Genomic DNA, 57,516 nt, shown 5'->3' with positions numbered 1-57,516 from the left:
GCGCCATTACTTGACATGAAGATTAAGGTTATCAATCTCTTTTGCCAGAATATATTCAATGTGACAGATGTCAGTGTTGAAGAGCAAATTTACACTATGGTGAAATTTCTCATGGTGGCTGAGAAAGTTGACAGCATTGAAGAAAGCATTAGTGACCTGGAGAATGTCTATTGTGCTCTGGTTAATGAACTGGTTAGCGGTAAGGTACTGACCGAGTTACAGAATTTCAATCAAAACTATGGTCTTAAGTTTGCACTGATCTCACTAATGCAAGGTTACTTCACGAAGAAAATGTCGAGTCGTGGTGGTCGGGTGTTGAACCATTATTTCACGCAATTATACGGGCAGTTTGACGCGACGGGTGATACGGTTTCCGCTGAGTCAACAATGAGAAAAATTGAAGCTGAATGGTGTGATGTGGCGGGAAATTATCTTAAAGATAATGAGCACCTGTTTAAGAATTTCTTCAAATACAAGCTGTGGCAGCAGGGGTTTCCGCAAAATAATGGCCGTAGCATGCTGAATAATCTTTATTTAATCGTTGCTGAATTCTATTTCATCAAAACGTTACTTGCGGGCCATGTAATGGCGACGGGGGAAATTGAACAAGATAATGTTGTTGATGTTATTTACAGTTTTCACTCTCTTAGCCAGCATAATCAGGATGTTCAACAGTTGTTTCATCAGCAAATAGAGAGTGTAAGATTGGGAGATGATCTCTCATTGTTACAATTGTTAATTTAGCGAAAAAACAGTCCTTGTAATAGGCAAGCCCAGAATAACCTCATTTTATTCCCCTTTTTCATCCAATTGAACGCCCTGCAGAATCGGATAATCATGCCGATAACTCAACTAACGCAGGGCTGTTTATCGTGAATTCACTGTATACCGCTGAAGGTGTAATGGATAAACACTCGCTGTGGCAGCGTTATGTACCGCTGGTGCGTCACGAAGCATTGCGCCTGCAGGTGCGTTTGCCGGCGAGCGTGGAACTGGACGATCTGCTACAAGCGGGCGGTATCGGGTTATTGAATGCAGTTGACCGATATGACGCTCTGCAAGGAACGGCATTTACCACTTACGCAGTGCAGCGTATTCGTGGAGCGATGCTGGATGAACTACGCAGCCGTGACTGGGTGCCGCGTAGCGTCCGGCGCAATGCTCGCGAAGTGGCGCAGGCGATGGGGCAACTGGAGCAGGAATTAGGGCGCAACGCGACGGAAACTGAGGTGGCGGAGCGGCTGGCTATTCCTGTGGAAGAGTATCGTCAGATGTTGCTTGATACCAATAACAGCCAACTCTTCTCTTATGACGAGTGGCGGGAAGAGCATGGCGATAGCATTGAGCTGGTGACGGAAGAACACCAGCAGGAAAACCCGTTACAACAGCTCCTTGAGAGCAATTTACGCCAGCGTGTGATGGATGCGATTGAATCGTTGCCAGAACGCGAGCAGCTGGTGTTGACGCTGTATTACCAGGAAGAGCTCAATCTGAAGGAGATTGGCGCGGTGCTGGAAGTCGGCGAGTCACGGGTAAGCCAGTTGCACAGCCAGGCCATCAAACGTCTACGCACCAAGCTGGGTAAGTTATAAAGGGCGATCGTCGTCGCCCCTTAATAGTGCCGCACAACGTATTGACTACCAGGAGTTCTCATGACGGTGCAGCAATCTAAAAGACGGCCACTAAGCCGCTACCTCAAAGACTTTAAACACAGCCAGACGCATTGCGCTCATTGCCATAAATTGCTCGACAGGATCACGTTGGTTCGCCGGGGGCAGATTGTCAATAAAATCGCGATTTCCCGCCTGGATACGCTGATGGACGATGCACAATGGCAGGAGGAGCAGAAGGAGTGGTCGGCGCTGTGCCGTTTCTGCGGCGATCTGCACTGCAAAGAGCAGAGTGACTTCTTTGACATCATCGGTTTTAAACAATTCTTGTTTGAGCAAACCGAAATGAGCCACGGCACCGTGCGTGAATATGTCGTGCGCCTGCGTCGCCTGGGCAACCATCTCACCGAACAGAACATTTCTCACGACCTGCTACAGGAAGGTTTTCTTGATGAAAACCTGGCCCCGTGGTTACCCGAAACCAGCACTAATAACTATCGGATCGCGCTGCGTAAGTACGAACAGTATAAAACGCATATGCATGCCGGACAGATGCAGAAATCATCCCGGATGGCTACTTCTGATATATATTAAAAATGAATAACATGTAGCGGAGTCGTGTTTGTGATTAGCAGCAAACCCTCTACACTACGGTCATTAATGACAACATTCGGGGTAACTATGAAATTAGCACTTCTGGGACGTCAGGCTCTGATGGGTGTGATGGCAGTTGCACTTGTCGCCGGGATGAGCGTGAAGAGTTATGCAGATGAAGGTCTGTTAAACAAAGTAAAAGAGCGCGGCACGCTGCTGGTAGGCCTGGAAGGGACTTACCCGCCGTTCAGTTTCCAGGGTGATGACGGCAAACTGACCGGGTTCGAAGTGGAGTTCGCAGAAGAACTGGCGAAACACCTCGGCGTAAAAGCCTCGCTGAAACCGACCAAATGGGACGGTATGCTGGCGTCGCTGGATTCCAAACGTATTGATGTGGTTATCAACCAGGTCACCATCTCCGACGAACGTAAGAAAAAATACGATTTCTCAACACCTTATACCATTTCTGGTATTCAGGCGCTGGTGAAAAAAGGCAATGAAGGCAGCATCAACACGGCGGCTGACCTGAAAGGTAAGAAGGTCGGCGTCGGTCTGGGAACAAACTACGAAGAGTGGTTGCGCCAGAACGTACAGGGTGTAGACATTCGCACCTATGATGACGATCCGACGAAATACCAGGATCTGCGCGTAGGCCGTATTGACGCTATTCTGGTGGATCGCCTGGCCGCATTGGATCTGGTGAAGAAAACCAAAGACACGCTGGCCGTTACCGGCGAAGCGTTCTCCCGTCAGGAAGCCGGTGTGGCGCTGCGTAAAGGCAATGAAGATCTGCTGAAAGCGGTAGATGGCGCCATTGCCGATATGCAGAAAGACGGCACGCTGAAAGCGCTGTCTGAGAAATGGTTTGGCGCAGATGTGACTAAATAATCGTCATAATTGCAAAAAAAGGCGCTTTAATACGGCGCCTTTTTTATTTCATCCGTTTGAACGTGCATAATAAAAAGAACATCACAACAATGAATACCGGAGGCTTTATGCCACTGCATAATTTAACGCGGTTCCCACGCCTGGAATTTATTGGCGCGCCAACGCCACTCGAATACCTGCCGCGTTTATCTGATTATCTGGGTCGCGACATTTTCATTAAACGCGATGACGTAACGCCGATGGCAATGGGCGGGAATAAACTGCGTAAGCTTGAATTTCTGGCTGCCGATGCGCTGCGTGAAGGCGCGGATACGCTGATTACGGCGGGCGCCATCCAGTCGAACCACGTTCGCCAGACGGCGGCGGTAGCGGCAAAACTGGGATTACACTGCGTTGCGTTACTGGAAAATCCCATCGGTACGACGGCGGAAAACTACCTGACCAACGGCAATCGTCTGCTGCTGGACCTTTTTAATACGCAAATTGAGATGTGCGACGCGCTGACCGATCCTGACGCCCAGCTACAGGAACTGGCGACCCGTATTGAGGCGCAGGGTTTCAGGCCGTATGTGATTCCGGTCGGCGGCTCCAGCCCATTAGGCGCAATGGGATACGTGGAAAGCGCGCTGGAAATCGCCCAGCAGTGCGAGGGCGCGGTACAGCTGTCCTCCGTGGTGGTGGCGTCGGGAAGCGCCGGTACGCACGCCGGGCTGGCGGTAGGTCTGGAACAATTGATGCCAGATGTTGAGTTGATCGGCGTGACCGTGTCGCGCAAGGTTATCGATCAGAAGCCTAAAGTGGTTACGCTGCAACAAGCGATTGCTAAAGAGCTGGAACTGACCGCCTCGGCGGACATCCTGCTGTGGGACGACTATTTCGCGCCGGGATACGGAACGCCGAATGAAGAGGGGATGGAGGCCGTGAAGCTGCTGGCGCGCCTGGAAGGCATTCTGCTTGACCCGGTCTATACGGGGAAAGCGATGGCGGGCCTGATCGATGGCATCAGCCAGAAGCGCTTCAAAGATGAAGGTCCGATTCTCTTTATTCATACCGGTGGGGCGCCAGCGCTGTTTGCCTACCATCCTCACGTGTAACTTCCGGGTAGAAAAACACTCATGCAAGAAAGTATCCAACTGGTGATTGACTCGCTGCCGTATCTGCTTAAAGGTGCGGTGTTTACGCTACAGCTGAGTATTGGCGGGATGTTTTTCGGCCTGCTGCTGGGCTTCATTCTCGCGCTGATGCGTATGTCGCCCCTGCTGCCTGTCCGCTGGCTGGCGCGTTTTTATATCTCCATTTTTCGCGGTACGCCGCTGATTGCCCAGCTTTTTATGATCTACTACGGCCTGCCGCAGTTTGGCATTGAGCTGGACCCGATCCCGGCGGCGATGATTGGCCTGTCGCTGAATACCGCAGCCTACACTTCGGAAACGCTGCGTGCGGCGATCTCTTCTATCGACAAAGGTCAGTGGGAAGCCGCGGCAAGTATCGGTATGACGCCGTGGCAAACGCTGCGTCGCGCGATTTTGCCGCAGGCCGCCCGCGTGGCGTTGCCGCCGCTGAGCAACAGTTTCATCAGCCTGGTGAAAGATACCTCCCTGGCCGCCACGATTCAGGTGCCGGAACTGTTCCGTCAGGCGCAGCTGATTACCTCGCGTACGCTGGAAGTCTTTACCATGTATCTGGCGGCATCGCTGATCTACTGGGTGATGGCGACGGTACTTTCCGCGCTGCAAAACTATTTTGAAGAGCAGCTTAACCGCCAGGAGAGAGAGCCAAAATGAGTGCGATTGAAGTTAAAAACCTGGTGAAAAAGTTCCACGGTCAGACGGTGTTGCACGGCATCGACCTGGAGGTGAAACCTGGTGAGGTGGTGGCGATTATCGGCCCCAGCGGTTCCGGTAAAACAACGCTGTTGCGCAGCATTAATTTGCTGGAGCAGCCTGAGGCGGGCACCATCAAAGTGGGCGACATTACCATTGATACCGCAAGCTCGTTAAACAAGCAAAAAGGGCTAATTCGCCAGTTGCGTCAGCATGTGGGGTTCGTATTCCAGAACTTTAATCTGTTTCCGCACCGTACCGTACTGGAGAACATCATTGAAGGGCCGGTGATTGTGAAAGGCGAGCCCAAAGCCGAAGCAACGGCATTAGCGCGGGAACTGCTGGCGAAGGTAGGACTGGCCGGGAAAGAGACCAGCTATCCGCGTCGTCTGTCCGGTGGGCAGCAGCAGCGTGTGGCGATTGCCCGCGCGCTGGCGATGCGCCCGGAGGTGATTTTGTTTGATGAACCGACTTCCGCGCTCGACCCTGAGCTGGTGGGGGAGGTGCTCAGTACGATACGCCAGCTGGCGCAGGAAAAGCGCACGATGGTCATCGTGACGCATGAAATGAGCTTTGCGCGCGACGTGGCTGACCGGGTGATATTTATGGATCAGGGGCGCATTGTGGAGCAGGGCGCGGCCAAACCGTTATTTGCCAATCCTCAGCAACCACGCACGCGTCAGTTTCTTGAGAAGTTCCTGATGCAATAAGTGTTTTCGCGCACTCGCCTGAAATAATCCCGTTTTGGGCGAGTGTATTTAAATAAATATCAATAATACCCGCCTGATTATAGCCGTAATCCCTTTGTGTTCTCCCGCCGGGTGAAACACACCTCAAGTAATTCGCCATCTGACCGATATTTTCTACATATAAACTTCATTTATGTGTTAGCTTGTTTTAAACATTATAATGATTATCAATCTCAGGGGTGTTACCGTTTAGTATGCAGGAAAATGATTTCTTCACCTGGCGACGGAGTATGCTGGTACGCTTTCAGGAAATGGCGACGGCAGAAGATGTCTACACTGAATTACAACATCAGACACAGCAGCTTGAATATGATTATTATGCGCTGTGTGTTCGCCATCCCGTCCCGTTTACGCGGCCAAAAATCTCCGTTCACACCACGTACCCGCAAGCGTGGGTGGCGCATTATCAGTCTGAAAACTATTTCTCTATTGATCCGGTATTAAAGCCGGAAAATTTCCGCCAGGGGCATCTGGCATGGAATGATGCCTTATTTAGCGAAGCGCAGTCGCTATGGGACGCGGCGCGCGCTCATGGTCTACGCCGGGGGGCGACGCAATGCCTGATGCTGCCGAATCGGGCGCTGGGCTTCCTCTCTGTCTCCCGGGCGAGCGCCCGCCATGCGCCGTTTGCACATGATGAAATTGAACTCCGGTTGCAACTGCTGGTGCGTGAGAGCCTGTCGGCGCTGACGCGGCTGGAGGATGAAATGGTGATGACGCCAGAAATGCGCTTCAGTAAGCGAGAGAAAGAGATCCTGAAGTGGACGGCGGAAGGAAAGACGTCATCAGAGATCGCGATGATTCTGTCCATCTCAGAGAACACCGTTAACTTTCATCAGAAAAACATGCAGAAAAAGTTTAACGCGCCGAATAAAACGCAGATTGCCTGCTATGCGGCCGCGACGGGCCTGATCTGAAAAAACGAATGTTCTGCGCGCCAGACGCAAAACCGGCTGAAAGTTTCACTCTCAGCCGGTTTCCTGTTACTGGCGGTAAGCTTGTTTAATTTGCTTAACAGTGCTGGAAAATACCGCGGCCTGCGTTTCATCTTCAATCTGCGCGATCTGTTTTTCCATCTTAAGAATCACGCGCCCTGCGTCGGCTTGCCCCATTGCCTGTAGCATCAGGGTCAACATGGCTTTCAGGCAGGTGACTTCATTGGCCAGTTCTTGATTATTCTCGGCAGTGGAAAAATCAGGCGTACTCATTTATTTTCCTCGTTATGTTTCAGTGAAAAAGTGCGATGGCAAATGTTAAGGCGGCGGAGTATACCATAAGCTGCGCCAAAAATAGCAGTGGTTGTTTTTTGATCGCAAATCAAACCAGCGCCATTAAAATAAACAACGCCTTGCGAGGCATATATTTTCCTCATTTTTTTGTTTACCTCGCGTATTTCGCGCGTTAATTATTGTTACAAACTTGCTTGCCTATTTAGCATTTCGACGGAAGTGAGTGAATTTTTTGTCACTATTCTGAAACTATTATGCAGAAATAGAGGGTAAAAAAAGGCCGTTAGCTGTGGGAGTTTCCACGAAGCGTACAATCTAATTTCCAAAAACGAGAGCAAAATCGAATGCCCCACGTTTTTTACGTTTCAAAGTTGAGATAAAACCCGCTAATATAGGGTCGATTAACTATCAGTAGCGTTATCCCTATTCTGGAGATATTCCTTTGATCAACGTTCTTCTTGTTGATGACCACGAACTGGTGCGCGCAGGGATACGACGCATTCTGGAAGATATAAAGGGCATAAAGGTTGTCGGTGAAGCCTGTTGTGGCGAGGACGCCGTAAAGTGGTGCCGCGCGAACGCCGTCGACGTTGTGCTGATGGACATGAACATGCCCGGAATCGGCGGTCTTGAGGCGACGCGCAAAATTGCCCGCTCAAGCGCTGATATTAAAGTGATCATGCTGACGATCCATACGGAAAACCCGCTACCGGCGAAAGTCATGCAGGCCGGAGCCGCAGGGTATCTGAGTAAAGGCGCTGCGCCTCAGGAAGTGGTCAGCGCGATTCGTTCGGTTTTTTCCGGGCAGCGTTATATTGCTTCAGATATCGCTCAACAGATGGCGCTGAGCCAGATTGAGCCTGAGAAAACAGAAACGCCTTTTGCCAGTTTGTCTGAACGCGAGTTGCAGATTATGCTGATGATCACCAGGGGCCAGAAGGTTAATGAGATCTCAGAACAACTGAATCTCAGTCCTAAAACGGTGAACAGCTATCGCTACAGAATGTTCAGTAAACTAAACATTCATGGTGATGTTGAGTTGACTCACCTGGCAATTCGCCACGGCCTGTGTAATGCGGAGACGTTAACAAGCTAGTGAGTGTTCTGTTTGATGCGAAAGCATTTTTAAAAACCGTGACCAGCCAACCCGGCGTTTATCGTATGTATGATGCCGGTGGTACGGTTATTTATGTCGGTAAAGCGAAAGACCTGAAAAAACGGCTTTCCAGCTATTTCCGCAGCAACCTTGCTTCGCGAAAAACCGAAGCATTGGTTGCGCAAATTCAGCAAATTGATGTCACGGTGACGCATACCGAGACCGAAGCGCTATTGCTCGAACACAACTACATCAAATTGTATCAACCGCGCTATAACGTGTTATTGCGCGATGATAAATCCTATCCTTTCATCTTTCTCAGCGGTGACACCCATCCACGCCTGGCAATGCATCGCGGGGCGAAACATGCCAAAGGTGAATACTTTGGCCCGTTCCCGAACGGGTATGCCGTGCGTGAAACCCTGGCCCTGCTGCAAAAAGTCTTTCCCATTCGTCAGTGCGAAAACAGCGTCTACCGCAACCGCTCGCGTCCTTGTCTGCAATATCAGATTGGCCGCTGTCTCGGGCCGTGCGTAGAAGGGCTGGTGAGTGAAGATGAGTATGCGCAGCAGGTGGAGTACGTTCGGCTGTTTTTATCCGGGAAAGACGATCAGGTTCTGACCCAATTGATCGCCCGAATGGAAAAAGCCAGCCAGAATCTGGAATTTGAAGAGGCCGCGCGCATACGCGACCAAATTCAGGCTGTGCGCCGCGTTACTGAGAAACAGTTTGTCTCCAATACCGGCGACGATCTGGACGTTATCGGCGTGGCGTTCGATGTGGGTATGGCCTGTGTGCATGTGCTTTTTATCCGCCAGGGCAAGGTGCTGGGCAGCCGTAGCTATTTCCCGAAAGTGCCGAACGGGACGGAACTGGGCGAAGTGGTGGAAACGTTCGTCGGCCAGTTCTATCTGCAAGGCAGCCAGATGCGCACGCTGCCAGGAGAGATCCTGCTGGATTTCAACCTGAGCGATAAAACGCTGCTGGCGGACTCTTTGTCCGAACTGGCCGGGCGGCGCATTAATGTGCAGACCAAACCGCGCGGCGATCGCGCTCGTTACCTGAAGCTGGCGCGAACCAATGCCGCGACGGCGCTGATCAGCAAACTGTCGCAGCAATCGACGATCACGCAGCGTCTGACCGCGCTGGCAAGCGTGCTGAAGCTGCCTGCGGTGAAGCGGATGGAGTGTTTTGACATCAGCCACACGATGGGAGAACAGACGGTGGCCTCCTGCGTGGTTTTTGACGCTAACGGGCCGCTGCGTGCGGAGTATCGTCGCTACAACATTACCGGAATTACGCCGGGCGATGATTATGCGGCGATGAATCAGGTTCTGCGCCGACGCTATGGCAAGGCGATTGAAGAAAGTAAGATTCCTGACGTTATTCTGATTGATGGCGGTAAAGGCCAGCTTGGTCAGGCGAAGACCGTTTTTGCTGAACTGGATGTGCCGTGGGATAAAAATCATCCTTTATTGTTGGGCGTTGCTAAAGGCGCCGATCGTAAAGCCGGTCTGGAGACGTTGTTCTTTGAACCCGAGGGGGAGGGCTTTAGCCTGCCGCCGGATTCGCCTGCGCTGCACGTTATTCAGCATATCCGCGATGAATCGCACGATCACGCCATTAGCGGGCACCGCAAAAAACGGGCGAAGGTGAAAAACACCAGCACGCTGGAAACTATCGAAGGCGTCGGGCCAAAACGTCGACAAATGCTGTTGAAATATATGGGCGGTTTGCAAGGACTACGTAACGCGAGTGTTGAGGAAATTGCAAAAGTGCCGGGTATTTCGCAAGGTCTGGCAGAAAAGATCTTCTACTCGTTGAAACATTGAGGTCTCTGTAGCAACATAGGGGTAATTTCTCTGACAACAGATAGTTACCCGTCACTATGCAATTTAATATCCCTACGTTGCTCACGCTGTTTCGCGTCATTCTGATCCCATTCTTTGTATTGGTGTTTTATCTGCCATTTACATGGGCTCCCTTCGTTACCGCGCTAATCTTCTGTATCGCCGCCGTGACCGACTGGTTCGACGGTTTCCTGGCGCGTCGCTGGAACCAGAGTACGCGTTTTGGCGCGTTCCTTGATCCGGTGGCGGATAAGGTGCTGGTGGCGATCGCCATGGTGCTGGTGACGGAGCATTATCACAGCTGGTGGGTGACGCTGCCTGCCGCGACCATGATTGCGCGTGAAATTATTATTTCCGCGCTGCGTGAATGGATGGCCGAGCTGGGCAAACGCAGCAGCGTGGCGGTCTCCTGGATCGGCAAAGTGAAAACCACCTCGCAAATGGCGGCGCTGGCGTGGCTGCTGTGGCGTCCAAACATTTGGGTGGAATATGCCGGGATCGCGCTTTTCTTCGTTGCTGCCGTGCTGACGCTGTGGTCTATGTTCCAGTATTTGAGCGCTGCACGCGGGGATTTGCTTGATCAGTGATCGTTTCGCCGCAAATTTCAGCAAACGATCGTGGGTGGCGAAAAATATCGTTGACTCGTTGCGTCAGGTAAGTAGAATGCAACGCATCGAACGGCGGCGCAGGTTGCCAGACGATAACAAAATCAAGTGATTAACAAAGTTACTTGATGATGCGGGAATAGCTCAGTTGGTAGAGCACGACCTTGCCAAGGTCGGGGTCGCGAGTTCGAGTCTCGTTTCCCGCTCCAGTTTAAAGACATCGGCAATAGCGGGTGTCCGGCTGAAAAGCCTGAAGAATATGGCGCGTTAGCAAAGCGGTTATGTAGCGGATTGCAAATCCGTCTAGTCCGGTTCGACTCCGGAACGCGCCTCCACTTTCTTCCCGAGCCCGGATGGTGGAATCGGTAGACACAAGGGATTTAAAATCCCTCGGCGTTCGCGCTGTGTGGGTTCAAGTCCCACTCCGGGTACCATGGGAAAGACAAGAATAATCAAAGCAATAAGCAGTGTCGTAAAACCACCTCCGGGTGGTTTTTTTGTGTCTGTCATCTGTTCGCTGATGATCTTGTCTGCCATTCCTTCCCCAATAAGTATCCCTTACTTCGCCAGCCATGTAAGATAATTGCGGGCGAGAGTATTTCACTGAGGAAAAGCGTTATGAAAACAGGACCGTTAAACGAAAGCGAGCTGGAATGGCTGGATGATGTACTGACAAAGTACAATACCGATCACGCGATTCTGGATGTGTCAGAGTTGGATGGTTTACTGACGGCTGTACTCAGTTCGCCGTATGAGATTGAGCCAGAGCAATGGCTGGTCGCGGTATGGGGTGGGGCGCAGTATGTTCCGCGCTGGTCCTCTGAAAAGGAGATGACGCGTTTTATGGAACTGGCGTTTCAGCATATGGCGGATACGGCAGACAGGCTTAATGAGTTCCCGGAACAGTTTGAACCGCTGTTCGGTCTGCGTGAAGTCGAAGGTCATGAGCTGACCATCGTGGAAGAGTGGTGCTTTGGCTATATGCGCGGGGTCGCGCTCTCTGACTGGTCCACCTTACCGGATACGCTACAACCCGCGCTGAAAGCCATTGCGCTGCACGGTACGGAAGAGAACTTCGCCGTGGTTGAAAAAATGTCACCAGAAGCGTTTGAGGAGAGCGTTAACGCGATTCGTCTGGCGGCCCTGGATTTACACGCGTACTGGATGGCGCACCCGCAGGAAGCGCCGGTGCAGGTGCCGGTAAGAGCGGAAGTAAAGGTAGGGCGCAACGATCCTTGCCCCTGCGGCAGCGGTAAAAAATATAAACAGTGCTGTCTGCACTAAACACAAAAAAGGGGCTTAGCGCCCCTTTTGTTTTATCCCACTTCAGGCAGCAGCCCGGCGGCGATACAGAACTGTACGCCGATCACCACTATCCCACAGGTAAAGACGAGGGCTAATGCCGGAACGCCGCCCGCTACGCGATACGTTGCCTGCGGATTATGCTTCCTGCTTTGCCACGCGAGCAGGGAAGGGATCAGCAACGCCAGCACTGCCAGCGCGACGCCAGCGTATCCCAGCGCCATCACAAAGCCGCGCGGGTAAAAGAGTGCGAACGCCAGTGGCGGCAGGAAGGTAATCGCGCCGGTTTGCAGACGCCCGGCGACGGTGTTGCGTCGCTGGAACAGATCTGCCAGATAATCAAATAATCCCAGCGCCACACCCAAAAACGATGTCGCCAGCGCCAGGTCGGCAAACAGATGCACCGCCAGTTCAACGTGCGGCGAGGCAACCACCTCACGCAAGGCCTGCAACAGGCCATTTAACCCGGCATGATCGGCCAGCAAGCCCATAAAGGTAGAGGAGTTGATACTGCCGAGCGTGGCAAGCTGCCAGAAAATGTATGCCACCAGCGGGATTGCGCTACCGGTGATAAATACCCATCGCAGTTTGCGAATATTACCGTTCATATAGCTGACGATGCTGGGTACGCTGCCGTGAAAACCGAACGACGTAAAAATGACCGGAATTGCTGATAATGCCAGACCCTGTTGCAGCGGCAGCGTAAGCAGATTCACTTTATGAATATGCGGCATCAGCAGCGCCAGCATAGCGATCAGGAAGATAATTTTGGCACTGAAGAGAAAGCGGTTGAACAGATCGACCAGCGAGGTTCCGACGCACACGACGCCACCGGCAACCACGGTGAACAGCAAAACGCCCATCGCCGGAGACATATCGGCGCCCGTCCAGTCGCTGATGCTTGAGGCCAGCAGTTCGCCAGCCCCGCTGATATAGGCCGCTGTGAGCGCATACATCAGAAACATCATGCTAAAGCCGGTGATCCATTGCCCATAACGTCCGAGGTAGCGTTTTGCCAACGTTCCTAACCCGGTATCTGCCGGAACGTGCTGATATACTTCCAGGAGCAACAGCGCGGTGTAGCACATCAATGCCCATAACCCAATCAATAACGCCAGTGTGACGCTGAAACCAACGCCAGCGGCGGCTAACGGCATCGCCAGCATACCGGCGCCGATAGTGGTGCCCGCCACGATAAAAACACTACCCAGAGTTCTATTTTTCACGCTTTCCTCTGTCCCAGAGATAATCAACGGTTATATCTGCGGCGCAGGGTAAGGCATAACATTATTTTCGTCAAATGACCGTTACAACATGTGTATACCATTGTTTACGAAAATTGGCATGAAGGCGTGCGCCACCACGATTGCATCGGCTGTGCATGTAAACCTGCGTTAGCGCAAAGCACTATTCACCGGCTCCCGGTAGGCTACAGGCTTTATTGAGGAGGATGTATGGATTCTATTCACGGCCACGAAGTGCTGAATATGATGATTGAGTCAGGCGAGCAGTATTCGAATGCCAGCCTGGAAGCGGCGATTACGGCGCGTTTTGGTGAACAGGCGCGTTTTCATACCTGTTCGGCTGCTGATATGACGGCGGCGGAGCTGGTGGCGTTTCTGGCGGCGAAGGGTAAGTTTATTGCGAAGGATGACGGCTTCTCTACGCACGAAAGCAAGATCTGCCGCCATTGAGCGTAAACGGTGAGGGGGCCTCACCGTTTAATTTTAGTTTTGGGTATCAAGCGTAGACAGTTCTTTATCGATGAAGTACAGACCTTCACCGCTTTTCCCTGCCAGCGTTAATTTATCAATAATAGATTTAAATAACTTCTCTTCTTCATGCTGTTCAGCGACATACCATTGCAGGAAGTTGAATGTCGGATAATCCTGGTTGGTCATCGCGGCATGCGCCAGTTCATTAATTTTCTGCGTAATTAATTGTTCGTGTTCGTAGGTGGCGCGGAACAGTTCATCCAGTGAAGCATATTCGGCAGCAGGCGAAGAGATCGTATTGATGCACGGTAAGCTACCGGTATCAGTCAGATAATCGAACAGACGCTGCATATGCGTCATCTCTTCCTGCGCGTGACGACGCAGGAACGCTGCCGCCCCTTCAAAGCTATGGTAGCTGCACCATGCGCTCATCTGTTGGTAGAGCAGAGAAGAATATAATTCAAGGTTCATTTGCTCATTCAGTTTGTCGATCATTTCTGTTTTCAGCATGGTTCCGCTCCACAAAGAATCATTATACGTTGATGTGGCGTCACTATAATTTGTTATTTAATTATTTGCAAAAGGTAAAATAATAAATTTAATTATTAAAAATGCGAATGGGAATAAAACGCATTAACGCTATTAAATATAAAAATATGCAATGAGAATAATTAAAGCCAGCAGCGTCATGCTGGCTAAAGATATTAATACCCGCCAACGGATATTGGCTGGATGGCTACGCCCTGACACTGATAAGACAGCGTGATTCTGGTGTTCATACACAGCGAACCGGCATAAACGCTACAGGTTGACACTGGCTGACCGAATGCGATGGCGTTGGCGTATCCCATCTGCTGACATTCGCGTGTCGCCGTACCGTGCGCAACATAATCATCCGCGCGCGCCGTTTGCATCATCGCCTGGTTATAACTGAGGCGGACAATCCCGCTTGTCGGGTTGGTTTCACTGACCTGCGCTTGTTTGGTGAGGGTACATCCCGTCAGGGCTATGAGTGAGAGGCCAAGGATAAAGGTTTTCATAATATCGCTCTGAGAATCCGGTGACAGCACATCCTATCTTGAACAGTAGACATTCAATGGCCTGAATAGCTTAAGAATTGCCCATGATTAATCCCAACGACACCGGCTCTTTGTGCGATACGGGAAAAGTGTGAGCACATCTTAATTTTTTAAAACCATTTTTCACTAAATTTGAAAGTATGTTTGCGAGATAGTAATGTGACGTATACGTCAACGACTCACGGCGGGATTTCCCGCGACGCATTCAGGAGAAGACAGAATGAAAATTGCACTGATGATGGAAAACAGCCAGGCAGGTAAAAATGCCACCATTCATCGCGAGCTTAAAGCGGTAGCGGATGAAAAGGGATTCCCTGTTTTCAACGTCGGGATGAGCGATGAAAACGACCATCATCTGACTTATATCCACCTTGGTATTATGGCCAGCATTCTGCTTAACGCCAAAGCGGTGGATTTTGTTGTGACGGGTTGCGGCACCGGGCAGGGCGCGCTGATGTCGCTGAATATTCATCCGGGCGTGGTGTGCGGCTACTGCATCGACCCGGCGGATGCGTTCCTGTTTGCGCAGATTAACAACGGTAATGCGCTTTCTCTGCCATTCGCAAAAGGCTTTGGCTGGGGTGCGGAGTTGAATGTGCGTTTCATCTTTGAAAAAGCATTCACCGGCCGTAACGGGGAAGGGTATCCACCAGAACGTAAAGAACCGCAGGTACGTAACGCGGGCATTCTGAACCAGGTGAAAGCGGCGGTGGTGAAAGAAAACTATCTGGATACGCTGCGCGCCATCGATCCTGAACTGGTGAAAACGGCGGTCTCTGGCCCACGTTTCCAGCAGTGTTTCTTTGACAATTGCCAGGATAAAGAGATCGAAGCGTTCGTTCGCGGCATTCTCGGTTAATGTGTCATGTAAGCCGGATAACGCGGCGTTTATCCGGCTTACCGCGTTTGCTTTGCTACCGTTTCTTCTCCTGAATGGGTACTATGGCGGCCTTTCTATAAGGAGCTTACTATGTCCCAACCACTGAACGCCGATCAGGAACTGGTCTCTGACGTTGTTGCCTGCCAGTTAGTTATCAAACAGATTCTGGATGTTATTGACGTTATTGCCCCGGTTGAAGTTCGGGAAAAGATGTCCAGCCAGTTGAAAAACATCGATTTTACCAGCCACCCTGCCGCAGCGGACCCGGTTACTATGCGGGCCATTCAAAAGGCGATTGCGTTGATTGAGCTGAAATTCACGCCGCAGGACGAAGCGCACTAAAGTAAAGCGACTGTGTAACAGCCTCCCGGTACGGGAGGCGTAACGTCGTGGCAATATAGCGGTTAGTGGTGTTGATAGTTGACGACGTTGAGTAAGTGTTTGTCCGTTTGCACCATACACAATCCCGCGCGTTTTGCGCTGCGAACTTCATCGAGAATCGTCTGTAACAGAACGCCATCCTGCTGCTGATCTTTTTCCAGGTCGTGGAGAAAGTTGAGCGTTGGCGCGTCATTCATTGCTTTGGCTTCGTCGGTTAAGCGTGAGAGCGTGCTGGCGCGTTGCTGATACTCATCCAGCGTTTTTTGAAATAACTCTTCAAGACAGGTTAACTCTTCGCCGGGAACATCAATGGCTCTCACGATGGGGTTGGCGCCTGCGTTCTTCATAAAATTGAACATGCGCATCATCTGGGTCACGTTTCCCTGCGCCTGGGTACGAAGAAAAGTCGCCGTACCGGTCAGACTGTGGTCAAAACACCAGTCGCTCAGGTGGAGGTAGAGGTTAGATGCGTAAAACTCAAGGTTCATTTGGGTGTTGAGCTTATGAACCATTCCAGCTGTCGCCATATCAATATCCTTATTTCCAGAAAGGGTGATGCGCGTTACTCATGTATGCGCAATGAATACTGTTAGCAGAATAAATCCGTTCTGCCGGTCCTTTATGTGATCAAAAAGCTGATTCCGTTGCCGATCGAAAATAAGCATAGCGCCAGTACGGCTATAAGAAAATCCTTAAATCCCAATGTTTATATTTTTTTACAGTTTGCTGAAGGTATATCGCTGACGGCGAATGTAAGAATATAACGGATGTTGATATACATGATTGATTTTACGTGATTTTAATTTGATATTTATTTTTGAAATGATGTTTCATATCACAAAAGAAAATACACCGGCGTGTTAGGATCGAATAATTAGCGGGCGAAACAGTTCTGGCCGAAATTATCGACAACGTTTTTTGCGCCAGATCATTTTTGCCCATTTTTTAAATATAACCGAATGAACAATTTGTCATTTCGGTGTGATTAACACGAGTAAAGCGAGGAGTCGTAAATGAAAAAGGTCGCTGTCCTGCTGGCGCCAGGATTCGAAGAAGCAGAAGCCGTGGTCACTATTGATATTCTGCGTCGCCTGAATATTGATGTTGAAACGCTGGCCTGCGCGGAATCTCGCGCGGTAGTGAGTTATCACGACATTCCAATGGTTGCGGACAACACCCTCGCCGGGCGTCTGGACACGTTGTATGACGCTATCGTCTTGCCCGGCGGCCCGCAGGGGAGCGCTAATCTGGCCGCCAGCGCACAGGTGATCGACTTCGTTTCCCGCCATGACGCTGCGGGTAAACTGATCTGTCCGGTCTGCTCCGCCGCAGCGCGTGTGCTGGGGGGCAATGGTCTGCTGAAAGGACGCCGTTACGTCTGCTCTGGCGACCTATGGGAAAATGTGACTGACGGTGAATATGTTGATGCGCCGGTGGTGGAAGATGGCAATCTCTTGAGCGGCAAAGGGTTAGGGCATATTTTTGATTTTGCGCTGACGCTGGCTGCTCGTCTGTCAGGGGATGACGCTTCTGTTCGCGATCATGCCGATCATATTTACTATACCTGGTAAAGCATATGTCCCCGGATGCGCCTGCATTCGGGGACAAGGATTTGCTGGCTGATGTTATGGACTAATCTGCTACCCCTTTTTTATTTGTCTGACAAAACCTTCTTTTTTTATGTCATTTTCCGCTGAATTTATGTACGCAATTACTGTAATTCTGCGGTGTGATGCCGCTCTCCTATGGAGAATCAATTTCCCGCTACAACTAACACCAGCACGGGTATCAATCCTTGGCTTTTAAGGTAATACCTTGTTTTACGGCTAAATTACAAAGAATCGTTCGATTTTACCCTACATAAAAGAACGCTAAAGCTGGAGTTAACCATGCACAAATTTACTAAAGCGCTGGCAGCCATCGGTCTGGCTGCCGTTATGTCACAATCCGCTATCGCGGAAACCATGAAACTCGGTTTTCTGGTGAAACAACCGGAGGAACCCTGGTTCCAGACAGAATGGAAATTTGCCGATAAAGCCGGGAAAGATCTGGGTTTTGAGGTCATTAAAATTGCGGTGCCGGACGGTGAGAAAACCCTGAACGCCATCGACAGCCTGGCGGCGAGTGGGGCAAAAGGCTTCGTTATTTGTACCCCGGACCCGAAACTGGGTTCAGCGATCGTTGCAAAAGCGCGTGGGTATGACATGAAGGTAATCGCCGTGGACGATCAGTTCGTCAACGCGAAAGGTAAGCCAATGGACACCGTACCGCTGGTGATGATGGCGGCCACGAAAATTGGCGAGCGCCAGGGGCAGGAGCTGTATAAGGAGATGCAAAACCGCGGCTGGGATGTGAAGGAAACGGCGGTGATGGCGATTACCGCTAATGAACTGGATACCGCGCGTCGCCGCACATCCGGCTCGATGGAAGCGCTGAAAGCTGCGGGCTTCCCGGAAAAACAGATCTATCAGGTTCCAACGAAATCCAATGATATTCCCGGCGCATTCGATGCCGCTAACTCTATGCTGGTTCAACACCCTGAAGTGAAACACTGGCTGATTGTCGGCATGAATGACAACACCGTGCTGGGCGGCGTGCGCGCCACCGAAGGTCAGGGCTTTAAGGCGGCGGACGTTATCGGCATCGGCATTAACGGTGTGGATGCGATCAGCGAACTGTCAAAAGCGCAGGCGACAGGATTCTACGGCTCGTTGCTGCCCAGCCCGGACGTACACGGCTATAAATCCAGTGAAATGCTCTACAACTGGGTAACCAAAGATGCGGAACCGCCAAAATTCACTGAAGTGACCGACGTGGTGCTGATCACCCGTGACAACTTCAAAGAAGAACTAGCGAAAAAAGGTTTAGGCGGCAAGTAACACAAATGCCGGATGGTGACGCGAAAACGGCTTATCCGGCCTGCGAATTGCGTATTCAGTAGGCCGGATAAGGCAACGCCGTCATCCGGCAAAATCCTGACTCACGGAGACGTTATGCAACAGCCCACCCCATATCTCTCATTTCGCGGCATCGGGAAAACGTTCCCTGGCGTTAAGGCGCTGACGGATATCAGTTTTGACTGTTATGCCGGTCAGGTGCATGCGCTGATGGGCGAAAATGGCGCCGGGAAGTCCACACTCTTAAAAATTCTCAGCGGCAACTATGCGCCAACCACGGGATCGCTGGCGATCCGTGGGCAAGAGATGACCTTTGCCGACACCACGGCTGCACTGAATGCCGGTGTCGCCATTATTTACCAGGAACTGCATCTCGTGCCGGAAATGACCGTTGCGGAGAATATCTATCTCGGCCAGCTCCCGCATAAGGGGGGGATTGTTAACCGGACGCTGCTCAACTACGAAGCCGGTCTTCAGTTACAACATCTGGGGATGGATATCTCCCCGGATACCCCGCTGAAATACCTCTCGATTGGCCAGTGGCAAATGGTGGAGATTGCGAAAGCGTTAGCGCGTAACGCCAAAATTATCGCTTTCGATGAACCGACCAGCTCGCTCTCCGCCAGGGAGATCGAGAACCTGTTCCGGGTAATTCGCGAACTGCGCAAAGAAGGGCGCGTCATTCTGTATGTGTCGCACCGTATGGAAGAGATCTTTGCACTGAGCGATGCCATTACCGTGTTTAAAGATGGCCGCTACGTTAAAACGTTTACCGATATGCAGCAGGTTAACCATGACGCGCTGGTTCAGGCGATGGTTGGGCGCGATCTCGGCGATATCTACGGCTGGCAGCCTCGCGCCTGTGGCGCAGAGCGGCTGCGGCTGCAAGAGGTGAAAGCGCCGGGCGTTCGCGCGCCTGTCAGCTTATCCGTACGCAGCGGCGAAATTGTCGGCCTGTTTGGTCTGGTTGGCGCCGGGCGCAGTGAATTAATGAAAGGGCTGTTCGGCGGAACGCGCATCACCGGAGGGCAGGTGTTCATTGATGAGCAGCCCATTGATATCCGCAAACCGGCGCACGCGATTGCGGCAGGCATGATGCTGTGCCCGGAAGATCGCAAAGCGGAGGGGATCATTCCTGTGCATTCGGTTCGCGACAATATCAACATCAGCGCCCGACGTAAGCATGTGCTGGGCGGGTGCCTGATCAATAACGGTTGGGAAGAGAGCAATGCCGAACACCATATTCGCTCCCTCAATATAAAAACGCCAGGTGCTGAGCAACTCATTATGAATCTCTCCGGGGGGAATCAACAGAAGGCGATTCTGGGACGCTGGTTATCGGAAGAGATGAAGGTCATTTTGCTTGATGAGCCGACGCGCGGTATCGATGTCGGCGCAAAACACGAGATCTACAACGTTATTTACGCGCTGGCGGCGCGCGGTGTGGCCGTGCTGTTTGCCTCCAGCGATCTGCCGGAAGTTCTTGGTGTTGCCGACCGTATTGTGGTGATGCGTGAAGGTGAGATCGCCGGTGAATTACTTCACGAACAGGCGGATGAACGGCAGGCCCTGAGCCTTGCTATGCCTAAAGTCAGCCAGGCTGTCGCCTGAGTAAAGGAGAGTAAGATGTCTTCTGTAACTACATCCGGTTCTGGCGCACCTAAGTCGCCGTTTAGCTTCGGGCGTATCTGGGATCAATACGGCATGCTGGTGGTGTTCGCCGTCCTGTTCCTGGCGTGTGCGATCTTTGTGCCTAACTTTGCCACGTTCATCAACATGAAGGGGCTGGGGCTGGCGATTTCGATGTCGGGTATGGTGGCGTGTGGGATGCTGTTTTGTCTGGCGTCCGGCGATTTTGACCTCTCCGTCGCCTCGGTGATTGCCTGTGCTGGCGTCACCACCGCCGTGGTCATCAATATGACCGAAAGCCTGTGGATTGGCGTGGCGGCCGGGCTGCTGCTGGGCATACTCTGCGGACTGGTGAACGGTTTTGTTATCGCGCGTTTAAAGATCAACGCCCTGATTACCACGCTCGCCACGATGCAGATTGTCCGTGGTCTGGCCTATATCATCTCTGACGGTAAAGCGGTAGGGATTGAAGATGAGCGCTTCTTCACCCTCGGGTATGCCAACTGGTTTGGGCTGCCTGCGCCGATCTGGTTAACGGTAGGGTGCCTGGTTATCTTTGGTTTATTGCTGAATAAAACCACGTTTGGCCGCAATACGCTGGCGATTGGCGGGAATGAAGAAGCGGCGCGTCTGGCCGGGGTGCCGGTAGTACGCACGAAGATCATTATCTTCGTTCTCTCCGGGCTGGTATCGGCGGCGGCGGGGATTATCCTGGCATCGCGCATGACCAGCGGCCAGCCAATGACCTCCATTGGTTATGAACTGATTGTGATTTCAGCCTGCGTATTAGGCGGTGTCTCCCTCAAGGGCGGCATCGGAAAAATCTCATATGTGGTCGCGGGGGTGTTGATCCTGGGGACGGTGGAAAACGCCATGAACCTGCTGAACATTTCCCCCTTTGCACAGTACGTCGTGCGCGGCTTAATCCTGCTGGCAGCGGTAATCTTCGACCGTTACAAACAAAAGGCGAAGCGCACCGTTTAATGAAATAAACCGTAACTATTCAGTTTAGCTCCTCCCGATAGCCAGCCGCTACCCCGGCTGGCTATTGTCTTTCTAAATGGCGAGCAGCGTCACACTGTCTATACTTACATGGCTAATGGGGCCGATCCGCGCGCCTCAAAAACGATGATTAAGGAGGAGAACAGGGTGGCAGAACCGTTAACCGTATCCCCCGAACTGTCCGCAAACTATGCTTATTTTTTCGATCTTGATGGGACGCTGGCGGAGATTAAACCACACCCGGATCAGGTGGTGGTGCCGCACAATATTCTCCAGCTGTTACACCGCCTCTCGACGCATAACGCAGGGGCGCTGGCATTGATTTCAGGGCGCTCAATGGCTGAGCTTGATGCGCTCTCAGCCCCCTTTTGCTTTCCCCTTGCCGGGGTGCATGGGGCGGAACGCCGTGACATCAATGGTAATACCCATATCGTGCGCCTTCCGCAGGCGATAGCACGCGATGTCAGCGCGCAGCTGCACGCCGCGCTGGGAAATCTTCCAGGGGCGGAACTGGAAGCGAAAGGCATGGCCTTTGCGCTGCATTACCGGCAGGCGCCGCAGCATGAGGCGACGTTGCTGGCGCTGGCGCAGCACATTACGCAGAAATGGCCGCAGCTTGCGCTTCAGCCGGGTAAATGCGTGGTGGAGATTAAACCGAAAGGCGCGAACAAAGGGGAGGCCATTGCCGCGTTCATGCAAGAAGCGCCATTTGCAGGGCGTATCCCTGTCTTTGTGGGCGATGACTTGACGGATGAGGCGGGCTTTGACGTCGTCAATAATTTGGGAGGGATTTCAGTCAAAGTGGGTGCCGGGGCGACCCGGGCAACAGGACGTCTGGCAGGCGTTCCTGAGGTCTGGCGCTGGCTGGAAGAAATTAACAATCCACAAAAAGAAAAAAAATTAATGAATGACAGGAGAGATGGCTATGAGTCGTTTAGTCGTAGTATCTAATCGAATTGCTCCCCCGGATAATAAAGGCGGCGCGGGTGGCCTGGCAGTTGGCGTACTGGGCGCGTTGAAAGCGGCGGGCGGATTGTGGTTCGGCTGGAGTGGCGAGACGGGCAACGAGGATAAGCCGTTAAAAAAGGTCACACGAGGCAATATGACCTGGGCGTCTTTTAATCTGAGCGAGCAGGACTACGAGGAATATTATTGCCAGTTTTCGAATGCGGTCTTATGGCCTGCCTTCCATTATCGACTCGATCTGGTGCAGTTCCAGCGCCCCGCGTGGGAAGGGTATTCACGGGTGAATGCGCTGCTGGCGGATAAGCTGCTGCCCTTACTGAAAGATGACGATATTATCTGGGTTCATGACTATCATTTATTGCCGTTTGCCAGTGAATTGCGCAAGCGGGGCGTGAATAATCGCATAGGCTTTTTCTTGCATATCCCTTTCCCGACGCCGGAAATTTTCAATGCCTTGCCGCCGCACGATACGCTGCTGGAACAACTGTGTGATTTTGACTTACTGGGATTCCAGACGGAAAACGACCGCCTGGCGTTTCTGGACAGTCTGTCAAGCCAGACCAGAGTAACCACGCGCGGCAGTAAGAGCCACTCGGCATGGGGGAAATCCTTCCGCACTGAGGTCTATCCTATTGGCATTGAACCTGACGAGATCGCACAACAGGCTTCCGGGCCGTTGCCGCCGAAACTGGCGCAGCTAAAAGCGGAGCTGAAAAATGTGCAAAACATTTTTTCCGTCGAGCGTCTGGATTACTCCAAAGGATTACCGGAGCGTTTCCAGGCGTATGAAGCGCTGCTGGAGAAATACCCCCAGCACCACGGGAAAATTCGCTATACGCAAATAGCGCCGACCTCGCGTGGTGAAGTGCAGGCTTATCAGGATATCCGCCACCAACTGGAGACGGAAGCAGGGCGTATCAACGGTAAATATGGACAGCTTGGCTGGACGCCGCTCTACTATCTTAACCAGCACTTTGATCGCAAGCTGCTGATGAAGGTGTTCCGCTACTCGGATGTCGGGTTAGTGACCCCGCTGCGGGATGGTATGAATCTGGTCGCGAAAGAGTTTGTCGCCGCGCAGGACCCGGCAAATCCCGGCGTTCTCGTTTTGTCACAGTTTGCCGGTGCGGCGAATGAGTTGACGTCCGCGCTCATTGTTAACCCTTATGATCGGGATGATGTGGCCGTAGCGCTCCACCGCGCGTTGACCATGCCGCTTGCCGAACGCATTTCACGCCACGCGGAAATGCTTGAGACGATTATTAAAAATGATATTAATCACTGGCAGCAACGGTTTATTCGCGACCTAAAGGATGTCGCGCCACGTAGCGCAGAAACGCTGCATCGCAATAAGGTCGCCACCTTCCCAAAGCTTGCCTGACGCCCGCTAATCACCGGCAAGCGGAACCAGCAATACATCAACTTCACTGGCGCTAACGACACTTTTCGCTGAGCAGGACGCTCGCGAAAAGAAGCTGTGATTATGATTGCCGCAAATGACCAAATCCACCTGCTGCTTACGACACACATCCAGAATATGCGCGCTTAACTCCCCGTAAGTAATGAATGTTTGTTCAATCGGGTAGTCTGCCTTCGCACTCAGTTTGTCGAGAAAATCCTGCGTCTCTTCATGCATCACCTCCCGCAAATCTTCCAGCATGGGGGCGGCGAATTGATTATACAGCTCGGGATCAGAGGCGAGGGTAATCAGGCTAATGCGGGCATTGACGGGACGAGCAATGGAGACAGCTTTCGCTAACAGCTGCTGACTTTCGGGGGTAACGGCGACGGCGACAAGAATATGCGTATAGCTCATAACTCGCTCCTTATTGCAAGAATATGAGGTTTCTTCTTCAGCTTTACTCTGTTTAGTCGAATTCTGCAATGTTTTCCTGTGACGATAGTGTGAAGGTTATCATAATAATTCATTAATTATTCTTATAAATGGAATAGTGGCATAACGCACATTGTAAACGTTATTGCGCGCTTTAACTTAAATCGACCAATTATGAAAACAAAATGTTAATTACGATGTAACAAAAATTAACTTGTTATGCATCATAGATACCGTCTATTGGTTAACCCTGCTTAATATTTAAGTGGTTGTTTAGAAACGATTAAATTATTTTACGTCCCCGACAGGAATATTCAGGAAGGGGGATATTTTCAGATGTTATTTTAACGGTGCTAAACATAACGCATGAGTGATTATTTACGCACATATTCGTGTATCTGGAATAGAAAAACTGAACGAAAGGCTAAAAAATAATCAAAATAAAAGTTCAACTGATGGATTTATGTTAAGTATTTGGATGATTTATGTGATCTGGATCACATATTTCTCAAATTCGCAGCCCGGCTCAGTTGTATGTGTTCGTGCTGACGAGTAGAGTTGCGTCGAATTAGGAAAAATCTTAGGCATTTTGTAATAAATCATGTAAACGTGTAAAAACCTGACACCCCATTAAGGGGGGTTTTACTGTATGCATCGGTGCCTGGGCGTGGCTATGCATTTGACCTTTTTGCTTTTTTTACCGGGGATTCCCGGCGACATCACGGGGTGCGGTTACACCGCATAAAAATAAAGTTGGTTATTCTGGATGGGAACAATGCATACATCCGAGTTGCTGAAACACATTTATGACATCAATCTGTCATATTTACTCCTTGCACAGCGTCTGATCGTTCAGGACAAAGCATCCGCGATGTTCCGCCTTGGTATCAGTGAAGAGATGGCGAACACGTTGGGTACTCTGACTCTTCCACAAATGGTTAAACTGGCCGAAACGAACCAGCTGGTATGTCATTTCCGTTTTGACAACCACCAGACAGTTACCCAGCTGACCCAGGATTCTCGCGTTGACGATCTTCAGCAAATTCATACCGGTATCATGCTTTCAACACGCCTGTTACACGATGTGAATCAGGCCGATGATGCGGCGCGTAAGAAAAGGGCTTGATGATGAGTGAAAAAAGCATTGTTCAGGAAGCTCGCGATATCCAGTTAGCGATGGAATTGATCTCTTTGGGCGCCCGTTTGCAAATGCTGGAAAGCGAAACGCAGTTAAGTCGTGGTCGCCTCATCAAATTATACAAAGAGTTACGCGGCAGTCCTCCGCCAAAAGGTATGCTTCCTTTTTCAACGGACTGGTTTATGACATGGGAGCAAAACATTCATGCCTCCATGTTTTGCAACGCCTGGCAGTTCTTACTCAAAACCGGTCTGTGCAGCGGCGTGGATGCGGTCATTAAAGCGTACCGTCTGTATCTGGAACAGTGCCCGCAGGCGGAAGACGGGCCATTGTTGGCGTTAACACGCGCATGGACGCTGGTGCGTTTCGTGGAAAGCGGGTTGCTTGAATTATCGACCTGTAATTGCTGTGGCGGGAATTTTATTACCCATGCGCATCAGCCTGCGGGAAGTTTTGCCTGTAGTTTGTGCCAGCCGCCGTCCCGCGCAGTAAAAAGACGTAAACTTTCCCAAAATGCTGCCGATATTATTCCACAACTGCTGGATGAACAGATCGAACAGGCTGTTTAACCGATACGGTGTGGACAAACACTCCAGCAGCGGTAAGTAATTACCGCTGCTTTTTTTTGCCTTGCCGACGTGTTATTCGCCCGACTGTACATCCTGTTTTAGTCAACAGCGGAAGGATGATGTCGTGCTTATCTTATTAGGTTACCTGGTAGTTCTCGGTACAGTTTTCGGTGGTTACATGATGACCGGCGGACACCTTGGAGCACTCTATCAACCGGCTGAATTCGTCATCATCGGTGGTGCGGGGATCGGGGCATTCATTGTCGGTAACAACGGCAAAGCGATCAAAGGGACGTTAAAGGCGATCCCGTTACTGTTTCGTCGTTCGAAATACACAAAAGCGATGTACATGGATTTGCTGGCGTTGCTCTATCGCCTGATGGCCAAATCGCGCCAGCAGGGGATGTTCTCGCTGGAACGTGACATTGAAAACCCGAAAGAGAGTGAAATTTTTGCCAGCTATCCGCGTATTCTGGCCGACGCGGTCATGCTTGATTTTATCGTCGATTATCTGCGCCTGATCATCAGCGGCAACATGAATACCTTTGAAATTGAGGCGCTGATGGATGAGGAAATTGAAACCCACGAAAGCGAGGCGGAAGTTCCTGCCAACAGCCTGGCGCTGATGGGCGATTCATTACCGGCATTTGGTATCGTTGCGGCGGTCATGGGGGTTGTCCATGCGCTGGCTTCCGCCGATCGTCCGGCGGCTGAACTGGGGGCGCTGATCGCCCATGCGATGGTGGGGACATTCCTCGGGATTTTATTGGCCTATGGGTTTATCTCGCCACTCGCCAGCGTGCTGCGTCAAAAGAGCGCTGAAACCACCAAAATGATGCAGTGCGTAAAAATCACACTGCTTTCTAACCTGAACGGTTATGCGCCGCCGATCGCCGTCGAATTTGGTCGTAAAACATTGTATTCCAGCGAACGACCTTCGTTCATTGAGCTGGAAGAGCACGTACGCGCAGTGAGAAACCCGAACCAGCAGCAGACGACGACCGAGGAAGCATGAAGAATCAGCCCCATCCAATTATCGTCGTAAAACGGCGGAAACATAAGGGTCACGGCGGGGCGCATGGCTCCTGGAAAATTGCTTACGCCGACTTTATGACGGCGATGATGGCTTTTTTCCTCGTCATGTGGCTGATTTCTATCTCCAGTCCTAAAGAATTGATTCAAATTGCCGAATATTTCCGTACGCCGCTGGCAACAGCGATAACGGGCGGACATCGCATCGCGAACAGTGAAAGTCCGATCCCCGGCGGCGGCGAGGACTACACCCAGCAGCAGGGTGAAGTGAACAAGCAACCCAATATTGATGAACTGAAAAAGCGTATGGAGCAGAGCCGTCTGAGCAAATTGCGCGGCGACCTGGATCAGCTGATTGAGTCCGATCCCAAACTGCGCGCATTGCGGCCGCACCTGAAGATTGACCTGGTTCAGGAAGGGCTGCGCATTCAGATTATCGACAGCCAGAATCGCCCGATGTTTAAGACGGGCAGCGCGGAGGTTGAACCTTACATGCGTGACATTCTGCGTGGTATTGCGCCGGTGTTGAACGGTATTCCTAACCGCATCAGCCTTTCCGGTCATACGGATGATTTCCCGTACGCCAGCGGCGAACGGGGATACAGCAACTGGGAATTGTCGGCCGACCGCGCCAATGCCTCGCGTCGCGAGCTGGTGGTTGGCGGTCTGGATGATGGAAAAGTATTACGGGTGGTAGGCATGGCCGCCACGATGCGTCTGAGCGATCGCGGTCCTGATGACGCCATCAACCGCCGTATAAGTCTGCTGGTGTTGAACAAGCAGGCAGAAGAGGCCATTTTGCATGAAAACGCTGAAAGCCAGAATGAGCCGGTAAGTGTCTTACAACAGCCAGCGGCACTCCCGCCGGTAAGCGTTCCCACATCGCCACCAGCCAATCCGAGGTGATAGCGTGAGCATGGATATTAGCGATTTTTATCAGACATTTTTTGATGAAGCTGACGAGCTGTTGGCTGACATGGAGCAGCACCTGCTTGATTTGGCGCCTGAAGCCCCGGACTCTGAGCAACTGAATGCCATTTTTCGTGCGGCGCACTCCATTAAAGGCGGTGCAGGTACTTTCGGCTTTACCGTTTTGCAGGAAACAACCCACTTGATGGAAAACCTGCTGGATGAAGCCCGGCGCGGTGAGATGCAGCTCAATACCGACATTATCAACCTGTTTTTGGAAACGAAAGATATTATGCAGGAACAGCTCGACGCCTATAAAAGCTCGGAAGAGCCGGATGCCGCAAGCTTCGAATATATCTGCAACGCGTTACGTCAGTTAGCGCTCGAGGCGAAAGGGGAAACCGCTCCGGCGGTGGTTAACGCTGCCAAACTGAGCGTCGTCGACGGTACGGCGATACAGGAAGAGGCAGTCGCACAGGAAAACAGCGCGGAAGAGAGCAAACTGCGCGTGGTTCTTTCGCGCCTGAAAGCCAATGAAGTCGATCTGCTTGAAGAAGAGTTGGGCAACCTGGCCACCTTAACGGATGTGGTGAAAGGCGAGGATTCGCTGTCCGCGACCCTCGACGGCACGATTGCGGAAGATGACATCATTGCGGTGCTCTGCTTTGTGATTGAAGCCGATCAGATAGCCTTTGAGACGGTCTCCTCAGCCCCGGTCGCGCAGGTCGAAGAGCCTGTTGCCGTGGCAACAACGCCGCAACCGACCGCAGTGGTACCTGTTGCCAAAGCCGCCGCCAGCGAACCGCAGTCCGGGCGCGCCGAGCGTGAAAAGCCGGCCCGTGAGCGAGAGTCGACCAGTATTCGCGTGGCGGTTGAGAAAGTAGACCAGTTGATCAACCTGGTCGGCGAACTGGTGATTACTCAGTCAATGCTGGCCCAGCGTTCTAATGAACTGGACCCGGTTAATCATGGCGATCTCATCACCAGCATGGGTCAGTTACAACGTAACGCCCGCGATCTGCAAGAGTCGGTGATGTCGATTCGTATGATGCCGATGGAGTACGTCTTCAGCCGCTTCCCGCGTCTGGTGCGCGACCTGGCGGGGAAACTGGGCAAACAGGTTGAACTGACCCTCGTCGGCAGCTCGACGGAACTGGATAAAAGTCTGATTGAACGCATTATCGACCCATTAACCCACCTGGTGCGCAACAGCCTCGATCACGGTATCGAGATGCCGGAAACACGCCTTGAAGCCGGGAAGAATGCGATCGGTAATCTGATCCTCTCCGCTGAACACCAGGGCGGCAATATCTGCATTGAAGTGACCGATGACGGCGCGGGGCTGAATCGCGAGCGCATTCTGGCGAAAGCTGTCTCTCAGGGGATGGCGGTCAACGAAAACATGACCGATGAAGAAGTGGGCATGTTGATTTTTGCACCGGGCTTCTCCACCGCCGAGCAGGTGACGGATGTTTCCGGTCGCGGCGTGGGCATGGACGTGGTGAAACGTAACATCCAGGAGATGGGCGGCCACGTTGAAATCCAGTCGAAGCAGGGGACGGGCACCACCATTCGCATTCTGCTGCCGCTGACGCTGGCTATTCTGGACGGGATGTCCGTCCGCGTGGCGGGCGAAGTGTTCATTCTGCCGCTGAATGCGGTAATGGAATCGCTGCAACCGCGTGAAGACGATCTGCACCCGCTGGCCGGAGGCGAGCGCGTACTGGAAGTGCGCGGCGAGTATCTGCCGCTGGTGGAACTGTGGAAAGTCTTTGATGTCGTTGGCGCCAAAACTGAAGCCACGCAGGGCATTGTGGTGATCCTGCAAAGCGGCGGTCGCCGTTACGCACTGCTGGTTGATCAGCTTATTGGACAGCACCAGGTGGTAGTGAAAAACCTGGAAAGCAACTATCGCAAGGTGCCTGGCATTTCTGCGGCGACGATTCTGGGCGACGGCAGCGTGGCGCTGATCGTTGATGTCTCCGCATTGCAGGGTTTAAACCGTGAACAACGTATGGCGATCACAGCCGCCTGATTGAGTGAGAAAGGTAATTATATGACCGGTATGAGTAATGTAACCAAACTGGCCGGCGAGCCGTCAGGTCAGGAATTCCTGGTATTTACACTGGGAGATGAAGAGTACGGTATCGACATCCTGAAAGTGCAGGAGATCCGTGGCTACGATCAGGTCACGCGCATCGCCAACACGCCTTCTTTTATTAAAGGGGTGACGAACCTGCGCGGCGTGATTGTGCCGATTGTCGATCTGCGCGTGAAGTTTTGCCAGGGCGACGTTGAGTATAACGATAACACGGTGGTCATCGTGTTGAATCTGGGACAACGCGTGGTAGGGATTGTGGTGGACGGCGTGTCTGACGTGCTGTCGCTGACGGCGGAGCAAATTCGCCCGGCGCCGGAGTTTGCCGTTACCCTGTCTACGGAATATCTGACCGGTCTGGGCGCGCTTGGCGAACGTATGTTGATCCTGGTGAACATTGAGAAACTGCTGAACAGCGATGAGATGGCGCTGCTTGATATCGCCGCTTCCCACGTTGCATAACCGTTGACTGCCTGTGCCGGATGGCGCTTTGCTTATCCGGCCTACGGGTGAGGCGCTCTCTGTTTGTGCCGGATGACGCTTCGCTTATCCGGCTTACACATGACTCATCACTGTATGTAGGCCGGATAAGGTGTTTACACCGCCATCCGGCAAATACATTACCCCACTAACTGCTGCGGAACGCGTTCTTCCGCGTCCTCTTCCAGCAAACCTTCATTCTGCGCCAGCATCGCGGTAGCAATGCCGTTTCCTAACACGTTAATGGCGGAACGTCCCATATCAAGAAAATGGTCAATCCCCATCAGCAACAAAATGCCCGCCACTGGAATATTGAAGCTCGGAATCGTGGCGGCCAGCACCACCAGCGCAGAACGCGGTACGCCTGCAATTCCTTTTGACGCCAGCATCAGCGTCAGCATCAGCACCGTAATTTCCGCAAAAGAGAGATGAATATTATAAGCCTGCGCGATAAACATCGACGCGAAAGAGCAGTACACCATTGAGCCGACGAGGTTAAAGGAGTAACCAATAGGCAGCACAAACGACACGATGTTACGTGAGCAGCCAAACTTCGTCAGTTGTTCCAGCGTTTTCGGGTAAGCGGCTTCAGAGCTGCTGGTAGTAAAGGCGACCAGCACCGGATCTTTCAACATGCTGACTAACCGGAACACCTCTTTTTTCAGCACCATATAGCCCACGGCCAACAGCACCAGGCAGGTCAGCAGGATCGCCACATAGTAGCCGCCGATAAACGACGCGTAGTTAAGCAGAATCCCCAACCCCTGGGTGGCGATCACCGAGGAGATCGCGGCAAAAATGGCCAGCGGCGCAACGTACATCACGTAGCCGGTCACTTTCAGCATAATATGTGAAACCACATCCAGGGCGGCGACCAGCGGCGCGTTGAATTTCTCGCCAAGCGACGCGCCGCCAATACCGAAGAACATGGAAAACACGACGATCTGCAAAATTTCATTATTGGCCATCGCCCCGGCAATGCTGGTCGGAATGGTGTGCGACAGGAATCCTTTTAAGCTCATGCCGCCCACTGCAAGCCCGGTGTCGACCGATTCTGCCGGAATTGCCAGATTCAGACCGCTGCCCGGATGCTCAATCGTCACGATAAACAGCCCCACCAGAATGGACAACACGGAAGAACTGATAAACCAGACCATCGATTTACCGCCAACGCGGCCGATAGTGGCGGTTTCGCCCAGACGCATGATGCCCACGGTTAGCGTGCTGAAAACCAGCGGGGCAATCACCATTTTAATGAGCCGTAAGAAAATATCGGTGAGGAGCGTGATGTTATCGGACCAGGCGGCGATCGCCTCCTGTGACGCGTAAGAGTGAATCACCGCGCCTGACAGGATGCCTGCCAGCATGAAGATCACGATAAATAACGTGAGTTTGTTTGCACTTGCCACTGAAAAGCCCTCTGGCTGGATTTAACATGTTGTTGTCAGTAACGCTTTTGTTTTATTTATTGAGTCGCACTGAAATATTCATCATATAAATTGAATTAAAGCGCAGGGGGATACAACTATTTTTTATTATTTATTCATTTTGTTGTGTTCTGACGGCTGTGCTTATGTGATCAGAGTCACATAAGAATCGTTTTTGTCGGCAAAATGCAAACTGTCCAGGAAGGTGATGAATGTTAATATAATGATAATAATGATGTTTTTCTGTCAATGTCTGGTTGCCGCCCCAAAACCGCCAGCCGCGATCCGCCAATCGCGCTTCCTGCTTCTATTTCCTTTTCGCAAATGTAAAGTTCTCTTCTCTGGTGCCGATAACGTTGATAACTCGTTTTCAGGAAGGTGCCTTATGTTTAACCGTATCCGCGTTGTCACAATGCTGATGATGGTGCTGGGGGTTTTCGCACTGCTACAGCTTGTTTCCGGTGGTCTGTTGTTTTCGTCATTACAGCAGAACCAGCAAAGTTTTGTTATTTCAAATGATTTACGCCAGCAGCAGAGCGAACTGACCTCGACATGGGATCTCATGCTGCAAACGCGTATTAACCTGAGCCGTTCTTCGGCCCGCATGATGATGGATGCCTCTAATCAGCAGAGCAGCGCGAAAAACGACCTGCTGAAAAACGCCAAAAGCACGCTGGAGCAGGCGGCAACGCATTATGCCAACTTCAAAAATATCAATCCGCTGCCGGAGATGGCGGAAGCCAGCGGCAATGTGGATGAAAAATACCAGCAATACCATGCGGCGCTGGCGGAACTGGTTCAGTTCCTCGAAAACGGCAACATGGATGCCTACTTCGCGCAGCCAACCCAGGGGATGCAGAACGCACTTGGCGAAGCGCTGGGCAAATACGCTGGCGTGAGCGAAAAACTGTACAGCAAGGCGTTTGATGAGAGCGCGCGTGACTACCATTTTGCCCAGTGGCAATTGGGTATTCTGGCGGTTGTCCTGGTGCTGATTCTGGTTGTGGTGTGGTACGGCATTCGTCATACCTTGCTGAATCCGCTGGCGCGAGTGATTGCCCATATTCGTGACATCGCCAGCGGCAACCTGACCAATACGCTGACCGTCTCCGGGCGCAATGAGATCGGCGAACTGGCGGGAACCGTTGATCATATGCAGCGTTCGCTGATAGAGACGGTGACTCAGGTACGTGAAGGGTCTGACGCCATCTATTCCGGCACCAGCGAAATCGCTACGGGCAACACCGATCTTTCCTCCTGCACCGAGCAGCAGGCGTCGGCGCTGGAAGAAACGGCTGCCAGCATGGAACAGCTCACCGCGACGGTGAAACAGAACGCCGACAACGCCCGTCAGGCGTCGCACCTGGCGCAAAGCGCCTCCGACACCGCGCAACACGGCGGGAAAGTGGTGGATGGCGTGGTCAACACCATGCATGAAATTGCCGACAGCTCGAAGAAGATCGCCGACATCATCAGCGTTATCGACGGCATTGCATTCCAGACCAATATTCTGGCGCTGAACGCTGCGGTTGAAGCCGCGCGCGCCGGGGAGCAAGGGCGCGGGTTTGCGGTGGTGGCAGGGGAAGTGCGTAACCTGGCAAGCCGCAGCGCGCAGGCGGCGAAAGAGATCAAAGCGCTCATTGAAGATTCCGTTTCGCGGGTGGATACCGGCTCCGTGCTGGTGGAAAGCGCCGGTGAAACGATGAGAGACATTGTCAACGCCGTAACCCGCGTGACGGACATCATGGGTGAAATCTCGTCGGCTTCCGATGAGCAAAGCCGCGGGATCGATCAGGTGGCGCTGGCCGTCTCTGAGATGGATCGCGTCACGCAGCAGAACGCCTCGCTGGTGCAGGAGTCGGCGGCCGCAGCGGCCGCGCTGGAAGAGCAGGCCAGCCGTTTAACGATGGCGGTATCCGCGTTTCGTCTGGCATCTCGTCCATTAACCGTAAAAACAGACCTGAATACAACCACAGCGGCGTCGCGTACAGCGCAACCGCGCCAGCTTGCAACTGAACAAGATACTCACTGGGAAACATTTTGATCGTCTTTTAATCGTGGCCTTTGCCGCCTAATGGGAGCGTTGATGTTTAATCGTATTCGAATCTCGACCACGCTGTTTTTAATCTTGATCCTCTGCGGTGTTTTGCAGATTGGCAGTAATGGCTTGTCATTTTGGGCATTTCGCGATGGTTTTCAGAGTCTGAACCAGGTCGAGCAGAGTAATCAGCAACGCGCAGCATTGGCGCAAACACGCGCCGTTTTATTACAGGCCAGTACCGCGCTGAATAAAGCCGGAACGTTAACCGCGCTGAGCTATCCACCCGAGGATATCAAACAGCTGATGATCACCGCCCGGGAAAGCCTGGCGCAGTCCGGCGTTGTGTTTAAAGGTTTTATGGCGACAGAGGCGAGTACGGAAGAGGGGAAAGCGTTACAGGCCGCCACGGAAAAAAGTTATACGCAGTGGTATAGCGATCTGGAGCATCAGGCCACCTGGCTTGAAAGCAACCAGCTGTCGGATTTTCTGACCGCGCCGGTACAGGCATCGCAGGACGCCTTTGACGCCAACGTCACTACCTGGCAGCAGAATATCAACCATGTTCTGGAGACGGCCAGCGAACAGGGAAAAGACAATTATCACCGCTCGGCGATCATTTTTATCACGATGGTGATCGTCGCAGCGTTGTTAACCACCGGGGCGCTGTTCTGGTCACGCAAAATGATTGTTCAGCCGTTGGCGATTATCGGCAGCCATTTTGACAGCATTGCGGACGGAAACCTGGCGCGGCCGATCGCCGTGTATGGGCGCAACGAGATTTCCGCTATTTTCGCCAGCCTGAAGGCCATGCAGCAGGCGCTGCGCGAAACGGTCAGCGACGTGCGGCAGGGCAGTTTAGCGATGCATACTGGCATTTCGGAAATCGCGATGGGCAATAACGATCTGTCGTCGCGTACCGAACAGCAGGCGGCGTCGCTGGCGCAAACCGCAGCCAGTATGGAGCAGCTAACGGCAACGGTCGGGCAGAACGCCGATAACGCCCGTCAGGCCTCCGGTCTGGCGAAAAGCGCGGCGGATACCGCGAAAAAAGGCGGCGACCAGGCTTCGCGTATGGCCAGCACAATGCAGGATATTGCCGCCAGTTCGCAGAAAATTGGCGACATCATCGGCGTTATCGACAGCATTGCGTTTCAGACCAATATTCTGGCGCTGAATGCGGCGGTCGAAGCGGCGCGGGCCGGTGAGCAGGGGCGCGGTTTTGCCGTTGTCGCAGGCGAAGTGCGTAACCTGGCGAGCCGTAGCGCACAGGCGGCCAAAGAGATTAAAGGATTGATTGAGGAGTCCGTAAACCGTGTGCATCAGGGATCGCAACTGGTGGACACCGCCGCGAATACCATGACGGAGATCGTCAGTTCGGTAACCCAGGTGAACGACATTATGGGCGAAATCGCCTCGGCCTCCGATGAACAGCGCAGAGGAATTGAGCAGGTGGCGCAAGCCGTCAGCCAGATGGATCAGGTGACGCAACAAAACGCCGCGCTTGTCGAAGAAGCCGCCGCCGCCACCGATCAGTTAGCGAACCAGGCAGACCATCTCTCTGCCCGTGTCGCGGTATTTAAGCTTGAAGAGCAAGTCGTAACACAACAAGAGTCGGCGCCGCCGCAAGCGGTACCCGTTGTATCCTGAATGTGATTGAGAAGGCGCTATGACATCATCGCTGCCCACCGGGCAAACGTCATTATTGTTACAGATGACACAGCGCCTCGCGCTGTCTGACGCGCATTTTCGTCGGATATGTCAATTAATCTACCAGCGCGCGGGAATCGTGCTGGCGGACCACAAGCGGGATATGGTTTACAACCGCCTGGTCCGTCGCCTGAGAACGCTGGGGCTGGATGATTTCGGCCGTTATCTCAGCATGCTGGAAGCCAACCAGAACAGCGCTGAGTGGCAGGCTTTTATTAACTCATTGACCACTAACCTGACGGCCTTCTTCCGTGAAGCGCATCACTTCCCGGTACTGGCGGATCACGCGCGTCGCCGCAACGGGGAATACCGTGTGTGGAGCGCGGCGGCCTCTACCGGAGAGGAACCCTACAGCATCGCCATTACGCTGGCGGATGCCTTAGGGATGGCGCCGGGGCGCTGGAAAGTTTTCGCCAGCGATATCGACACCGAAGTGCTGGAAAAGGCGAGAAGCGGGATTTACCGTCAGGACGAGTTGAAAACGCTGTCGCCACAACAGTTGCAGCGTTATTTCATGCGCGGTACAGGCCCGCATGAAGGGCTGGTGCGCGTGCGACAGGAACTGGCTAATTACGTTGAGTTTTCCACCCTCAACCTGCTGGATAAACAGTACAACGTTCCCGGGCCATTCGACGCGATATTTTGCCGTAACGTCATGATCTATTTTGATAAAACAACGCAGCAGGACATTCTGCGTCGTTTTGTTCCACTCCTTAAGCCTGACGGACTGCTGTTTGCGGGTCACTCAGAAAACTTTAGCAACCTCGTGCGCGACTTTAGCCTGCGCGGACAGACGGTGTATGCGCTAAGTAAGGACAAAGCATGAGTAAAATCAGGGTGTTGTCGGTTGACGATTCAGCGCTGATGCGCCAAATCATGACCGAAATTATTAACAGCCATAGCGATATGGAAATGGTGGCGACGGCGCCCGATCCGCTGGTTGCCAGGGATTTAATCAAAAAATATAACCCCGATGTGCTGACGCTGGATGTGGAAATGCCGCGCATGGACGGTCTCGATTTCCTTGAGAAACTGATGCGTCTGCGTCCGATGCCAGTGGTTATGGTCTCCTCTCTGACCGGGAAAGGTTCAGAGGTGACGCTGCGCGCGCTGGAACTGGGGGCGATTGATTTTGTCACCAAGCCCCAGTTGGGCATTCGCGAGGGGATGCTGGCGTACAGCGAGATGATCGCAGAGAAAGTCCGCACCGCGTCACGCGCTCGCCTGGCGGCGCATAAGCCAATGGCTGCGCCTGTGACGCTAAAAGCGGGGCCGCTGCTCAGTTCTGAAAAACTGATCGCGATTGGCGCCTCGACGGGGGGAACCGAAGCCATACGTCATGTGCTGCAACCGCTGCCGCTTTCCAGTCCGGCGGTGATCATCACCCAGCATATGCCGCCCGGTTTTACCCGTTCGTTTGCCGAGCGGTTAAATAAGCTCTGCCAGATTAGCGTGAAAGAGGCGGAAGACGGCGAACGCGTGCTGCCAGGCCATGCCTACATCGCCCCCGGCGACAAGCATATGGAGCTGACGCGCAGCGGGGCGAACTATCAAATCAAAATTCATGACGGGCCGCCGGTTAACCGCCATCGCCCGTCAGTGGATGTGCTGTTTCATTCGGTCGCAAAACATGCGGGGCGCAATGCGGTAGGGGTCATCCTTACCGGCATGGGCAACGATGGCGCGGCCGGAATGTTAGCGATGCACCAGGCTGGCGCCTGGACTATCGCGCAAAACGAAGCAAGTTGTGTGGTGTTCGGCATGCCGCGCGAGGCCATCAATATGGGTGGCGTGAGCGAAGTGGTCGATCTTAGCCAGGTAAGCCAGCAGATGCTGGCGAAAATCAGTGCCGGACAGGCAATACGTATTTAACGAGGAGTATTTTTTTATGGCGGACAAAGAGCTCAGATTTCTGGTTGTGGATGACTTTTCCACCATGCGTCGCATCGTGCGCAACCTGCTAAAAGAGCTGGGTTTCAATAACGTCGAAGAGGCCGAAGATGGCGTTGACGCACTGAACAAATTGCAGGCAAGCGGCTTTGACTTCGTAATTTCTGACTGGAACATGCCCAACATGGACGGTCTGGAACTGCTGAAAACGATTCGCGCTGATGGCGCAATGGCGTCATTGCCGGTGCTGATGGTGACCGCAGAAGCGAAGAAAGAGAACATTATCGCGGCTGCGCAGGCGGGCGCCAGCGGCTATGTGGTGAAACCGTTCACTGCGGCGACGCTGGAAGAGAAACTCAACAAAATCTTTGAGAAACTGGGCATGTGAGGGTCTGAGTATGATGCAACCACAAATTAAACCTGTTGATGAGCATTCAGCAGGGGACATCATTGCGCGCATCGGCAGTCTGACCCGAATGCTGCGTGACAGCCTGCGTGAACTGGGGCTGGATCAGGCGATAGCAGAAGCGGCGGAAGCGATTCCTGACGCGCGCGATCGTCTGGACTATGTTGTACAGATGACGGCGCAGGCGGCGGAACGTGCGCTGAACAGCGTTGAAGCCTCTCAGCCACACCAGGATGAAATGGAGAAGGGCGCAAAAGCGCTGACCAAACGCTGGGATGAGTGGTTCGAAAACCCGATTGAACTCGCCGACGCCCGCGAACTGGTTACGGATACGCGTAAATTCCTCGGTGATGTGCCGGGGCATACCAGCTTCACCAATGCGCAACTGCTGGACATCATGATGGCGCAGGATTTCCAGGATCTCACCGGTCAGGTTATCAAGCGCATGATGGATGTGATCCAGGAGATTGAGCGTCAGCTGCTGATGGTATTGCTGGAAAACATCCCTGAGCAAAATTCACGTCCGAAACGCGAGAATGAAAGCCTGCTCAATGGCCCACAGGTCGACACCACCAAAGCCGGCGTTGTCGCCAGCCAGGATCAGGTGGATGACCTGCTGGATAGTCTCGGGTTCTGATGCGGTAAGGTATCCTCAGGTTGTGCCGACAACCTGAGGAACGTTTAGCGCAGATCCATTTTTACCGTCACATTGCCCTCAAATTCGCCGGGCGCTGGCGTTGCGCTGGTCGTGCTCACCGGTGCGGCTTTGATGCGTACCGCGCCGTTACCTTGCTCATCCATCGTCACCGGAAATTCAAAGGTGCCGTCCAGCGCAACATTTTGGTTGTCCTCACTAAAGATTCTCACTCCCAGGTCGTCTCTGCCGAGCATTTTGGCTATCAGGGGATCGCTGCTGTCTACAACCCCCTGGTCGGCGCTGAGCGTTAGCTTGATTCTGTCGGTATTTCCCACGGCGTTGCCGTCGCAGTGGTAAGAGATATCAACGTTTTTCAGGGCGTAGCCTTCGGGAGGCTGACCCCTGGTGACAAACTGTTTACTCACAATTTTCCCCAGATCAACCTCAATGGTGCTTCCGGCATTAATCGTACAGCTCAGCGGGGCAGAGAGTGAGCCACTCAGCCAGATATTTGATACGTGCTGTGCGCTGCCAGCGTCGCAGCTTCCTGAGTCAAAATAGAGACAGGCGTAGTTTTGCACGAGTATCGTTGGGGGAATGACTTCGATACCGAGAATGGGCTTTTTGATATAAAACGTGGCGGCGATAACATTCCATCTGAACGTTCGCTTCGCGGGGGCGGGCGCGCCAGGATGGGTGCTGTCGCTACAGACGCTGGCGGAACCTTCGGTGGGTTTCATTGACTCGATCACTTTCCCCATCGACGACACCGGCGTCGGATACTGGTTAATGCTGATCTGAATCAGGCCGGTACCGTCCAGAGAATTAACGGCATCGCTATAACCTGCAACATCAATATCTATGTTTTCAGTCAGATAACCGTACCCGGCGATACCGGCATTAAGCGGGCTTCCGGCCAGCGTCAATTCCATTATTGCCGTTGATTCAAACACATTGCCAGGGCATGTGCAGTTTGCCTCCATTTCAACGCCGTTCCCGACAATATGCTCATCAAATTTAACAATATTGTTGGCCGTGTTGTCGTTTGCGTTGATTTCGTTGCTGAACGTGACGCTGTAATACTGTGGCGCGGTAAAGCAGTCACGCAGAATGGTCGCGGCCTGGGCTGTTGCGGACGCCATCAGGCAAAGACCTGCTGCGGACAATGAAAGACGTGCGTATTTTCCCATTTTACTTAACATTTTGCGGTTCCTGCTGACAAGTCGCGCTGAGGTAATGGATGCCGGTCGGGCTGACCGCGTGGTGTTCGCTATTCAGCGTGATGTGGGCTGTGCATTGTTGATCCTGTGAATTTCCCCATTTGACGCTTAACTGAACGTCGTCGGCGACCCCGGCCAGGTAGAGCGTGCCCGTATCATCCACGATGCCGCTGATGGCGAGGGCGTCGACCGTCGCCATCGCGCCAAAAGGCACCGTCATGCCATTCGGGCGGGTTAATTTTATGAGCGTGCGATAACCGACATGCGCATCAAAAGCGGCGGAAACGGCGGCATTGCGCGAAGGAATCACCGTCACGGCGGTTTCACTGGTATCAACGTCCTCCGGCAGACTGCTGGTGTCGACGCGAATCCGGTTTTCCTGATAGGGGCTTAATGACGGGATGATGGCGTTGCCTTGCCAGTCAGTCTGAATGCCGCGCTGGTTTTGGAAGCGTACGCCCGATGCGCCGTTGGCGTTGACGATAGCAAACTGACTGCCTAAAGGCTGAGCCAGCGTGACGCCGTGTGGATGGGCGACAATCGCACCGCTGACGCCGTAACTCAAGCGCTGCGTATCGTCAGAGGAGGTGTAGTAACCCGCATTGAGGTTGGCGTATTGTGAGCGATAGCTACCGTATACGCTGCTGGTGTCTGCGCCGTCATGGTTGGAATGGCTCTGCTGGAAGGCGTAATTCAGGCGTTCATCGTCCAGCAGAGTACCGTTTAACCCGATATTTTGCTGGGTGTAGCCATGCTTGTTATTGCTGATGTTATAGCTGCTCCAGGCCCCCGGTAGCCACTGACTTAACGGCACGCTGAAGCCGAAGGCGATCATCTGGTCGCTCTCTTCGCCGTTGCTTTTGCTGTAGGTATAAGCAAGGTGGACGCTGATATTTTTAATCGTGGTATTCAGGCCCGCCGAAATACTGCGCTCTTTGTAGGCGGTGCCCCAGTAATCCTGCTGATAACCGTTCAGGTAAAGGCTGGCGCCGGACACGTTCTGGCTTATGCTGGCCTGAATCCGGTTGCGTTTGTTAAAGCGAAACAGCAGATCATCTTCATGATCGTCGTACTTTTGATTCGCGTCGGCGAAACTGTAATAACCACGGGTAGAGTAGCGGTAGCTGGCCAGCGTAAAGTTTGTCTCCGTGGTATCAATTTTCCCTGAGTAGAGCAGGCGATAAGACTGGCCGGTGTGCTGAGTGTCATCATCAAGCCGGGTTTTCGCCAGCGTCACATCGGCGGAAAGCGACCCGACGATGCCAAGGGAGAGGCCAGCTCCGCTGTTCATCGCCTGATAATCCGGCGCGGCAGTCACGCCGCCGAACAGCGTGACGCTATTGTTCAGGCCATAAATGAGGCTACCCTGCACGAAGTCCGGTTCATTTTGTTCGCTCCCGCTGTCTGCGCGATAGCGACCCGCAGTAACTTCATATTTCATATGCCCAGGACGCTGCATCACGGCGACGCTGGAATAAGGCTGGGTAAAGTGGCGCTCTGTGCCATCGGCCTCTTTTACCGTGACTTCCAGATCGCCGCTGTTGGTCGTGGAATAAAGGTCGTTAATTTCAAATGCGCCGGGCGCGACGTTTTGCTGATAGATGAGATAACCGTTCTGACGTACCGACACTTCGGCGTTGGAGCTGGCGATGCCGCGAATCACCGGCGCGTAACCGCGCTGGCTGTAAGGCAGCATCTCTTCATCAGAGGCGATATTGACGCCACGGTATTGCAGACTGTCAAAAACGTCGCCCCGGGTGTTGCTTTCTCCCCCGGTAAACTGCGCTTTCAGGGCGTCAATATCGTGCTGCAAATAGGTGTTGATGGTTTCCCAGTGATGGCTGCCGTCAGTGTCGCTCCAGGTGGCGTAATTGCGCAGCCGCCAGCCGCCGATATTGGTGCCGCTGCGCATATTCAGGTACTGGTTAGTGGTGTTGTTTTGCGTGTCGTCCTGGTTTTGTGAACCGGAAAAGGCGTAGTCGACAAAGGCGACGGGGACGCCGTCATCCCAGCGTGACGGATCAATATAGCCTTTACCCGTGCCGGCAATGGCGGCCTGCGGGATGCTAAGGCGCAGCGTCATAACGGAGAAATCAAGCGTTGCCAGCGCCTGCGGGATATACGCGCTCAACGGTTCAGGCAGTGGCTTCGCCGCATTGAGTGCGGCTAATTCAGGATATTTATCGACCGCCACGCCCCATTTTCTTAGCATATCCGGCGTGAGCTGCGGCGTCAGTTCGCCGCCAGGCGTGCCGAGGTAGGTGATATCCGCATCATCCAGGCGCACATCGTTAATCATGACCCGGGAAGCGTAGACGCCGGGCAATTGCGCACTGGATTTAGAAAATAAGGAAAGATCGATATCCTGCTGCGTCAGCATATTCCCCTCCAGCGCAGAAGGCGAAAAGCGATACTCGCGCGCGTTCGCGACACAGGAAGAGACCAGCAACATACCGCCAAGGCAACGCACCAGTGGGGTGAGACGCTGACGTAAAAGAGGTGGGCCAAAAGCCATAAGGTGGTTTAATCCCGAGCCAGAGTGACAGTATATTTGTCAGAGGCGTTGCCGTAATCCGTAATGCAACGCCAGCTAACGGTGTTTCCCGAGGCGCTTTTCGGCACCGGGATTTGCACGCTGGACCTGGGAGTGACCATATCGGCTTTCTCAAGTCTGGTGTTGCCGAGCAGCAGACTGTCAAAGATGCTGTGAAACGCGCCTTCATTGACCACCGTTAACATTTCGCCGCGACGAACAAAATGCAGGTTCTTGCAGGTCTCGGTGGGCGTACCTTGCAAGCCCTTCGGACGCCAGAACAATTTCAGACGCGTTTTGTAAATCAGACGCAACACGTTTTTATCATCGTCTTCTTTGGCTGTACCGGGAATTGTGCGCACATTCATGTAGAACAGGGATTCCCGGTCTGTGGGAAGCGCGGTTCCATTCCAGGCAATACGCAGGCTTTGTTCTTTCTGCGGGTCAAGACGGAACAGTGGCGGCGTGACAATAAAAGGCCCACGCGTTTTACCGTCGCCGGTATCGGACCATGACTGGATCAGCCACGGCAGTTCCTTCTCTTTATTGACCAGCGGAAGGGCGACCTCTTTTTTCCCTGCGTCATAAATAATGCGCGTGCGGCCAACCTGAATTCCAGCGGCATGGCTAAATGATGTTAATATTACAGGGAGGCATAATAAAACCTGAGATACAGTACGCATAACCTTAACTTATATTAAGTGGACATATAAAAGCGGGGGAGATAATAGTCCGGGTCCATTTTCGGACTATTATCAGATTCGCCTTCCTGAAATAAATCTGTTAATGCCAGAAGATGCTATGGATTTTATCAATGAGTAAAGTCAGGTTATTAACGATAAAGTATATTTACGGTCATGTCCGCATCGGCCGGGCCCGCAGTGACGGTTTGCGCGAATGATTTATAACGGGCATTGAAATTCGCCTGAACAGAGTCGCCCGTCAGAGTGGGTAATTCGATAAACACCTGTCCTTCTCCACCATCCATTGTAATGAGTTGCGTGTCTTTATTTTCCGGGCTAACGGCAATACCGACCCCTGTTGCCGCCGTATCTCCGGCGGTAGTGATTTTACTGACATCCAGTAATGTCGAAGAACCTGTCAGGGCGGTTGTCCCGTTAAACGTTAACTGAACGGCGGGCAGACCATCGCTTTTAAGTGGGCAATCCACTAATACAATGGAAAAGGGGGCAAGCGTTGATTCAGTTCCTGGAGTGGAAAAAAGCGAGGTGGGGTAAGTACCTAATGGCACGGTGCTGTTCGTTCCATCATCGCCCTGAATCTCACAACTGGGTTCGATAATTTGTCCTGTGAAGTGAATCGTACCGGCATTCAGTTCGGCGGCGAAGGTTCCCGTTGACGCCAGTGCCAGCAGTGCGCCTGATATAATATGTCCTCTTGCGTTCATAACTGTAGTTCCTTAACGGTGATATCCATGATATGAAATTGTTCAGTCTCAGATGGGATGAATTTATTGCAAATAGAAAACGGGGTCAATATTAAATTATATCTATATGTGTGAATTTAAAATATATTCTGTGAATCAATGAAGGCTATTATACCGTCAGTGTCGCCTGCTTTCTGTGCATAAATATTGTAATAAAGTATTTTTTCTCTGGTGAAAAGATAAATTGAAGAAATGAAAACCAGGTAATATATTTTAAAGACTTCTTTAATCTTGATGACAGAAAGCGAAATTAACCTCCGTAATACAGGTTTATATAAATGCTCATTGTATTTTATGTCAATGAAATGTGATCCCACTTCCCTTATTCCGAAAATAAGACGCCTGACCGGCAGAGAAAATCCGCTTGCTGACAAACAAGACAAAAAGAGGGCGTTATGGGGGCTATTCCGCCTATTGACTGCGGCGTGTTCTGGCATGATCGATGCAACGTAATGGCAGCAGGCGTATGCAGTGGCAGAAGAGAGCGACGACGACAAAACAGAAGCCCCCACACCCCACCGACTTGAAAAAGCGCGGGAGGAAGGGCAAGTCCCCCGATCGAAGGAGTTGACCTCACTGCTGATTTTGCTGGTGGGCGTTTGCATTATCTGGATCGGCGGTGAGTCGCTGGCGCGTCGCCTGGCGGGGATGTTGTCGGCTGGGCTGCGTTTCGATCACAGCATGGTGAACGACCCCAATTTGATCCTCGGGCAGATTATTTTGCTGATTAAAGAGGCGATGATTGCGTTGCTGCCGCTCATCACCGGCGTTGTGCTGGTCGCGCTGATCTCGCCGGTCATGCTCGGCGGCCTGATTTTCAGCGGTAAATCACTGCAACCCAAATTTTCAAAACTGAATCCGCTATCGGGGATTAAACGCATGTTCTCCGCCCAGACCGGCGCGGAACTGCTGAAAGCAATCCTGAAATCGACGCTGGTGGGAAGCGTGGCGGGGTTTTATCTCTGGCACCACTGGCCGGAGATGATGCGCCTGATGGCGGAATCTCCGGTTACGGCGATGGGCAATGCGCTTGATTTAGTCGGGCTGTGCGCGCTTCTGGTTGTACTGGGCGTGATTCCGATGGTGGCGTTTGACGTCGTCTTTCAGATCTTCAGTCACCTGAAGAAACTGCGGATGTCGCGTAAAGATATTCGCGATGAATTTAAAGAGAGTGAAGGCGATCCGCACATCAAAGGGAAAATTCGCCAGATGCAGCGTGCGGCTGCGCAGCGGCGCATGATGGAAGATGTGCCCAAAGCGGATGTCATCGTGACTAACCCGACGCATTACTCGGTTGCGTTGCAGTACGACGAAAACAAAATGAGTGCGCCAAAAGTGGTCGCCAAAGGCGCGGGACTGGTGGCGCTGCGCATTCGCGAAATCGGCGCGGAACATCGGGTGCCGACCTTAGAAGCGCCCCCGCTGGCGCGCGCCTTGTATCGGCATGCTGAAATTGGTCAGCAAATCCCCGGCCAGCTCTATGCCGCAGTGGCAGAAGTGCTGGCATGGGTATGGCAGCTCAAACGCTGGCGTCTTGCCGGTGGACAACGTCCTCCACAACCTGAAAATCTTCCTGTGCCTGAAGCACTGGATTTTATGAACGAGAAGAATACTGATGGCTAATCTGGTCGCGATGCTGCGCCTGCCCAGCAACCTGAAATCCACGCAATGGCAAATTCTTGCCGGGCCGATCCTTATCCTGCTGATTTTGTCGATGATGGTGCTGCCGCTGCCCGCCTTCATCCTCGACCTGCTGTTCACCTTTAATATCGCGCTGTCGATCATGGTGCTGTTGGTGGCGATGTTCACCCAGCGCACGCTGGAATTTGCCGCATTCCCGACAATATTGCTTTTCACCACGCTGTTGCGCCTGGCGCTGAACGTGGCGTCAACCCGTATCATCCTGATGGAAGGGCATACCGGCGCAGCGGCGGCGGGGAAGGTGGTCGAGGCGTTTGGTCACTTCCTGGTCGGCGGCAACTTTGCGATCGGTATCGTGGTGTTCGTCATTCTCGTCATCATCAACTTTATGGTTATCACCAAGGGCGCCGGGCGTATCGCGGAAGTGGGCGCGCGTTTTGTGCTGGACGGGATGCCCGGTAAACAGATGGCGATCGACGCCGACCTGAACGCTGGTCTGATTGGCGAAGATGAAGCGAAAAAACGTCGTGCTGAAGTGACGCAGGAAGCGGATTTCTACGGGTCAATGGACGGTGCGAGTAAGTTTGTGCGCGGGGATGCCATCGCCGGTATCTTAATCATGGTCATTAACATCGTGGGCGGCCTGCTGGTGGGGGTTCTGCAACACGGGATGGACATGGGGCACGCGGCGGAAAGTTACACCCTGCTGACGATCGGCGACGGCCTGGTGGCGCAAATCCCGGCGCTGGTGATCTCTACGGCGGCGGGCGTTATCGTCACCCGCGTGAGCACCGACCAGGATGTGGGCGAACAGATGGTGGGGCAACTGTTCAGCAACCCGAGCGTGATGCTGCTCAGCGCATCGGTTCTCGGCCTGCTTGGTCTGGTGCCGGGGATGCCAAACCTGGTGTTCCTGATGTTTACGGCGGCGCTATTGGGCCTTGCCTGGTGGCTGCGCGGGCGTGAACAAAAACCACCGGCAGAGCCGCAGGCCGTCAAGATGCCGGAAAATAATTCAGTAGTTGAAGCCACCTGGAACGATGTACAACTTGAAGATTCGCTGGGCATGGAGGTGGGCTACCGCCTGATCCCGATGGTGGATTTCCAGCAGGACGGCGAACTGCTCGGGCGAATCCGCAGTATTCGTAAAAAGTTTGCCCAGGATATGGGCTTCCTGCCGCCGGTGGTACACATTCGCGACAATATGGACTTACAGCCAGCGCGCTATCGCATTCTGATGAAAGGGGTAGAAATTGGCAGCGGCGACGCCTATCCGGGGCGCTGGCTGGCGATTAACCCTGGCACGGCGGCGGGAACGCTGCCGGGCGAACAGACGGTTGATCCCGCTTTTGGCCTGGACGCCATCTGGATCGAAAGCGCGCTGAAAGAGCAGGCGCAGATTCAGGGCTTCACCGTGGTGGAAGCCAGTACCGTCGTGGCGACGCATCTTAACCACTTGATTGGTCAGTTTGCCGCAGAGTTGTTTGGTCGCCAGGAGGCGCAGCAACTGCTGGATCGCGTATCACAAGAGATGCCAAAGCTGACGGAAGATTTGGTGCCTGGCGTTGTAACGCTCACGACCCTGCATAAAGTGTTGCAGAACCTGCTGGATGAAAAAGTGCCGATCCGTGATATGCGCACAATTCTGGAAACGCTGGCGGAACATGCGCCGTTGCAGAGCGATCCGCATGAATTAACCGCCGTGGTGCGTGTGGCGCTGGGCAGGGCGATTACGCAGCAGTGGTTCCCGGGCAATGACGAAGTGCAGGTGATTGGGCTGGATACTCCGCTGGAGCGCCTGCTGTTGCAGGCGTTACAGGGCGGTGGCGGCCTTGAACCGGGGCTGGCCGATCGCTTGCTGGCGCAAACTCAGGAGGCGCTGTCCCGTCAGGAAATGCTGGGCGCGCCGCCGGTTCTGCTGGTGAACCACGCGCTACGCCCGCTGCTGTCGCGCTTTTTACGCCGGAGTTTGCCGCAGCTGGTGGTGTTGTCGAACATGGAGCTTTCTGATAATCGCAACATCCGTATGACGGCGACAATTGGAGGGAAATAATGCGTAAGTTACTCGGTTTATTGTTATTTCCGCTGGCGGTACAGGCCGCCGGAGAAGGGGCATGGCAGGCCAGCAGTATCGGCATTACCCTGAACCATCGTGGGGTGTCGGCGTCGTCTGCTCCATTGTCGTCAGGCCAGCCGGTGTCCGGTTTAATGACGCTGGTCGCCTGGCGCTATGAACTGAATGGCCCGACGCCGGCGGGGCTTCGGGTGCGTTTGTGTTCACAGTCCCGTTGCGTGGAGCTGGACGGACAGAGCGGAACCACCCACGGGTTCGCGAATGTGCCTGCCGCTGAACCGTTGCGCTTCGTGTGGGAGGTGCCGGGCGGCGGGCGACTGATTCCCGCATTAAAAGTGCAGCGTAATCAGGTGATTGTAAACTATCGTTAACTCCCCGCGCCAACAGCAGCCAGCAGACAACGTGCTGGCCGCCTCACAATTTTGACCCCATCTTTTGATTCAATAGAAACGCTGTTTTATAAATCGGTGACGCGCGTTGCCAGACTCTTTGTATTTTTGCCATCTCGTCTGATGGCGTGGCAAAAATGAAAAGGTTTCACTTCCTGTTAGCTTTTACTGTGGCCGTGTAAAAACTCCCTTTGGCGAAGCCAATATGCCGGGGGTCTCCCAACAATTTGCAGGGTTAACGGCATGAAAACACGTAAAATTGGATTGGCGAATTATTTAGCCTATGGTTCGGGCGATTTTCTGGGCGCAGGAACCACTGCATTAACCGCCGCATGGTTACTCTATTTCTACACGACCTTCTGTGGCCTTACGCCGATTGAGGCGACATTCATTTTCGCTGCCGCGAGGGTTCTGGATGCGGTCGTCAGCCCGCTGATGGGCTTTCTGACCGATAACTTCGGTTCGACCTGGTTCGGCAGACGCTTTGGCCGTCGTAAGTTCTTTATTCTGCTTGGTATTCCATGCGTCTTTAGCTACTCGCTCATGTGGGTTGGCGATATGGGATTCTGGTACTACCTGCTGACTTATCTGCTGTTCGACATTGTCTACACCATGATTCTTGTCCCTTACGAGACGCTGGTGCCGGAAATGACCGATGACTTCAAACAGAAGACCCGGTTCTCCGGGGCGCGTATCTCAATGGCGCAGATGTCCGCGATTCTGGCCTCGTTCCTGCCGGGCATCCTGCTGACTGCCTTTGGTAAAGACAACCCCATTTCTTTTTTCTATGCCAGCCTGGTGTTCTCGGTGCTGTGCGCGCTGATGCTGACTTTTGTGTGGTTCTTTACCTGGGAGCGCCCGCGCGAAGAGTGGACGGAGGCGGCGCTGCGCGCGGAGGAAGAGAAGAAAAGCCTGACGTTCAGCCAGAGTATGAGCCGTTTGTTTGTTGAGCTGAGCTCGACGCTGCGCATCAAGATTTTCCGCCAGCATCTGGGGATGTATCTTGGGGGATATATCGCACAGGACGTCTTTAACGCCGTCTTTACCTGGTATGTTGTTTTTGTCCTGATGCAGGAAGCCTCACTGGCGTCGAGTCTGCTCGGTACGATGGCTATCTTCCAGTTCATTGCGGTGATTGCCATGATCCCGCTGTGCATTCGCTTCGGGCCTGCGCCGTCATACCGGATGGTCGTGGTGCTCTTTGGTCTGAGTTCTCTCTCTTATGCCGTTCTTTATTATGCGGGCTTAAGCGATGTTTATTCGCTGCTGCTGCTGATTTCAGCGCTGGCGGGGCTTGGTCGCGGCGGGATCAACTATGTGCCGTGGAATACCTACACCTATATTGCCGATGTTGATGAGGTGATTACCGGTCAACGGCGGGAAGGGATCTTCGCGGGCATCATGACGCTGACCCGTAAAGCCTCTCAGGCCGGGGCCGTCATGCTGGTCGGGATTGTGATGCAGATGTCTGGTTTTGTCTCAGGGCAGAGCATACAGCCTGAAGCGGTCAGTTATACCATTCTGCTGATTCTGAGCTGCGGCACGCTGTCCGTGCTGGCCTTTGGTTTCCTGGTTTCTTTGCGTTTCAAACTGAATTTGCAAACGCACGGCACCCTGCGTGAAGAGACCGCCAAAATGCGTGAGTCGGGCCGGGTGATGCCGGAAGCCATCACGCCGCAGGCGCGTGCGACCGTCGAGATGCTCTCCGGTATGCCGTATGAATCACTGTGGGGTAACAACAATATTGGTTATCTGAACCGTAATAAACCTGCGGCGCCTTCGCTTCAACAGGGCGCTGCGCTGAATTCGACATTGAACAGAGGTTAAGGATATGAAAGTTTGGCCCGTCAAACACAGCCCATTATTACGTCAGCCGGAGCGATTTATCTCCCGGGAAGCGCTGCAAGCCTTGATTCAGACGGTGACGAACAATCTGGTCAATATCAGGGATGAGAGCGGACAATTTCTGCTGCGCCTGGACGATGGCCGGGTGATTGATACCAAAGGCTGGGCAGGATGGGAGTGGACGCATGGCGTCGGTCTGTACGGTATGCATCAGTATTATCAACAGACCGGTGATGAGAAAATGCGCGACATTATCGATAACTGGTTTGCCGAGCGTTTCGCCGAAGGCGCGACCACCAAAAACGTTAACACGATGGCGCCGTTTTTGACGCTGGCGTATCGCTATGAAGAGACGCGTAACCCGGCGTATCTGCCCTGGCTTGAGTCCTGGGCGGAGTGGGCGATGAATGAGATGCCGCGCACCGATCATGGCGGTATGCAGCACATGACGCTGGCGGAAGAAAACCATCAGCAGATGTGGGATGACACGCTGATGATGACGGTGATGCCGCTGGCGAAGATTGGCAAACTGCTCAACCGCCCGGAGTATGTGGAAGAGGCAATTTATCAGTTCCTGCTGCACGTACAGAATCTGATGGATAAAGAGACCGGTCTGTGGTTCCACGGCTGGAGCTATGATGGACATCATAACTTTGCCAGGGCTCGCTGGGCGCGGGGTAACAGTTGGCTTACCATCGTGATTCCAGATTTCCTGGAACTGGTCGATTTGCCGGAGAAGAACGCGGTACGCCGCTATCTGATTCAGGTTCTGAACGCGCAGATCGCCGCGCTGGCAAATTGTCAGGATGAGAGTGGGCTATGGCATACCCTGCTGGACGATCCTGATTCCTATCTGGAGGCCTCGGCAACGGCGGGGTTCGCCTACGGCATTCTGAAAGCGGTGCGTAAACGCTATGTTGGGGCGGAATATGCGCAGACGGCTGAAAGCGCGATTCGCGGTATCGTGAAACACATTTCGCCGGAAGGCGAGTTGCTGCAAACGTCCTTTGGCACGGGAATGGGGCACGATCTGGATTTCTATCGCGACATTCCGCTGACATCGATGCCGTACGGGCAGGCGATGGCGATACTGTGTCTGACGGAGTATTTGCGTAAGTATTTTTGAGGGGGACGCCCGATGGCGCTGCGCTTATCGGGCCTACGGTTCGACGCAGTTTGTAGGCCGGATAAGGCGTTACGCCGCCATCCGGCATGTTGGCCGGTATATTCACCGTAGGCCGGATAAGGCGTTACGCCGCCATCCGGCATGTGCTGTTATTGCGGCGCAAAAAGGTGATCCATGATTTGCCGCATCACCGGCGCGGCGGTCACGCCGTCGCTGCCGCCGTTTTCCAGAATCAACGCCACCGCGACTTTCGGGTTTTTATACGGCGCGAAAGCGGTGTAAAACACATGGTCGCGCAGACGGATGGGGATCATTTTCGCATTATAGGTCTGGTTTTCTTTCAGACTGAACACTTGCGAAGTGCCGCTTTTGGCTGCAATACCGTAGGGCGCGGTGTGGAAGAATTTATAACCGGTGCCGTTCGGCGCATTCGCCATACCAAACATCGCCTGTCGCACCAGCCCCCAATAAGGCGAGGCGGCATCGGCAATCTGCGTTTCCGTCTGAGGTGCCTGCCAGGGCATGACGGTCTTGCCGGACACTTCACTCTGAAGCAGGTGAGGGGCGATCACTTTCCCGTTGTTGATCAGCGCTACCATCGCTTTCACCATCTGGATCGGCGTGGCAATCCAGTATCCCTGGCCGATACCGACTGAAATCGTATCCCCCTGATACCAGGCTTTTTTATGTACTCTCTCTTTCCACTCGCGGCTGGGCAGCAGGCCGTTATACTCTTCATCCAGATCGATACCGGTGGGCTTACCGTAACCAAATTGACCGAGCATGGTGTTAATGCGATCGATCCCCATCATCCAGGCAACCTGATAGAAAAAGGTGTCGGCGGATTCTTCAATCGCTTTGGTGACATCCAGCATACCGTGGCCGGTTTTTTTCCAGTCGCGGTAATGGCGTTGCGTGCCGGGGAGCGTCCAGGTCGGCGCGCCGAAGAAGGTGGTTTGCGGCGTGATAACGCCGTTTAACAGCGCAGACATCGCGATATAAGGTTTCACCGTGGAGGCGGGCGGGTACAGCCCCTGGGTGACGCGGTTAATCAACGGCAGATCTTTATCATACAGTAACCTGCCATAGTCCTGATGGCTGATGCCCTTCACAAACGGGTTTGGGTCATAGCTGGGCGTGGAGACCATCGCCAGCACTGAACCGTCGTGGGGATCTTCGACCAGCACTGCCGCGCGCTGACCGGCAAGCAGGCTTTCTATATATTCCTGTAGATGTAAATCCAGCGTCAGGTGGATGTCTTTGCCGGCAACGGGCGGGACATTTTTTAACAGGCGCACGATGCGTCCGTGGTTATCCACTTCGACCTCCCGGTAGCCCGTTTTGCCGTGCAGATCATTTTCGTAATAGCGTTCAATGCCCTGCTTACCGATGTTGTGATCGGCGGCATAGTTTTCAGCCAGACCTTTTTCATCCAGCGCTTTCAGGTCGCTGTCGTTAATCTTCGACACGTAACCGAGCACATGTGCCAGCTCCGCGCCGTAGGGGTACTGACGGTCTTCATAACTGTTGATCGTCACGCCGTTGAAATGGAACTGGTTAACGGAAAAGCGGGCAATTTCGACGTCCGACAGCGCGTTTTTCAATACCACCGGGCGATAGCGGCTGCCTGATTTCAACGCATGGTGAAAGGCCGCAATATCATCAGGCGTGAGATCCACGAGAGGGGTAAGCTGACGTAACAGCGCGTCCATGTCGGCAATTTTGTATGGGGTGACGGAAATATCATACCAGGTGATATTACGCACCAGCGGAATACCGTTGCGATCGTAGATGATGCCGCGCGTCGGGGCGACGGGCAGCATTTTGATGTCATTTTCGTTTGAACGGGTTGTGTAATACTGATGCTGACGGATTTGTAAATCGTAGAGATTGACAATCAGGACGCCAAAGCAGACAACCACCAGGCCAAAGGCCACTATCACGCGTCTCAGAAAGAGTTTTTCTTCCGCAGCAAAATCTTTAAACGTCATTGTCCACACCCGATAAATTCGCCGCCTAATAATACGGAGGCGTCACCGGCATGACAGACAAAAGATGTTCCATCTCTCTACGGAAATGTGTCATTCCTTGTGAGTCGTTACAAATTACAGTTAACGTAGCCGTTTCTCGTAGGCTGGATAAGGCGTTTGCGCCGCCATCCGGCAAGGTGCGCCTTACCGCCTGATGGCGCTTCGCTTATCAGGCCTACGAGGGCGGTCATTCGGGAAAATAAAAAACCCGCGACATAGCGCGGGTTTTCACATCACTCGATGTGATTACATCCGTTCTACGGTCTCAATACCCAGCGTATCCAGACCCAGTTTCAGCGTTTTCGCGGTCAGTTGCGCCAGTTTCAGACGGCTGTTACGAACCTCTTCGTTTTCCGCGCTGAGGATCGGGCAGTGCTCGTAGAAGCCAGAGAACAAACCGGCAACGTCATACAGGTAGGCGCACATCACATGCGGCGTACCTTCACGCGCGACTACGGTCAGCGTTTCTTCAAACTGCAACAGGCGAGCAGCCAGCTGGGCTTCGCGATCTTCACGGATAACGACCGGCGCGCTGGACAGGGCGCTCTCGTCAATCTCCGCTTTACGGAACACGGACAGCACGCGGGTATAGGCATACTGCATATATGGCGCGGTATTGCCTTCGAACGCCAGCATGTTGTCCCAGTCGAAGATGTAGTCAGTAGTGCGGTTTTTGGAGAGATCCGCATATTTCACCGCGCCGATACCAACCGCGTTAGCCAGTTTTTCCAACTCGTCGGCAGGCATATCCGGGTTCTTCTCGGCCACCAGACGGCGTGCGCGTTCCAGCGCTTCATCCAGCAGATCGGCCAGCTTCACCGTACCGCCCGCGCGGGTTTTGAACGGCTTGCCGTCTTTACCGAGCATCATGCCGAACATATGGTGTTCCAGCGGCACGGAATCCGGCACGTAACCGGCTTTGCGTACGATGGTCCATGCCTGCATCAGGTGCTGATGCTGGCGGGAGTCGATGTAGTACAGCACGCGATCCGCATGCAGCGTTTCATAGCGGTATTTCGCGCAGGCGATGTCGGTGGTGGTGTAGAGATAGCCGCCATCTTTCTTCTGAATGATCACGCCCATCGGTTCGCCTTCCTTGTTTTTATATTCATCAAGGAAAACAACGGTTGCGCCTTCGCTTTCAACCGCCAGGCCCTGAGCTTTCAGGTCGGCGACGATGCCAGGCAGCATCGGGTTATACAGGCTTTCACCCATCACATCGTCACGGGTTAACGTAACGTTCAGGCGATTGTAGGTGATCTGGTTCTGCGTCATGGTGATGTCGACCAGCTTGCGCCACATGTCGAGGAAGTACGGGTCGCCGCCCTGTAGTTTCACCACGTAGTTACGTGCGCGCTCGGCGAACGCTTCGTCTTCATCGTAATGTTTTTTCGCATCACGGTAGAAACCTTCGAGGTCGGCCAGCGCCATTTCACCTGCGTTTTCCTGCTGCTGTTTTTCCAGCCAGGCGATAAGCATACCGAACTGTGTTCCCCAGTCGCCGACGTGGTTAGCGCGGATAACGTGATGGCCGAGGAACTCCAGCGTGCGCACGGCGGCATCGCCGATGATGGTGGAGCGCAGGTGGCCGACATGCATCTCTTTCGCGACGTTAGGCGCGGAGTAGTCGATAACCACGGTCTGTTTCGCAGGCTTAGCCACGCCCAGACGTTCAGAAGCCAGCGCCTGTTGAACATGTTCAGCAAGAAATGCCGGGTCGAGGAAAATATTGATAAAGCCAGGACCTGCGATTTCAACCTTGCTGGCGATGCCGTTGAGATCCAGATGAGTCAGCACCTGCTCTGCAAGTTGTCGCGGCGCCATACCCAGTTTTTTAGCAACTGCCATCATGCCGTTGGCCTGATAGTCGCCGAACTGTACTTTTGCTGACTGACGAACCTGCGGTTCGCAATTTGCAGGCGCGCCTGCAACAATCATGGCCTGACTAACTTTTTCTGAGAGAAGAGCCTGAATATTCACCGGAATACCTTACGTGTAAGACGCGGATTAACTGAGTCCGCGCCAGTTTAAGAATTTAGGGCGGGAGTATACTGCAAATGCCCGTTGGCGTCAGCATTACGCGCGCGCCGTATCGCTGGAAATATGCGCAATAAAATTATGCATAAGCATTCATTTTATATTCAAAGAAATCAGCGGTTGGTTGGCGATGCACAACAGAGTAAATTAGCGACTTTGTACACCGATAAGAGTTTTGATTATGGCGAACTGGCAGACTATTGACGAACTGCATGATATTTCCGCAGATTTACCGCGATTCACTCTGGCGTTCAGAGAACTTTCCACTCGCCTCGGTCTGGATTTCGCACCGCTTGAAGCCGATCACATTTCTTTGCGCTGCCACCAGAATGCGACCGCTGAGCGCTGGCGTCGCGGATTTGAACAGTGCGGCGCGCTGCTGTCGGAAAATATCATCAACGGCAGGCCGATCTGCCTGTTTAAGTTACATGAGCCTGTTTGCGTCGAACACTGGCGGTTTTCGATTGTTGAATTGCCGTGGCCGGGTGAAAAACGCTACCCGCATGAAGGCTGGGAGCATATCGAAATTGTCCTCCCGGGCGAGCCGGAGAGCCTGAACGCGCGGGCGCTGGCGCTGTTGTCCGACGAGGGGCTGAGCCAGCCGGGCATTGTCGTGAAAACCAGTTCGCCGAAAGGGGCGCGCGAGCGTCTGCCGAACCCGACGCTGGCCGTGACCGACGGCAAGGTGACCATTAAATTTCATCCCTGGTCAATTGAGGCCATTGTGGCAAGCGAACAGTCAGCCGACTGACGTGACGCGCGAAAACGCTAAAAAGGAGTGAACATGGCGTTACTGGAGATCTGTTGTTACAGCATGGAATGTGCGCTCACCGCGCAGCAAAATGGCGCGGATCGCATTGAATTGTGCGCGGCGCCGAAAGAGGGGGGACTGACGCCGTCGTTGGGCGTGCTGCGCACGGTTCGCCAGCATGTTGCGATTGCGGTGCATCCCATTATTCGTCCTCGCGGCGGCGACTTCTGTTATACCGATGGTGAATTTGCCGCAATGCTTGAGGATGTGCGTACCGTCAGAGAACTGGGATTTCCCGGTCTGGTTACTGGCGTGCTGGATGTCGATGGCAATGTGGATCTCGCGCGAATGGAGAAAATAATGGCCGCCGCCGGGCCGCTGGCCGTCACCTTTCATCGCGCGTTTGATATGTGCGCTAATCCATTCAATGCACTGAAGAATCTCGCGGATTTGGGTGTCGCCAGAGTGCTCACTTCAGGGCAAAAATCAGATGCGGTGCACGGTTTGCCAATAATTATGGAACTTATTGCGCAGGGTGATGCTCCAATCATTATGGCCGGAGCAGGGGTACGTTCAGAGAATCTGCAACGTTTCCTTGATGCCGGGGTGCAGGAAGTGCACAGCTCCGCTGGAGCGTGGCAAGCCTCATCAATGCGTTATCGCAATCATGGATTGTCCATGTCAACTGACGCACAAGCGGACGAGTATTCGCGCTATGCGGTAGACGGGGCGGCGGTTGCTGAAATGAAAGGAGTCATTGTGCGCCATCAGGCCAATTGATTTTTACCGTTGCATCATGTCGCCCAATATGATGCTTGCTCGTACCAGGCCCCTGCCATTTCAACAGGGGCCTTTTTTTGCGCTTTTTATGCCTGATGGCGGCTGTGCCTTATCAGGCCTACGGGGTTTGTAGGCCCGGTAAGCGTAGTGCCACCGGGCAATCAATTACGGCTTGCGCGCAATTAGCACCGCGCGCAGCGGGGCAGGGTAACCTTCGACGGTTTTACTGTGGTCATTCGGATCGAGGAAATCAGCCAGCGACTCGGTGACCATCCACCCGGTGCGACGCTGCTCCTCGGTGGAGGTCACGCAGACATCGGCAATCCGCACATCGACAAAACCACATTTCTCCAGCCAGTTTTTCAGCGCCAGCGCGGAAGGGATAAAGTAGACGTTGCGCATCTGCGCATAGCGGTCGCCTGGCACCAGCACGGTGTTTTCATCGCCTTCCACCACCAGGGTTTCCAGCACCAGTTCGCCGTCTTTCACCAGTTGATCTTTCAACTGCCAGAGATGTTCCAGCGGAGAACGACGGTGGTAAAGCACGCCCATTGAAAAGACGGTATCAAACGCATTCAGCGCCGGAAGCTGCTCAATACCCAGCGGCAACAGATGCGCGCGCTGGTCGTTGCCCAACAATTTTCGTACCGCTTCAAACTGACACAGGAACAACTGCGTCGGGTCGATTCCCACGGCAAGATGCGCGCCCGCGCCAATCATGCGCCACATGTGATATCCGCTGCCGCAGCCGACATCCAGAATGGTGCGGCCGGTCAGATCGGACAGGTGCGGCAAAACGCGATCCCATTTCCAGTCGGAACGCCATTCGGTATCAATATTGATGCCATACAGAGAGAACGGGCCTTTACGCCACGGCATCAGGTTTCGCAGCAGGGTGTCGATACGCTTAAGCTGGCCTTCGCTCAACGGCGTTTCGCTTTCGGCAGTGACGCTGTGCAATAAATCCAGACGGTACGGCGTTAATTCCGGCAGGAACTCCACCGCGTTCGACCACTGCTTAAACAGACCATGCTGATCGCGCTGCCAGGTCGCGATTTGCGCAGGCAGGGTTTCCAGCCAGTGAGAAAGCGGGCTTTTGGCAATCAGCTGATAAAAGTTACCGAACTCGATCATGCGGGCACCCCGGACTTCAGCGCCACCAGCGAACCAAAGTTGAAGC

56 protein-coding genes and 3 tRNA genes (2 of these 59 only partly in view) are annotated in these 57,516 nt (G+C 53.2%); 43 read left to right on the top strand and 16 right to left on the bottom strand.

Annotated elements, in window-relative coordinates; genetic code table 11:
• The 8 genes from fliB to sdiA form a co-directional block, all read left to right on the top strand.
• Positions 1-744 carry the 3' portion of a flagellin lysine-N-methylase gene (gene fliB, locus OGY62_RS12005; protein WP_286459944.1) on the top strand. It extends 462 nt beyond the left edge of the window, so 744 of the gene's 1,206 nt are visible here — the last part of the coding sequence; the start codon falls outside the window, past its left edge; it ends in the stop codon at positions 742-744.
• Between the two features lie 128 nt (positions 745-872).
• On the top strand, positions 873-1,592 hold the full coding sequence (gene fliA, locus OGY62_RS12000) for an RNA polymerase sigma factor FliA (RefSeq protein WP_024130237.1): 720 nt from the start codon (positions 873-875) through the stop codon (positions 1,590-1,592).
• 60 nt (positions 1,593-1,652) lie between these two features.
• Positions 1,653-2,204 carry a flagella biosynthesis regulatory protein FliZ gene (gene fliZ, locus OGY62_RS11995; RefSeq protein WP_199972267.1) on the top strand — a complete coding sequence of 184 codons (552 nt, stop codon included), beginning with the start codon at positions 1,653-1,655 and terminating at the stop codon, positions 2,202-2,204.
• Positions 2,205-2,291: 87 nt separating this feature from the next.
• Positions 2,292-3,092, top strand: coding sequence for a cystine ABC transporter substrate-binding protein (tcyJ, locus tag OGY62_RS11990; protein WP_024130238.1), 801 nt, complete (start codon positions 2,292-2,294; stop codon positions 3,090-3,092).
• Between the two features lie 107 nt (positions 3,093-3,199).
• Positions 3,200-4,186, top strand: a complete 987-nt coding sequence (dcyD, locus tag OGY62_RS11985; RefSeq protein WP_024130239.1) for a D-cysteine desulfhydrase — start codon at positions 3,200-3,202, stop codon at positions 4,184-4,186.
• 21 nt (positions 4,187-4,207) lie between these two features.
• A complete protein-coding gene (tcyL, locus tag OGY62_RS11980; RefSeq protein WP_198447565.1) occupies positions 4,208-4,876 on the top strand; it encodes a cystine ABC transporter permease in 669 nt (222 codons plus the stop codon).
• Complete coding sequence (tcyN, locus tag OGY62_RS11975; RefSeq protein ID WP_012131929.1) at positions 4,873-5,625, top strand: L-cystine ABC transporter ATP-binding protein TcyN; 753 nt, start codon at positions 4,873-4,875, stop codon at positions 5,623-5,625. The genes tcyL and tcyN overlap by 4 nt, the downstream gene beginning before the upstream one ends.
• A 233-nt stretch (positions 5,626-5,858) precedes the next feature.
• On the top strand, positions 5,859-6,581 hold the full coding sequence (gene sdiA, locus OGY62_RS11970) for a quorum-sensing transcriptional regulator SdiA (protein ID WP_012131930.1): 723 nt from the start codon (positions 5,859-5,861) through the stop codon (positions 6,579-6,581).
• A 66-nt stretch (positions 6,582-6,647) separates the two neighbouring features.
• On the opposite strand, the gene OGY62_RS11965 is transcribed toward sdiA, so the two are convergent.
• Positions 6,648-6,872 carry a DUF2594 family protein gene (locus tag OGY62_RS11965; RefSeq protein ID WP_012131931.1) on the bottom strand — a complete coding sequence of 75 codons (225 nt, stop codon included), beginning with the start codon at positions 6,870-6,872 and terminating at the stop codon, positions 6,648-6,650.
• Between the two features lie 19 nt (positions 6,873-6,891).
• On the bottom strand, positions 6,892-6,939 hold the full coding sequence (locus OGY62_RS23400) for a hypothetical protein (protein ID WP_418222342.1): 48 nt from the start codon (positions 6,937-6,939) through the stop codon (positions 6,892-6,894).
• 396 nt (positions 6,940-7,335) lie between these two features.
• Here OGY62_RS23400 and uvrY point away from each other — a divergent pair, with 396 nt between their 5' ends.
• The 7 genes from uvrY (at position 7,336) to OGY62_RS11925 (ending at position 11,728) form a co-directional block, all read left to right on the top strand.
• Complete coding sequence (uvrY, locus tag OGY62_RS11955) at positions 7,336-7,989, top strand: UvrY/SirA/GacA family response regulator transcription factor (RefSeq protein ID WP_012131932.1); 654 nt, start codon at positions 7,336-7,338, stop codon at positions 7,987-7,989.
• Positions 7,989-9,821, top strand: a complete 1,833-nt coding sequence (gene uvrC / locus OGY62_RS11950; RefSeq protein WP_286459942.1) for an excinuclease ABC subunit UvrC — start codon at positions 7,989-7,991, stop codon at positions 9,819-9,821. Before uvrY ends, uvrC begins: the two co-directional genes overlap by 1 nt.
• Before the next feature lie 56 nt (positions 9,822-9,877).
• On the top strand, positions 9,878-10,426 hold the full coding sequence (pgsA, locus tag OGY62_RS11945) for a CDP-diacylglycerol--glycerol-3-phosphate 3-phosphatidyltransferase (protein ID WP_012131934.1): 549 nt from the start codon (positions 9,878-9,880) through the stop codon (positions 10,424-10,426).
• Positions 10,427-10,577: 151 nt separating this feature from the next.
• A tRNA-Gly gene (locus OGY62_RS11940) sits at positions 10,578-10,653 on the top strand.
• Between the two features lie 52 nt (positions 10,654-10,705).
• A tRNA-Cys gene (locus OGY62_RS11935) sits at positions 10,706-10,779 on the top strand.
• A gap of 12 nt (positions 10,780-10,791) precedes the next feature.
• Positions 10,792-10,878 (top strand) — tRNA-Leu (locus OGY62_RS11930).
• Between the two features lie 184 nt (positions 10,879-11,062).
• Positions 11,063-11,728 carry a YecA/YgfB family protein gene (locus OGY62_RS11925; RefSeq protein WP_047463105.1) on the top strand — a complete coding sequence of 222 codons (666 nt, stop codon included), beginning with the start codon at positions 11,063-11,065 and terminating at the stop codon, positions 11,726-11,728.
• 32 nt (positions 11,729-11,760) lie between these two features.
• Here OGY62_RS11925 and tyrP read toward each other — a convergent pair whose 3' ends face one another.
• A complete protein-coding gene (gene tyrP / locus OGY62_RS11920) occupies positions 11,761-12,972 on the bottom strand; it encodes a tyrosine transporter TyrP (RefSeq protein WP_024130240.1) in 1,212 nt (403 codons plus the stop codon).
• A gap of 228 nt (positions 12,973-13,200) precedes the next feature.
• On the opposite strand from tyrP, the gene OGY62_RS11915 reads away from it, so the two are divergent.
• Positions 13,201-13,440, top strand: a complete 240-nt coding sequence (locus tag OGY62_RS11915; protein WP_012131938.1) for a YecH family metal-binding protein — start codon at positions 13,201-13,203, stop codon at positions 13,438-13,440.
• Between the two features lie 33 nt (positions 13,441-13,473).
• Here the strand turns inward: OGY62_RS11915 and ftnA are convergent, their stop codons facing one another.
• Both ftnA and OGY62_RS11905 read right to left on the bottom strand, forming a co-directional pair.
• A complete protein-coding gene (ftnA, locus tag OGY62_RS11910; protein WP_012131939.1) occupies positions 13,474-13,971 on the bottom strand; it encodes a non-heme ferritin in 498 nt (165 codons plus the stop codon).
• A gap of 194 nt (positions 13,972-14,165) precedes the next feature.
• A complete protein-coding gene (locus OGY62_RS11905) occupies positions 14,166-14,501 on the bottom strand; it encodes a YecR-like family lipoprotein (protein ID WP_012131940.1) in 336 nt (111 codons plus the stop codon).
• A gap of 259 nt (positions 14,502-14,760) precedes the next feature.
• Here OGY62_RS11905 and OGY62_RS11900 point away from each other — a divergent pair, with 259 nt between their 5' ends.
• Both OGY62_RS11900 and yecJ read left to right on the top strand, forming a co-directional pair.
• Positions 14,761-15,399, top strand: coding sequence for an RpiB/LacA/LacB family sugar-phosphate isomerase (locus OGY62_RS11900; protein WP_114847782.1), 639 nt, complete (start codon positions 14,761-14,763; stop codon positions 15,397-15,399).
• A 111-nt stretch (positions 15,400-15,510) separates the two neighbouring features.
• A complete protein-coding gene (gene yecJ / locus OGY62_RS11895; RefSeq protein ID WP_012131942.1) occupies positions 15,511-15,762 on the top strand; it encodes a DUF2766 family protein YecJ in 252 nt (83 codons plus the stop codon).
• A 62-nt stretch (positions 15,763-15,824) separates the two neighbouring features.
• On the opposite strand, the gene OGY62_RS11890 is transcribed toward yecJ, so the two are convergent.
• Positions 15,825-16,328 (bottom strand): non-heme ferritin-like protein, encoded by a 504-nt coding sequence (locus OGY62_RS11890; protein WP_012131943.1) that lies wholly within the window; start codon positions 16,326-16,328, stop codon positions 15,825-15,827.
• Positions 16,329-16,814: 486 nt separating this feature from the next.
• On the opposite strand from OGY62_RS11890, the gene OGY62_RS11885 reads away from it, so the two are divergent.
• The 6 genes from OGY62_RS11885 (at position 16,815) to otsA (ending at position 23,676) form a co-directional block, all read left to right on the top strand.
• Complete coding sequence (locus tag OGY62_RS11885) at positions 16,815-17,372, top strand: DJ-1 family glyoxalase III (RefSeq protein WP_115181526.1); 558 nt, start codon at positions 16,815-16,817, stop codon at positions 17,370-17,372.
• A gap of 318 nt (positions 17,373-17,690) precedes the next feature.
• The gene (gene araF, locus OGY62_RS11880) at positions 17,691-18,680 is read left to right on the top strand and encodes an arabinose ABC transporter substrate-binding protein AraF (RefSeq protein ID WP_012131947.1); all 990 of its coding nucleotides are present in this window, start codon (positions 17,691-17,693) and stop codon (positions 18,678-18,680) included.
• Between the two features lie 114 nt (positions 18,681-18,794).
• On the top strand, positions 18,795-20,309 hold the full coding sequence (gene araG / locus OGY62_RS11875) for an arabinose ABC transporter ATP-binding protein AraG (RefSeq protein WP_024130241.1): 1,515 nt from the start codon (positions 18,795-18,797) through the stop codon (positions 20,307-20,309).
• A gap of 15 nt (positions 20,310-20,324) precedes the next feature.
• Positions 20,325-21,311 carry an arabinose ABC transporter permease AraH gene (gene araH, locus OGY62_RS11870; RefSeq protein ID WP_024130242.1) on the top strand — a complete coding sequence of 329 codons (987 nt, stop codon included), beginning with the start codon at positions 20,325-20,327 and terminating at the stop codon, positions 21,309-21,311.
• Between the two features lie 165 nt (positions 21,312-21,476).
• A complete protein-coding gene (otsB, locus tag OGY62_RS11865) occupies positions 21,477-22,280 on the top strand; it encodes a trehalose-phosphatase (RefSeq protein ID WP_286459937.1) in 804 nt (267 codons plus the stop codon).
• Positions 22,255-23,676 carry an alpha,alpha-trehalose-phosphate synthase gene (gene otsA / locus OGY62_RS11860; RefSeq protein ID WP_114847783.1) on the top strand — a complete coding sequence of 474 codons (1,422 nt, stop codon included), beginning with the start codon at positions 22,255-22,257 and terminating at the stop codon, positions 23,674-23,676. The genes otsB and otsA overlap by 26 nt, the downstream gene beginning before the upstream one ends.
• Positions 23,677-23,682: 6 nt before the next feature.
• Here otsA and uspC read toward each other — a convergent pair whose 3' ends face one another.
• Positions 23,683-24,111, bottom strand: coding sequence for a universal stress protein UspC (uspC, locus tag OGY62_RS11855; protein WP_012131952.1), 429 nt, complete (start codon positions 24,109-24,111; stop codon positions 23,683-23,685).
• Between the two features lie 793 nt (positions 24,112-24,904).
• On the opposite strand from uspC, the gene flhD reads away from it, so the two are divergent.
• The 6 genes from flhD to cheW all read left to right on the top strand — a co-directional run bounded on the left by flhD (position 24,905) and on the right by cheW (position 30,337).
• On the top strand, positions 24,905-25,255 hold the full coding sequence (gene flhD / locus OGY62_RS11850; protein WP_024130245.1) for a flagellar transcriptional regulator FlhD: 351 nt from the start codon (positions 24,905-24,907) through the stop codon (positions 25,253-25,255).
• A gap of 2 nt (positions 25,256-25,257) precedes the next feature.
• Positions 25,258-25,836: a flagellar transcriptional regulator FlhC gene (gene flhC / locus OGY62_RS11845; protein WP_024130246.1), complete on the top strand. Its 579-nt coding sequence runs from the start codon at positions 25,258-25,260 to the stop codon at positions 25,834-25,836.
• Between the two features lie 124 nt (positions 25,837-25,960).
• Positions 25,961-26,851, top strand: coding sequence for a flagellar motor stator protein MotA (gene motA, locus OGY62_RS11840; protein WP_047463125.1), 891 nt, complete (start codon positions 25,961-25,963; stop codon positions 26,849-26,851).
• Complete coding sequence (gene motB, locus OGY62_RS11835) at positions 26,848-27,774, top strand: flagellar motor protein MotB (protein WP_012131957.1); 927 nt, start codon at positions 26,848-26,850, stop codon at positions 27,772-27,774. The genes motA and motB overlap by 4 nt, the downstream gene beginning before the upstream one ends.
• A gap of 4 nt (positions 27,775-27,778) precedes the next feature.
• A complete protein-coding gene (gene cheA / locus OGY62_RS11830; protein ID WP_047463131.1) occupies positions 27,779-29,812 on the top strand; it encodes a chemotaxis protein CheA in 2,034 nt (677 codons plus the stop codon).
• A 21-nt stretch (positions 29,813-29,833) separates the two neighbouring features.
• Positions 29,834-30,337 carry a chemotaxis protein CheW gene (gene cheW / locus OGY62_RS11825; RefSeq protein WP_024130249.1) on the top strand — a complete coding sequence of 168 codons (504 nt, stop codon included), beginning with the start codon at positions 29,834-29,836 and terminating at the stop codon, positions 30,335-30,337.
• 158 nt (positions 30,338-30,495) lie between these two features.
• On the opposite strand, the gene OGY62_RS11820 is transcribed toward cheW, so the two are convergent.
• Positions 30,496-31,764 (bottom strand): dicarboxylate/amino acid:cation symporter, encoded by a 1,269-nt coding sequence (locus tag OGY62_RS11820; RefSeq protein ID WP_286459935.1) that lies wholly within the window; start codon positions 31,762-31,764, stop codon positions 30,496-30,498.
• A 403-nt stretch (positions 31,765-32,167) separates the two neighbouring features.
• Between OGY62_RS11820 and tar the strand changes: the two genes are divergently transcribed.
• The 6 genes from tar to cheZ are packed head-to-tail and all read left to right on the top strand — an operon-like array spanning position 32,168 to position 38,463.
• A complete protein-coding gene (gene tar / locus OGY62_RS11815) occupies positions 32,168-33,826 on the top strand; it encodes a methyl-accepting chemotaxis protein II (protein WP_286459933.1) in 1,659 nt (552 codons plus the stop codon).
• A gap of 42 nt (positions 33,827-33,868) precedes the next feature.
• Complete coding sequence (gene tap, locus OGY62_RS11810) at positions 33,869-35,470, top strand: methyl-accepting chemotaxis protein IV (protein WP_115625625.1); 1,602 nt, start codon at positions 33,869-33,871, stop codon at positions 35,468-35,470.
• A 19-nt stretch (positions 35,471-35,489) separates the two neighbouring features.
• Complete coding sequence (cheR, locus tag OGY62_RS11805; RefSeq protein WP_047463139.1) at positions 35,490-36,356, top strand: protein-glutamate O-methyltransferase CheR; 867 nt, start codon at positions 35,490-35,492, stop codon at positions 36,354-36,356.
• Entirely contained in the window at positions 36,353-37,402 is a 1,050-nt protein-coding gene (cheB, locus tag OGY62_RS11800) for a protein-glutamate methylesterase/protein glutamine deamidase (RefSeq protein ID WP_012131966.1), read from the top strand. The genes cheR and cheB overlap by 4 nt, the downstream gene beginning before the upstream one ends.
• A gap of 16 nt (positions 37,403-37,418) precedes the next feature.
• Entirely contained in the window at positions 37,419-37,808 is a 390-nt protein-coding gene (gene cheY / locus OGY62_RS11795; RefSeq protein ID WP_012131967.1) for a chemotaxis response regulator CheY, read from the top strand.
• A 10-nt stretch (positions 37,809-37,818) separates the two neighbouring features.
• A complete protein-coding gene (gene cheZ / locus OGY62_RS11790; RefSeq protein WP_012131968.1) occupies positions 37,819-38,463 on the top strand; it encodes a protein phosphatase CheZ in 645 nt (214 codons plus the stop codon).
• 44 nt (positions 38,464-38,507) lie between these two features.
• Here the strand turns inward: cheZ and OGY62_RS11785 are convergent, their stop codons facing one another.
• The 4 genes from OGY62_RS11785 to OGY62_RS11770 form a co-directional block, all read right to left on the bottom strand.
• Positions 38,508-39,665 (bottom strand): fimbrial protein, encoded by a 1,158-nt coding sequence (locus OGY62_RS11785; protein ID WP_219936939.1) that lies wholly within the window; start codon positions 39,663-39,665, stop codon positions 38,508-38,510.
• Positions 39,655-42,198 carry a fimbria/pilus outer membrane usher protein gene (locus OGY62_RS11780; protein ID WP_233619284.1) on the bottom strand — a complete coding sequence of 848 codons (2,544 nt, stop codon included), beginning with the start codon at positions 42,196-42,198 and terminating at the stop codon, positions 39,655-39,657. The genes OGY62_RS11785 and OGY62_RS11780 overlap by 11 nt, the downstream gene beginning before the upstream one ends.
• An 8-nt stretch (positions 42,199-42,206) precedes the next feature.
• Positions 42,207-42,899 (bottom strand): fimbrial biogenesis chaperone, encoded by a 693-nt coding sequence (locus tag OGY62_RS11775; RefSeq protein WP_012131972.1) that lies wholly within the window; start codon positions 42,897-42,899, stop codon positions 42,207-42,209.
• Between the two features lie 149 nt (positions 42,900-43,048).
• Positions 43,049-43,624: a fimbrial protein gene (locus OGY62_RS11770; RefSeq protein WP_012131973.1), complete on the bottom strand. Its 576-nt coding sequence runs from the start codon at positions 43,622-43,624 to the stop codon at positions 43,049-43,051.
• A gap of 510 nt (positions 43,625-44,134) precedes the next feature.
• Between OGY62_RS11770 and flhB the strand changes: the two genes are divergently transcribed.
• The 5 genes from flhB to bglB all read left to right on the top strand — a co-directional run bounded on the left by flhB (position 44,135) and on the right by bglB (position 50,738).
• Positions 44,135-45,286 (top strand): flagellar biosynthesis protein FlhB, encoded by a 1,152-nt coding sequence (flhB, locus tag OGY62_RS11765; protein WP_012131975.1) that lies wholly within the window; start codon positions 44,135-44,137, stop codon positions 45,284-45,286.
• Complete coding sequence (flhA, locus tag OGY62_RS11760; protein ID WP_012131976.1) at positions 45,279-47,357, top strand: flagellar biosynthesis protein FlhA; 2,079 nt, start codon at positions 45,279-45,281, stop codon at positions 47,355-47,357. Before flhB ends, flhA begins: the two co-directional genes overlap by 8 nt.
• Positions 47,357-47,749 carry a flagellar protein FlhE gene (gene flhE / locus OGY62_RS11755; protein ID WP_104868534.1) on the top strand — a complete coding sequence of 131 codons (393 nt, stop codon included), beginning with the start codon at positions 47,357-47,359 and terminating at the stop codon, positions 47,747-47,749. The genes flhA and flhE overlap by 1 nt, the downstream gene beginning before the upstream one ends.
• A 261-nt stretch (positions 47,750-48,010) precedes the next feature.
• Complete coding sequence (locus OGY62_RS11750; RefSeq protein WP_286459931.1) at positions 48,011-49,594, top strand: MFS transporter; 1,584 nt, start codon at positions 48,011-48,013, stop codon at positions 49,592-49,594.
• Positions 49,595-49,598: 4 nt separating this feature from the next.
• The gene (gene bglB / locus OGY62_RS11745) at positions 49,599-50,738 is read left to right on the top strand and encodes a beta-galactosidase BglB (protein ID WP_047463157.1); all 1,140 of its coding nucleotides are present in this window, start codon (positions 49,599-49,601) and stop codon (positions 50,736-50,738) included.
• A gap of 149 nt (positions 50,739-50,887) precedes the next feature.
• Here bglB and mrdA2 read toward each other — a convergent pair whose 3' ends face one another.
• Both mrdA2 and argS read right to left on the bottom strand, forming a co-directional pair.
• Positions 50,888-52,729, bottom strand: coding sequence for a peptidoglycan DD-transpeptidase MrdA2 (gene mrdA2, locus OGY62_RS11740; RefSeq protein ID WP_286459929.1), 1,842 nt, complete (start codon positions 52,727-52,729; stop codon positions 50,888-50,890).
• 285 nt (positions 52,730-53,014) lie between these two features.
• Positions 53,015-54,748 (bottom strand): arginine--tRNA ligase, encoded by a 1,734-nt coding sequence (gene argS / locus OGY62_RS11735; protein WP_047463162.1) that lies wholly within the window; start codon positions 54,746-54,748, stop codon positions 53,015-53,017.
• Positions 54,749-54,986: 238 nt separating this feature from the next.
• Here argS and OGY62_RS11730 point away from each other — a divergent pair, with 238 nt between their 5' ends.
• Together OGY62_RS11730 and cutC are read left to right on the top strand one after the other, a co-directional pair.
• Positions 54,987-55,556, top strand: a complete 570-nt coding sequence (locus tag OGY62_RS11730; protein WP_071258724.1) for a VOC family protein — start codon at positions 54,987-54,989, stop codon at positions 55,554-55,556.
• Between the two features lie 33 nt (positions 55,557-55,589).
• Positions 55,590-56,336, top strand: coding sequence for a copper homeostasis protein CutC (cutC, locus tag OGY62_RS11725; protein WP_110494129.1), 747 nt, complete (start codon positions 55,590-55,592; stop codon positions 56,334-56,336).
• Positions 56,337-56,501: 165 nt separating this feature from the next.
• On the opposite strand, the gene cmoB is transcribed toward cutC, so the two are convergent.
• Entirely contained in the window at positions 56,502-57,470 is a 969-nt protein-coding gene (cmoB, locus tag OGY62_RS11720; RefSeq protein WP_049010369.1) for a tRNA 5-methoxyuridine(34)/uridine 5-oxyacetic acid(34) synthase CmoB, read from the bottom strand.
• Positions 57,467-57,516, bottom strand: the final stretch of a protein-coding gene (gene cmoA, locus OGY62_RS11715; RefSeq protein WP_049010371.1) for a carboxy-S-adenosyl-L-methionine synthase CmoA. It continues 694 nt past the right edge of the window; the window shows 50 of its 744 coding nt (coding positions 695-744); its start codon lies off the right edge, out of view — the gene reads right to left on this strand; its stop codon occupies positions 57,467-57,469. Before cmoA ends, cmoB begins: the two co-directional genes overlap by 4 nt.

Origin of the sequence: Citrobacter sp. CK198, assembly GCF_030333295.1 — a bacterium.
In the GTDB taxonomy this organism is placed as follows: Bacteria; Pseudomonadota; Gammaproteobacteria; order Enterobacterales; family Enterobacteriaceae; genus Citrobacter_B; species Citrobacter_B koseri.
The sequence above is the reverse complement of the archived record's forward strand: the minus strand, read 5'-3'. Positions and strand labels throughout refer to the sequence as shown.

What these genes read in the sequence shown, in the direction of transcription:
- fliZ (WP_199972267.1), top strand. Translation starts at nt 1,653, where the DNA reads ATGACGGTGCAGCAATCTAAAAGACGGCCACTAAGCCGCTACCTCAAA.
- tcyJ (WP_024130238.1), top strand. Translation starts at nt 2,292, where the DNA reads ATGAAATTAGCACTTCTGGGACGTCAGGCTCTGATGGGTGTGATGGCA.
- dcyD (WP_024130239.1), top strand. Translation starts at nt 3,200, where the DNA reads ATGCCACTGCATAATTTAACGCGGTTCCCACGCCTGGAATTTATTGGC.
- tcyL (WP_198447565.1), top strand. Translation starts at nt 4,208, where the DNA reads ATGCAAGAAAGTATCCAACTGGTGATTGACTCGCTGCCGTATCTGCTT.
- tcyN (WP_012131929.1), top strand. Translation starts at nt 4,873, where the DNA reads ATGAGTGCGATTGAAGTTAAAAACCTGGTGAAAAAGTTCCACGGTCAG.
- sdiA (WP_012131930.1), top strand. Translation starts at nt 5,859, where the DNA reads ATGCAGGAAAATGATTTCTTCACCTGGCGACGGAGTATGCTGGTACGC.
- OGY62_RS11965 (WP_012131931.1), bottom strand. Translation starts at nt 6,872, where the DNA reads ATGAGTACGCCTGATTTTTCCACTGCCGAGAATAATCAAGAACTGGCC.
- pgsA (WP_012131934.1), top strand. Translation starts at nt 9,878, where the DNA reads ATGCAATTTAATATCCCTACGTTGCTCACGCTGTTTCGCGTCATTCTG.
- OGY62_RS11925 (WP_047463105.1), top strand. Translation starts at nt 11,063, where the DNA reads ATGAAAACAGGACCGTTAAACGAAAGCGAGCTGGAATGGCTGGATGAT.
- OGY62_RS11915 (WP_012131938.1), top strand. Translation starts at nt 13,201, where the DNA reads ATGGATTCTATTCACGGCCACGAAGTGCTGAATATGATGATTGAGTCA.
- ftnA (WP_012131939.1), bottom strand. Translation starts at nt 13,971, where the DNA reads ATGCTGAAAACAGAAATGATCGACAAACTGAATGAGCAAATGAACCTT.
- OGY62_RS11905 (WP_012131940.1), bottom strand. Translation starts at nt 14,501, where the DNA reads ATGAAAACCTTTATCCTTGGCCTCTCACTCATAGCCCTGACGGGATGT.
- OGY62_RS11900 (WP_114847782.1), top strand. Translation starts at nt 14,761, where the DNA reads ATGAAAATTGCACTGATGATGGAAAACAGCCAGGCAGGTAAAAATGCC.
- yecJ (WP_012131942.1), top strand. Translation starts at nt 15,511, where the DNA reads ATGTCCCAACCACTGAACGCCGATCAGGAACTGGTCTCTGACGTTGTT.
- OGY62_RS11890 (WP_012131943.1), bottom strand. Translation starts at nt 16,328, where the DNA reads ATGGCGACAGCTGGAATGGTTCATAAGCTCAACACCCAAATGAACCTT.
- OGY62_RS11885 (WP_115181526.1), top strand. Translation starts at nt 16,815, where the DNA reads ATGAAAAAGGTCGCTGTCCTGCTGGCGCCAGGATTCGAAGAAGCAGAA.
- araF (WP_012131947.1), top strand. Translation starts at nt 17,691, where the DNA reads ATGCACAAATTTACTAAAGCGCTGGCAGCCATCGGTCTGGCTGCCGTT.
- araG (WP_024130241.1), top strand. Translation starts at nt 18,795, where the DNA reads ATGCAACAGCCCACCCCATATCTCTCATTTCGCGGCATCGGGAAAACG.
- araH (WP_024130242.1), top strand. Translation starts at nt 20,325, where the DNA reads ATGTCTTCTGTAACTACATCCGGTTCTGGCGCACCTAAGTCGCCGTTT.
- otsA (WP_114847783.1), top strand. Translation starts at nt 22,255, where the DNA reads ATGAGTCGTTTAGTCGTAGTATCTAATCGAATTGCTCCCCCGGATAAT.
- uspC (WP_012131952.1), bottom strand. Translation starts at nt 24,111, where the DNA reads ATGAGCTATACGCATATTCTTGTCGCCGTCGCCGTTACCCCCGAAAGT.
- flhD (WP_024130245.1), top strand. Translation starts at nt 24,905, where the DNA reads ATGCATACATCCGAGTTGCTGAAACACATTTATGACATCAATCTGTCA.
- flhC (WP_024130246.1), top strand. Translation starts at nt 25,258, where the DNA reads ATGAGTGAAAAAAGCATTGTTCAGGAAGCTCGCGATATCCAGTTAGCG.
- motB (WP_012131957.1), top strand. Translation starts at nt 26,848, where the DNA reads ATGAAGAATCAGCCCCATCCAATTATCGTCGTAAAACGGCGGAAACAT.
- cheW (WP_024130249.1), top strand. Translation starts at nt 29,834, where the DNA reads ATGACCGGTATGAGTAATGTAACCAAACTGGCCGGCGAGCCGTCAGGT.
- tar (WP_286459933.1), top strand. Translation starts at nt 32,168, where the DNA reads ATGTTTAACCGTATCCGCGTTGTCACAATGCTGATGATGGTGCTGGGG.
- tap (WP_115625625.1), top strand. Translation starts at nt 33,869, where the DNA reads ATGTTTAATCGTATTCGAATCTCGACCACGCTGTTTTTAATCTTGATC.
- cheR (WP_047463139.1), top strand. Translation starts at nt 35,490, where the DNA reads ATGACATCATCGCTGCCCACCGGGCAAACGTCATTATTGTTACAGATG.
- cheB (WP_012131966.1), top strand. Translation starts at nt 36,353, where the DNA reads ATGAGTAAAATCAGGGTGTTGTCGGTTGACGATTCAGCGCTGATGCGC.
- cheY (WP_012131967.1), top strand. Translation starts at nt 37,419, where the DNA reads ATGGCGGACAAAGAGCTCAGATTTCTGGTTGTGGATGACTTTTCCACC.
- cheZ (WP_012131968.1), top strand. Translation starts at nt 37,819, where the DNA reads ATGATGCAACCACAAATTAAACCTGTTGATGAGCATTCAGCAGGGGAC.
- OGY62_RS11785 (WP_219936939.1), bottom strand. Translation starts at nt 39,665, where the DNA reads ATGTTAAGTAAAATGGGAAAATACGCACGTCTTTCATTGTCCGCAGCA.
- OGY62_RS11780 (WP_233619284.1), bottom strand. Translation starts at nt 42,198, where the DNA reads ATGGCTTTTGGCCCACCTCTTTTACGTCAGCGTCTCACCCCACTGGTG.
- OGY62_RS11775 (WP_012131972.1), bottom strand. Translation starts at nt 42,899, where the DNA reads ATGCGTACTGTATCTCAGGTTTTATTATGCCTCCCTGTAATATTAACA.
- OGY62_RS11770 (WP_012131973.1), bottom strand. Translation starts at nt 43,624, where the DNA reads ATGAACGCAAGAGGACATATTATATCAGGCGCACTGCTGGCACTGGCG.
- flhA (WP_012131976.1), top strand. Translation starts at nt 45,279, where the DNA reads ATGGCTAATCTGGTCGCGATGCTGCGCCTGCCCAGCAACCTGAAATCC.
- flhE (WP_104868534.1), top strand. Translation starts at nt 47,357, where the DNA reads ATGCGTAAGTTACTCGGTTTATTGTTATTTCCGCTGGCGGTACAGGCC.
- OGY62_RS11750 (WP_286459931.1), top strand. Translation starts at nt 48,011, where the DNA reads ATGAAAACACGTAAAATTGGATTGGCGAATTATTTAGCCTATGGTTCG.
- bglB (WP_047463157.1), top strand. Translation starts at nt 49,599, where the DNA reads ATGAAAGTTTGGCCCGTCAAACACAGCCCATTATTACGTCAGCCGGAG.
- mrdA2 (WP_286459929.1), bottom strand. Translation starts at nt 52,729, where the DNA reads ATGACGTTTAAAGATTTTGCTGCGGAAGAAAAACTCTTTCTGAGACGC.
- OGY62_RS11730 (WP_071258724.1), top strand. Translation starts at nt 54,987, where the DNA reads ATGGCGAACTGGCAGACTATTGACGAACTGCATGATATTTCCGCAGAT.
- cutC (WP_110494129.1), top strand. Translation starts at nt 55,590, where the DNA reads ATGGCGTTACTGGAGATCTGTTGTTACAGCATGGAATGTGCGCTCACC.
- cmoB (WP_049010369.1), bottom strand. Translation starts at nt 57,470, where the DNA reads ATGATCGAGTTCGGTAACTTTTATCAGCTGATTGCCAAAAGCCCGCTT.